Below are 57,671 nucleotides of genomic sequence, written 5' to 3' on the forward strand. Positions count from 1 at the left end.
CTTACATTACTCTTAACAATTTTCGTAAACAAAAACCTGTACTCTCAAAATATAAATTTAGAAGAATATGAAGTTTATCTTGGAAATACTCTTATTGCTAAGGGGGATTTCATAAAAAACAGCCAGAATTTAAATGATGTTCAATCAAAAACACTTGAATTTAAACCAATAACAGATGGACTTAAAAAGGCTTACTATTTAAATGGCAAATTATACTCAAGTGGGAAGATTGAAAATCTGAAAGAAAATGGGGTCTGGGAATACTGGCATCCTAATGGACAAAAAGCAAGAAAAGGCGAATTTATTAATGGAAAGCCAAACGGAACTCATGAATATTGGTACGAAAATGGAAATATCCGGGGCATAGGAAACTGGAAAAATGGAGTATATGACGGCAAATGGGAAATGTATAATGAAAAGGGACTCGAAAAGACAGTTCAGGAATATAAGGATGGAAAACAGATTCTTTAAATCAACAATTATCAAGTAAAACATATCAGAATTTTATAAATTAAGCCATTCTAACTTTGAATGGTTTTTTTTAAACTTATAGTAACTATTGATAAATAGCATCAAAAATCCCTTCTTCAATTCAAAAAACTTCCCGAAATTTGCGGTCTGTGCGTTAAATATAATCAATGAAATAAAAATTTAAATCAGAACATACAGTAAAACTTAGTATAAGTTTTCTTCGGGGCAGGGTGAAATTCCCTACCGGCGGTTATAGTCCGCGACTCCTTTCTTTCGAAGGGACTGATTTGGTGAAATTCCAAAACCGACAGTTAAAGTCTGGATGGGAGAAGAAAATGAAACGGTCAGTAAGATTCCTTACGGGCTTATTGTGCCGTATTTCATTTCCATGTACCGAAGACTATTTTAACTTTTAAAAGTAAAATAACATGGAAAAATTATTAGAACAATTTGGAGCGACCTCCACAGAACGTGTAGAAAATGCACTTCTAAAACTACAACAGGGAAAAGGAATTCTTTTAGTAGATGATGAAAACCGTGAAAACGAAGGAGACATCATCTTTCCCGCATCCACCATTACAGAACAGGACATGGCACTTCTGATCCGCGAATGCAGCGGCATCGTGTGTCTTTGTATTTCGGAAGAAAAAAGCAAGCACTTAAATCTGCGTCCGATGGTGGAAACCAACAATTCAAAAAACCAGACTGCATTCACCATTTCTATCGAAGCCAAAGAAGGCGTTGAATCCGGTGTGTCTGCCAAAGACCGTGTAACAACGATCAGAACAGCTGTGGCAGAAAATGCACAGGCCGCTCACATTGCAAGTCCGGGACACGTTTTCCCTTTGATTGCTAAACAGGGCGGTGTTTTCGAAAGACGTGGCCATACCGAAGGCAGTGTAGATCTTGTAAAAATGGCGAATCTCGGTGACGATGCCGTACTTTGTGAGCTGACCAATGAAGACGGTTCAATGGCAAGGCTACCCGAAATTGTGAATTTTGCCTCTCTAAAAGATATGAGCGTAGTCACTATCGAAGATATTTACGCCTACCGTAAAATCATGAGCAACTAGAAAAAAATATATAACGCACAGAATAGCCGTCCGAACCTACCGGATGGCTTTTTTGTTTAAATTATTCATTAAAAACTAGTTAACATAAAAATTTAATATCTGTTTTTATTTATCTTAGTAAAAATTTTGACCATGAAAACATCACTACTCTTTTTGCTGGGTATTTCCGGCGCACTTTCTGCACAAATCACGCTGACCAAAGCGGCCAACGATCCTCTATCAGGTGATACCGCGAATAATTATACGGTAACAGGAACTGTCAACAATTCCGCTACAGGAGCGAATGTTACCTTTTCAAACGCCAGCCTGATACAGGGAACAGCTTCTCCAACGGTCTATTCGACACCATCTGCTGCAGAAATTACTACATTTCCGGGCTCTACCATTAAAATGGCCAGCGGTGCAACCACTATTTTTTATAAAGCCTCCGCTACCAAACTGGAAATCACCGGAGTAATCAATCCCGAAGCTACACTGAACTTTTCTGTAGACAACGGCACATACATGAATTACCCTACTGTTTTCAATGTAAATCAAACCGATAATGCCAGAGGAAATTTTACTTCATCTGTTGCTAACGGTTTTTTCAGCGGAACAATGGGTACTCTGGCTGATGCACACGGAACGCTGATCATCGGCAGCAGAACCTATACGAACGTATTGAGAGTGAAATTTACACAGAATTTTAATTTATACTCTCCATTTGATGCCGGTTTAACCAATCCGATAGGAACTTTTACCAACACTGCTTATTCTTATTATGACGGCAGCCACCGATATGCATTACTAACGTCTACCAGCGGAAATATTTCAGTTCCTTTGCTGGGAATCAATCAATCCACTTCAAGTGCTGTGGCTCTGGGTGAAACATTTTTAGCAACGGCTGACAATGCAAAAAAAGAAAATTTTACCATTTATCCGAATCCGGCACAGGATTTCATCGGATTTAAGGGAAATACAGGGAATTATACGACAGCAACGATCTACAGCTTAGATGGTAAACTGATCAAAACATCAGATCTGAAATCCGGAAAAGTAGAGATCTCTGAACTTCCGACGGCCAATTACTTTATCCAGGTTTCCGGAAAAGATGCTAAAACAGAAACTGTGAAGTTCATCAAAAAATAAAACTATACAACATTATAAACAATCAACCCCGTTCAGGATTTCTGAGTGGGGTTGTTTTTTATGAATTTTTTTATTTTTAAAAAGGAAGCTGTAAGGCACTGTCAATTATTCTTATTATATTTCCATCAGATAATATAAACAACAATCATATCTTTATTTTTAAGTTAAATATAAAACCATATTTAAATTTCAATAATTTTTTGCCCGTTTTTTGCTGATACCTTTATACACCCACAAAATATAACATCATGAAAAAGCTTCTCATCTTAATTCCCTGTTTCCTGCTTTCCGAAGCAGATGCACAGGAAGTTCAGGCTGTTCCCTCGGAAAAAATGAATATCATTAAGACCAACGTTACAGCGTATGCATTCAGAAACATCAACCTGTCTTATGAAAGAGCGATTAACCAATGGTTCTCCCTCAATATAGGTTTCGGAACAATGACACAGGGGAAAGTTCCTTTCATCAATGCTTTTTTGAAAGATGAAGATGAGAAAAGATTTCAAAATCTAAGGGTAAAGGCCACCAATTTCACCATCGAGCCCAGATTCTATATTGGGAAAGGCTATGGAAAAGGATTCTATTTCGCTCCCTACTATCGGTATTCCGATGTTTCATCCAATAGTTTTGATTTCTATTATGATTATGACGCCATTGATGGAAATACCTACCAGATTCCATTGAAAGGTCAGGGAAGCACAAGCGGAAACAGTGGCGGACTGATGGTTGGTGTACAGTTTTTCCTAACCAGAAGCCAAAATCTGGTTCTTGATTTCTGGATCGCCGGTGCCCATTACGGAAGCGGAAAAGGAGATTTCACAATGACCAGCGATTATGTCCTGACTCCGGAAATGCAGGCTCAGCTTAAAAAAGAAATTGAAAATCTGGATATCCCGTTTGTAGACTACACCGTAGAAACAAATGCCAGTGGAGCCAAAGTAAAAGTGGACGGACCGTGGGCCGGTTTTCGAAGCGGGCTATCGATTGGATACAGGTTCTAAATCCATAATTAAAAAATACCGTTCTTTATTTTCTGAACGGTTTTTTTATATCTTTAAACCGGATAACCGTATATCCCGTTTAATAATTTCGCATGAAAATTCTCATCATTGAAGACCATAAAGATCTTGCGTCCAACATCACAGACTATCTTAAAAAAGAAGATTACGTCTGTGAAGTAGCTTCTGATGCGAAAGAAGCTATAGACAAAATAGAACTTTTTGAGTACGACTGCATTCTCCTGGACCTTATGCTTCCCGACGGAAACGGGCTGGATATTCTGAAACATATTAAAAACTATGCCCCCGGGGCAAGTGTCATTATTGTTTCTGCAAAAAATTCTTTAGACACCAAGCTGACCGGACTGGATGATGGAGCTGATGACTATATCACCAAGCCATTTTCTTTACCCGAGCTTCACTCCAGGATAAAAGCGGTACTCAGAAGAAAAACTCCGGAAGCCAACCGCATTCTAAGCTTCAATGAAATTAAAATTGATCTGGAATCTAAAGAATGCAGAATCAATGAACAACTGGTCAATCTTACCAAAAAGGAACTGAACCTGCTGATTTATTTCATCAACAATCAGAACAGGATGCTTTCCAAACAGGCTATTGCCAGTCATCTTTGGGGTGATTATACCTACAGTATTGACAATGTAGACTTCGTTTATCAGCATTTAAAAAACTTACGGAAGAAGGTTATTGATGCGGGTGGAAAAGATTATCTGCAGACTGTTTACGGATTGGGCTATAAATGGATTGATAAATGAATTTAAGTTTCCGTTTTGCCAGAGCATTTACCGTATTGGTATTTTTCGTACTGATCACCGGTTTTGCGATCCTTTATTTTGCTTTTGAAAGGGCAACGATGCGTTCTGCTATTCTCAAACTTGAGGATTTAAACAGTTATGTAGCCCGAAGGCTGGAAAGTGATCCCGCTTACGATTACTTAAAATTTCATCACGGACAGATTCAGGTGAAAATTCTTCCTGCAGAATCTAAAAATTTTAAGGAAAAAATCATTGAGGAGAAATACATCTGGAATAAAAGTATCCAGTCACACATGAACAGGATCACGGTGACTACGTATCCCTTAATTAAGCAGAAAAGATACGCTATTACCAGTGTAAGATACATTACGATCATTGAGAATAATTTTCTGATGAGCATCATCATGGTTATTGCATGGATTATGGTTTTTCTGATCATTCTTACCATCATTGTGAGTATTCTGGTTTCTAAAAAAATCCTTGAACCTTTTTATCATGCAATAGATGAAATCAAGAAATTCAGTTTGAGAGACAACCGCTCCATGGACCTGATGAAAACGGAAACCGAAGAATTCAAATCATTAAACAGATTCCTGTTAAAAATGTCAGAAAGTTCCAAAAAGGATTATCATCTGCTGGAAGAGCTTTCGGAAAATACATCTCATGAACTACAAACACCATTAGCTTCTATCAAAGGAAAAATCGAACTGCTGATGGACAGTGAGCTTTCGCAAAACCAACTGATCACACTTTCTTCCATGAATGATGAACTGGACAGGCTTTCATCGATTAATCAATCTCTTATTCTTCTTGCCAAACTTGAACATTTTGAAAAAAATGATTCCCAGCTTATCAATTTTTCAGAACTGCTTCAGGAAAGGCTTCTCTATTTTGAAGATATTTTTGAAATACAGAATCTAACGGTGACAAAAGATATCCAGCAGGAAGTTTATCTCAATTTTGATCAGAATCTGGCTACGATCGTTATCAACAACCTCATCAATAATTCCAAAAGACATAATATAGAAAACGGAAAAATCTCAATAATGCTTACGGAAAGCTATTTACAGATATCCAATACGGGAAATCCTCCCACTGTTCCTACTGAAGAATTATTCAAGAGATTCAGACGCGGAAACCCCAATCAGAATTCCATCGGCATTGGTTTGGCCCTCGTGAAGAAAATTTTGGAGATTTATGACACTGAAATATTCTATCAATTTGAGAACAATCTGCATATTACAAGAATCAATTTCGTAAAATAAAATACTGAATTTCAAAAACATAACATCAAATGATTCAATTTTGTGAAAACTTCAGAATTTCTTCAGAATGTATTTATTGTTTAGGTGCAAATAAAAGCGCCAATGAAAAAACTACTTATCATTTTCAGTTTTACGGTTATGCAGTGTATGTACGGTCAGGATACGGTGAGTATTAAAAAAAATACTGAAGAGGTTTCTTCCGAGAAAAATCCTTTGGATGTAGGAGAGCTTAAAATCAATCTTAATGCTAAAGGCGACAAATGGCTGAAATTCGGTATTTCCAGCCAGATCTGGCTCCGCAGTATAGATAACAATCCGGGAACCCTGGTGAACGGAGTTCCTCAGGAACAAACCTACGATGCCAGCATCCGGAGAATGAGACTGATCATTCAAAGCCAGGTCACTCCGTTTTATTCTGTCTTTTTACAGATGGGAATCAATAACCAGAGTTTTATTTCAGGCGGCGGAACCGGTACCGGAAACAATGGAGCCGGAAAAAAAGCCCCTTTCTTTTTTCATGATGCTTATAATGAATTCGCGGTTATTCCAAGAAATGATTTCCAGACAGGAAAACCAAACAAAAACAATCTGTACTTTGGCGCAGGACTGCATTCATGGAATGGCGTAAGCAGGCTGACCAATGCCAGTACCACCAAAATGCTCGCAGGTGATATTCCTGTTTTCAATTTTCCAATGATAGAAATAGCCGATCAGTTTTCAAGACAGCTGGGAATTTTTGTCCATGGGGAGTTGGATAGGATTAATTACCGTTTCAGCTTTAACAAACCTTTTGCTACCAGTTTGAAACCAGCCATTGGAGGTGCTGCTGTGGATAACAACCAAAGTGGAAAACTGTCTTATTCCGGATATGCATTCTACCAGTTTTTCAACAAAGAAACTACGGTGACTTCTTTTCTCCCGGGAAATAATTTAGCTACCAAGAAAGTATTGAATCTTGGAGTTGGCTTTTATACCAATAAAGAAGCAACGAAATCTCAACCGTCTGAAAATGTTTTCGAATCTCATGATGTTAATATTCTGGGCGCAGATGTTTATACGGAACTTCCCTTAGGAGATAAAAGTAAGGAAATGGGATTGACGCTCTATTCTGTTTTTTACAATTATAATTACGGTCCCAACTATTTAAGAATAAGCGGTCTTTTGAATCCCGGAACACCCAACGCAGATTTCATGGGACAAAAAGCTCTCGAGGGCGCCGGAAACAACAGGGTTTTGATGGGAACAGGAAATATCTGGTTTTCACAGATGGGTTTTGTACTTCCGAAATTCAGTAAAATTCTGAAGGTTCAGCCATTTGTCAATTATGCTCTGAAAGATATGAAGGCGCTTAATCAAAGTGGAAGCTATTATGACATTGGAGCCAATTTTTATCTCTATGGTCAAAACGCAAGAATCGTTGCCCAATACAGCAGCAGACCGCTTTATGACCTTACATCCAAAACAATTTTTGACAGAAAAGGTGAATTTTTGCTGTCTTTTCAAATCGTACTTTAAAAAATTTAATATCTTACTCATATGAATACTACTCAAATTACAACTGCTCAAAGGATCAAAGCCATTGTGGGCGGTTCCGTAGGAAACCTGGTCGAATGGTACGACTGGTATGCTTACGCCGCTTTCGCGATTTATTTTTCCAATTCCTTTTTCCCGGATTCCGACCTGAATGCCCAATTGATGAATACGGCAGGAATTTTTGCTGTAGGCTTCCTGATGCGACCTATCGGAGGCTGGATTTTCGGAAGTATTGCAGATAAGATCGGGAGAAAAAAAGCGATGACGCTTTCTGTTTTGCTGATGTCTTTCGGTTCGCTGCTTATTGCTCTTACCCCAACTTACAAAACCATAGGTATTTTAGCTCCTGCTCTATTATTAATTGCCAGACTCTTGCAGGGATTGAGCGTGGGTGGGGAATATGGCGTTTCTGCAACCTACCTCAGCGAGATGGCATCGGAAAACCGAAGAGGATTTTATTCGAGCTTTCAATATGTAACGCTTATAGGAGGACAGCTGATCGCGTTGGGAATTCAGTTGATTCTGCAGAAACTGCTTTTAACAGAGACTCAGCTTGAAGAATGAGGCTGGAGAATTCCATTCGTCATCGGAGCTTTACTTTCTGTTATTGCTTTGTATTTAAGAGCCAATCTTCACGAAACGGAAGCTTTTGAGAATAAAAAAGAGGTTAACGACAAGAAAAAAGGAACCGTTACAGAGCTTCTGAAACACCCGAAAGCATTACTTACTGTAATTGGACTTACTTTAGGAGGAACTCTGGCTTTTTACACCTATACTACCTACATGCAGAAGTTCTTGGTGAATACTGTTCATCTTACCAAAGAACAGTCTACCCTGATTTCTTTTGTTTCCCTGTTTATATTTGCCTGCCTGCAGCCTGTATTCGGGGCATTGTCGGATAGAATCGGAAGAAGACCCTTACTTTTAGGTTTTGGAATCCTTGGAACATTATTTACGGTTCCACTTCTCACCGCTTTAAGTACAACTACTTCGATGTGGACTGCATTTTTCCTGATTATGGCAGCGCTTATTATTGTCAGCGGTTATACTTCCATCAATGCTGTTGTCAAAGCAGAACTCTTTCCTTCTGAGATCAGAGCGCTGGGAGTAGGTCTTCCATATGCGCTTACAGTGGCTATTTTCGGAGGAACTGCAGAGTATATCGCCCTTTGGTTCAAGCAAGCGGGAACAGAACAGTATTTCTACTGGTATATCACCGGATGTATTTTGTTCTCACTGATTGTATACGCCGGAATGAAGGACACAAAAGAAAACTCCTCACTGGACAAAGATTAACATCAACAGCTATAAAAGCCGGGCGCCGCAGAGAATCTGCGGCGCCCATTTTATTTTTAGTGGTAAGCCTTTTTAAATTTCTCCACCATACTGTCCAGATTATGACGCTGGACATACACGCTTTTTATTTCCTGGTATCTTGGTGACTTGTAAAAAACCTCGTGGAAATCCATGCTTCCATTCCCTACTTTCACTACTTTCTGTACATCGATATTCAGTTTTTTTAGCTCGTCTTTAAAGACTTTAAATTCATCTTGTATGTTACTCATTTATATTTTTGGATTTTAGTTAAAAATTCAACTTTATACTTTATACCCTTCAGCAAGCTAGGGGCACCTTCTTAATTAGTAATAAAATTAGTGAATTTTCCAATATAACCATCAGGTAAATACTATTTTTTTACTCAATTTGATGATTTTATACGGATTTTACATTTTTTCATAATTATAAAATAATTTCAAAGCTCAGAAATTTAATAGAAAACATTTTTAAAAAGCCTATTAAATCAGGAAAAACTATTAAAAAAATAAATCTTTGCATGAATAATATAAAGCAGCTGTAACGTGCTATTTTACAACACTATTATCTTGAAAACTTGTTGAAATAGCCCAAGTATCCAGAGAGTTTTAATGTATTTCATTTTAAGTTGTATAAAAATCAAATGTTTTAAGCGGGAGAAAAGACCATATTGATCAATGAATTTAAAGATTTTTAAATGTGAAATTAGCGTGTTGGAAAATCGTAAGGGCACGAGATTTAATAAAATATGGGTATGTTAAGGCCCAAGAAAATCAAAGATTTTCAGTAATGAATGAACGGTAAAGACAACTTTAAAAGAATAATTTAAAACATTTTGTAACATTTTAAAAAAGTCTGTCTCTAAAAGGCATATTCACTTTAAAATTTTATAATCATGAAAAAATACAGAATCTTCTTTATCCTGATGTTAGTTTTTGCAGCAGCTTGCAATATATTCGGACAGACAAAAACGTATCCTTTTGAAATCAAAAAAACAGGGCAAGGCAAACAGGCAATTATTTTTATTCCCGGATTTGCTTCTTCGGGAGACGTTTGGAATGAAACGGTATCCAAATTTGATAGCAAATTTTCCTGCTATGTGTTAACCATGAAAGGATTTGCAGGCGTACAACCATTGGCAGATGCCAGTTTTAAGGATTGGGAAAAAGAAATTGCAGCTTATATCAAGGACCAGAAAATTGATAAGCCCATCATCATTGGGCACAGTATGGGAGGCGGTCTGGCTATGGCATTAGCAGCAGATTATCCGGAACTTATTTCCAAAATAGTTGTTGTGGATGCTCTTCCATGTCTGGCTGCATTATCGAATCCGAATTTCACCTCTAAAGAAAATAACGACTGCACGTCAACAATCAATACATTAAAAGCCATGAGTGATGAGCAGTTTAAACAAATGCAAACTGGCATGATCCCACGCCTTGTCGCAGATCCAGCTATGCAGGAAACCGTAATTGACTGGAGCGTGAAATCCGACCGGACCACTTTTGCCAAAATGTACTGCGATTTTTCCAATACAGATTTACGTGAAAAAATTAAAACGATTCAATGTCCTTCGCTTATCCTTCTGGAATCTTATTTTGTTAATTTTAAACCGGCTATTGAAAATCAATATAAAAATTTAAAAAATGCAGATATGAGGTATGCTTCCAAAGGGCTTCATTTTATCATGTACGACGATAAAGAGTGGTATTTTGTACAGTTGAATAACTTTTTATCCTCCAAATAATGGTATTTGAAGATATATATGAGCTGTACTGGCAGAAGATATTCCGTTTATGCATGGGATATGTAAATAATTCTGACCTGGCACAGGATCTCGCTCAGGAAACCTTCATTATTGTCTGGCGGCAACTTCCGAAATTCAGGAATGAATCCAGTATCAGGACATGGATCTTTAGAATTGCCTCCAATAACTGTTTAAAACAGATTGAAAAAGAGAAAAAATTTACGAAAGCGGAACTTCCCATTCATCTCGAAGAAAAAAAACAGGAATCTATGGAACCGCAGATCCAGTTGCTGTATCAGTTTATTTCTGAGCTGCCTGAAACGGACAGAATCATTATTTCGATGGAACTTGAAGAAGTGAGACAGGCTGAAATTGCCGGTATTGTAGGACTTTCGGAATCCAATATAAGGGTAAGGATTCACAGGATAAAAGAAAAATTAACAAAAAGATTCAAAGAAAATGGCTACTAATATAGATTTTAAAAACCTCTGGAAACAGCAGACTGCTGAAAAACCCAGTCTCGAAGAATTGCTTGGCAGACTTACGAAATTCAAAAACGAAAACTTAAAAAGGTTATTGCTCACCAATATATTGCTGATCCTCACCAGCCTATTCATAGGATTTATCTGGTATTATTATCAGCCTCAGTTTCTATCTACCAAAATCGGAATTGTATTGGTTATTCTGGCTATGGCTATTTTCCTGTTTGTTTATAATAAGCTGTTCAGGCTTATTTATAAACTCGACAGTACCCAAACGAATGCTGAATATCTGCAAAGTCTGTATTCACTGAAGAATAAGCAGAAATTTATGCAGACCACGATGCTGAACTTATATTTCATCATGCTGTTCGCTGGGATTAGCCTCTATATGTATGAATACGCTTCAAGAATGGAGATGATGTATGCCGTTTTAACGTACGGGATCACTTTTTTTTGGGTAGCTTTCAACTGGTTCTATTTAAGACCCAAAACTATCAGGAAACAGCAGGGAAAATTAAATGGATTAATTCATAAATTTGAAGAAATAAACCAACAGTTAAAGGAATAATAGATTTCCTGAGAAAAACCAAATTCAAGTTCTTTTATCCCCATTTAAATACATTCAGATGAGTAATACCAACACCGATCACTGGGAAAACGTATATAAAACCAAAAATCCGGATCAGGTAAGCTGGACTCAGCAAAAACCACAGACCTCCCTCGATTTCATTCATTCCTGTGAATTGGGTAAAGATGCCAAAATCATTGATATCGGAGGCGGAGATAGTAATCTTGTAGATTTTTTACTGGATGAAGGCTATGAAAATATCACTGTGCTCGACATTTCATCAAAAGCTTTGGAAAAAGCAAAGGTAAGATTAGGAAGTAAGGCTGAAAAGGTAAAATGGATCGTAGCTGATATTACTAAATTTGATACGGATGAAACGTATGATATCTGGCACGACCGGGCAGCATTTCACTTTCTGACAACATCGGAACAGATCCTAAAATACACTTCCATAGCAAAGAAAAATGTACGGGGATTCATGATTATAGGAACTTTTTCCAAAAATGGCCCGATCAAGTGCAGCGGACTTAAGATTCAGCAGTACGATGAACAATCAATGGCTGCTGGATTTGAATCAGATTTTGAAAAAATAAGATGTCATACCGTAAACCATATAACACCTTTTAATACCGTACAAAATTTTGTATTTTGTAGATTTAAGAAAATATAAAACGTTTTAAACTTTTATTTGTTGAATTTTAATCGCAATTTATATTAAATTACGGTTTTTCATTTATATACTGATTCGTTAATTTAATTAACTTTTAAAAGTCAATTACATAATTTAACAATCAATAAACTATAAAATCTACTAATTCATTGATTATTTTATTTATTTTTAATACCCCACAATTTAAATAATATATTCATGAAAAAACTACTATTAATTATTGCTTCAGGTTTACTCTGCTCAAATTTCTACTCGCAGAAGCTGGAACCTCAGGAATGCGGAACCGATGAACTGATGCGGAAGCATTATGAAAGGTATCCGGAACAGAAAGCTCAGGATGATGCTTTTAATGTAGAAATATCCAAACTGATCAAAAGCGGAAAATTTGCTAAAACCATCAACAAAAAGCTGGTTTATGAAATTCCGGTGGTGGTGCATGTAGTAAGTGACGGAAGTGCTATAGGAACCGTAAACAACAAATCCGATGCTGATATTATTGCATGGGTCAATTATACGAACGGTGTATTTGCCGGAAGTTCATCCAGCGGTATGTCCGGAACGAGTGCTGTACTGCCTGTGAAATTTGTTTTTGCTAAAGTAAATCCAAGCTGTGCTGCAACCAATGGAATCAACAGAATCAATGCATCCCATCTTCCAAAATATGTGAGCGGAGGAGTCAATGATGACAATACTACCAATGCAGTAACTGCTACCGAGATCACCGCCCTAGGGATGTGGGACACCAGCAAATATTACAATATATATGTCGTTAAGAAACTAACTTCCAATGCAGGAGCACTGAACGGATATGCTTACTATCCGGGAGGCAGCAAGGATTATTCTTTTATGGCAACAAGCGCTTCCGCAGTGAATAAGCAAACGCTAGCCCATGAATTCGGACATGCTCTGGGACTTCGCCATACTCATGAAGGCTATACGGAATCTACAGGAGCCTGCCCTACCAATACTGATTGTACATTGCAGGGAGATCTGGTTTGCGATACAGAACCTATGAAAAGCCTTTATCATTCTTCTGTTCCAAGCAGCTGCCAGACAGGACAGATCAATCCATGTACCAGTGTGGTTTATGCGGGTGGTGAGAGAAATGTCATGGCCTATACCTACTGCTTCAGAGACTTATTTACTTCCGGGCAGACCGACCGGGCAACGGCACAACTCCTGCAGTATAGACAGTCTTTAATCAACTCCCCTGTTGCTTCTTCCACGATACCTGATAACAGCTCTGTTTTAACCGCAGCATGTGCTCCGACCACTATGACGAATCCCGGAGGATTCAATATCGGGATCACGTCTGTGAAATTTGCAGATATCAATAATTATTCTTCCAACTATAAGCAGGCTTCCAATAATTTCTACGAAAACTTTACCGGAAATTACTGCGCTGGCGTTTCCAAAACTTCGATTCCCGGCGGAACGGCAACAACTCTAACCGTTGCACCGGGCACCAGCAATCCGCATATTATCAAAGCTTATATTGATTATAATAATGACGGACAGTTTAATGAAACGACTGAACTTGTTCTTAACCAAAGTGGAATCAGCAGCGGCTCTGTTGCGACGGCTTCAATAACGCCTCCTGCAACTGCTGTAGCGAACATCGCTTTGAGAATGAGAGTAATCGGTGAATTTAACGGAACAGCCGTTACAGCATGCTATACTCCAAAGTATGGGCAGGTAGAAGATTATTCGGTGATCATTTCGCGACCGGGCTTACTGGCTGTAGAAAATGTTGCCAAGGTACACACCGCACAGATTATTAAAGATGAGAACTCTGTATACATAAAAAGTGATCTGAAAATTTCTTCCCTTCATATTTATGATGCTTCAGGAAGACTGCTTACTGGCAGGACAGATATAAAATCCTCTGAATTCAGATTCCCTGTGAATGAAAAGAATACGATTTTAACCGTAACAGCGGTTCTGGAAAACGGAAAAGTAATCACTAAGAAATTAAGATTCTAAGAAAACATATTCAAATAAAAAAGAGAGCTGCGAGGTTCTCTTTTTGTTTTATATACAATCAATTGATCTATGAATTCTGCTCTTCTTCTTCCAGTTCCACTTCATGTCTCAGCTGTGCTTTGTAAAGGGTTGCGTAGTATCCGTTCTTATCAAGAAGCTCTAAATGCTTTCCTTCCTCCACGATTTTTCCATGCTCCATGACAATAATTTTATCTGCTTTTTCAATAGTAGAAAGTCTGTGGGCAATAATAATGGAGGTTCTGTTTTTAGTAATTTTTTCTGTGGCTCTCTGGATTAATTTTTCACTTTCATGATCTATTGAAGAGGTCGCTTCGTCCAGAATCAGAATTTTGGGATCTGATAGATAAGCTCTCAGGAAAGACAACAGCTGTCTCTGCCCTAAAGAAATAGAGGAACCCCTTTCGCTTACCACAAAATCATAGCCGCCCGGAAGTTGCTCGATAAATGCATCCACTTCAATTTCTCTGGCTCCTGCTTTTATTTTTTCCAACGTAATGGTATCATCACCAAACGCGAGGTTTTCAAAAATACTTCCATGGAAAAGGAATACATCCTGCAGCACCACGCCAATATGACTTCTCAGGTTATACAGCTCGTAATCCTTTAAATCAACATCATCAATGACAATTCTTCCGGAATTAATATCATAGAGTCTCGTGATCAAGCTGATAATTGTGGATTTTCCGGCACCTGTAGCCCCTACAATAGCAACTGTTTCTCCGGGATTTACTTTAAAATCAATTCCTTTCAGTACTTCCTGCTTCTCATCGTACGCAAAACGCACATTCTCAAATTCAATTTTACCGTCAAAATGATCTTTTTTCACAGTTCCCGTATTCGGCATTGCGTAATCTTCATCCATCACTCCCAATACTCTTTCTGCCCCTACAATCCCTCTCTGGATATTATTGAACCGGTCTGCAATCTGTCTTAACGGACGGATCAGCATGGAGATATACTGGATAAATGCAATAACAACACCGGCACTGATCGTGATATACCCACCATAAAAAAGGATAAATCCTATAAATAGTGAGGAAATCAATTCTACCACCGGAAAGAATAGTGAGAAGATGAAAACCGTTCTCAATAAAGCACTTTTCAGGGTAATATTAATGTCATCAAACTTTTTAAATTCAGCACCCTGTCTGTTGAATACCTGAATAATAGACATTCCTGCCAGTCTTTCCTGAACAAAAGAGTTCTGATTGGCTGTCCAGGTTCTCTCGTCCCCGAAAGCTTTTTTCAGTCTTTTCTGGAAAAATCTGGTGATCACCACCATCAAAGGTAGAATCGCCAATGTAATATAACTCAGATGGACATTCGTGCTGAACATCATTACCAGAACGAATACAATTCTCAGAATATCTCCAAAAACCATCAGGAAACCGTCGGTATATACGGTGGCAATCGTTTCCACATCCCCTACAGCACGGGTCACGAGCTGCCCGATAGGGGTCTTATCAAAGAATGAGGTTCTGAAGTAGATCAGCTTCGCATAGAGCCTCTCACGAATATCACGGATAACGTTCTGCGAAATATAATTTGAAAAATAAACTAAGAAAAAGTTTAAAATAGTTTCTGCAAAAACCAAACCTACCAGGATATAGATATGCTTCATCATCAAAGCTTTATCCTTCAGCTTGGTGATATCGTTATCCACCACTTCCATGGTAAGATAAGGCCTGTAGGTAGAAACTATGGACAGTATGACGGAAATTATTAAAGTAAGGATGAACCAGGAACGGAATTTCATTCCAATAAAGAACAACCTCTTAACAATCCCCCAGGTATCTTGTTTTTTCATTGTACGAGTTGAAGAAAGAATTTAAAATTCTATGCAAAAATAAGACTTTATAATTTGACAGCCTTTACAACTTCACCAATTCGTTATAGAAAATTTCAGATAAGAGTTATTTACAATATGAATATATTAAGCCCGGTTTTTCAGCCAGTTCAGAATGTATTCCGCTACTTCTTCCCATCCTTTTTCACCACAGATAAAATGACTTCGTCCTTCAAATTCTTTAAAATCCACAATGCTGTTTGGATCTTTGTAAGCGGATGCTATTTTTCGGGAAAAAGCTGCGGGGAAAATGTGATCATTGGAACCGGCGATGAAAAGCAGAGGTTCGTGAGGTTTCTTTACATCTAATGTCGCAGAAGATTTAAAAAGTGGATCTCTGGCCAGTTTACGGCTTTCAGGAGCAGCCACCGTTTCGTATAACTGATCGCTTTCCGCTTTTGAATAATTGTTGAAAAATGCTTTATGATACCACTCTTTTGAACCTAAATACGGACTGTTTCCTTTAAAGAAATTCACAACCGGCCATACTATTTTTACCGTAGAAAAAGGAGCCATTACATTTTTAGGAGGTGCACCATCAATGCTGACACCAGCCACCGCTTTTCCCATATCAATCAGTTTCTGAACCATCAAACCACCAAATGAGTGTCCGATAACAATGGGTTTCTCAGGAAGTGCATCGATGAATTTCACCAGATGGTCAACCGTATCATCAAAGCCTACATTTTTCAATTCTGACGGAATATTCTTTTTCAATTGTTCAGGATTTCCTTCATGTCCGGGATTGGAAGGCGTATGAACAGTGTAGCCATGTCCTTCAAAATAAGTTTTCCAGTCTTTCCAGCTTGTATTGTTCACAAATAATCCATGAATCAATACGATTGTTTTTGTTTTCATAATCTTTATTGTTTTAAATTATGAGACAAAGTTCCGCAGATAAAATGAGGATTATTTTAACCTCGGTTAAAATCGTACTACTTCCCTGAAATTCTTTTTCTTATCCTGCTCAGAGACGGTCCCTGAATACCCAGATAGGAAGAAATATGATACAGAGGAACATTATTGAAAATATCCGGATGCTGGCTGATCAGGTCCAAATACCGTTCTTCAGGAGACTTCAGCAGAAATCCCTCAATTCTGGTCATGGTAATATTGAATGCTTCCTGAGCCAGAAGTCTTCCAAACTTCTCCCAGCGATGCGATTGCTGGTACAGCGAAAGTAAATCCGTGTACCGGATGTAGACAATGGAAGCATCTGTCAAAGCCTGGGTATGGTAATCACACGGAATCTGATTGATAAAACTTTTAAAAGAAACCACAAAACCATTCGCAGAATACAGAAAGACATTTTTCTCCTCGCCTGTTTTCTCCTCAATAGTGTAAGACCTGAAAACCCCATCAGTAATAAATCCGAAATAGGTACAGACAGTGCCACGGAGATTGTAAAATTCTCCTTTTTTATACGTCTTCGGCAGCCAGAAATCTTCAGAAATTTTAAATTCCTCTTCAGAAATGCCGGCAAACTGATTCAGGGCAAATGCTAGTTTTTCAATTTCAGTCATGGCTGATGATTTTATGATGCTAATTGGGAGAAACTGATGACTTCAGTCACCTGGCTTTATGTCATCCAGATTTTATAAATTCTTGTCCCCGATCTTTTCAATTTCTATGGAAGGTTTATTCACATGCTCCTTCACTAATTTCCTTTCAAGAAGCTGATAAACACCATAAACGGCTGCAATGGAAATAATCCAGCTGATGATATTAATGATAGAAAATCCTGTATAATTGACTTCCTCCAGAGCATCGGGATTGCTGATTCCCTGATAAATTCCATAAGAAAAACCAAAAAACAATTGCGTTCCCAGATATACTCCAATAGCTAAAAGCCCATAGTGCCATTTTGTTTTCCCGAACCTTTCGGCAAGCTGTGCGTAATATCGGTAGGCTCCGATAAGAATAAAAATTGATAACATAATTCGTGTTTTTATCATAGCAGAAAATTCAGGCCATTCCTGAATTCATCATACGTTCAGTACTTTTTCTATTTCCACCAAAGAACACTTCATGCTAAAGAAAGGGATGCAAAGAATCTTTTCATGGAAATAGTTATCCTGCTAAAATAACAAATTTTTCTGTATTGTGAACAAACAGAATCATATACGAAAACGTTGAAATGATCAGATAGGTTTAGTTCTCTTCAGACTAAAATTCATAGCCCACGTCTACAAGAAACAGTCCGTGTCCCGGCGCTGAAGTTCCGGCAGCATTTCGGTGTTTATCTTCAATGATTTTTCGCAGATCTTCAGGCTTAATCTTACCACTTCCGATTTCCACCATGGTTCCTACAATAGCACGCACCATATTTCTGAGGAAGCGATTGGCTGAAACCGTAAACTTAAGTTCTGTTCCATCCTGCTCCCACTCGGCCTTGTACATTTTGCAGATATTGGTTTTGTTGTCCGTTTTTAATTTCGCAAAACTGGTAAAATCCTCATATTCAAACAGAATCTTGCAGGCTTCGTTCATTTTTTGAATATCCAGCGGTCTTTTCCAGTGCTGCCATGCAGACTCCTGGGTGAATGGATTTTTGGCCAGAGAAATATAATATTCATACGTTCTGTACGTAGCATCAAAACGGGCATGAAAATCATCTTTCACCTGAAACATTCTTTTTATGCTGATATCGGGAGGCAGAAAACTGTTCAGTTTATAAGGAAGGTTGATCACATCCACCTCTTTTTCCGTATCGAAATGGGCAAATATTTTTTTGGCGTGAACCCCGGTATCCGTTCTTCCGGCACCTGTAGTTTTAATTTCTTCCCTTAATATGGTGGAAAGCGCTTTTTCCAGTTCTTCCTGTACAGAAATGGCATCCGGCTGTATCTGGTAACCGAAATAATTTTTGCCATTGTAAGAAAATTCAATAAAGTATCTCAATGTATTAAAATAACTCCACAAAAATACTTTAATTTAATGAAATATTTGTTGAAAAGTCTTTGAGAATATTACACAAAATCCTTATGAAAATTCCTATTTTTGCAAACGTATGAAAAGATGGTACCTTTATCCTTTTTCCCTTGGTTATCATTTGGTAACGGGTATCCGAAACACAATGTATGATCTGGGAGTTTTTAAGACGACTAAGTTCAAGACCCCGATAATCAATGTCGGTAACCTTTCTGTGGGCGGAAGCGGAAAATCGCCTATGGTGATGTATCTTGCCCAATACCTGTCCAAACACTACAGGACAGGCGTACTTTCACGTGGCTACGGAAGACTGAGCAAAGGCTACGAAGTAACGAATTATGACAGCAATTATAAAGTAGTAGGCGATGAAGCCATGCAGCTTTTTGAGCGCTTCAAAAACCGTTTCGTTATTGCTGTTTCAGAAGAAAGAGTTCCCGGCGCTAAAAAAGTGATCGAAGATATGGACCTGGATGTCCTTGTTCTCGACGATGCTTTGCAGCACAGAGCGATCAAAGCAGGATTCAATATTCTGATGACTGATTTTAATGATCCCTATTTCAAAGACCACCTGCTTCCTGCCGGAGATTTAAGAGAATCCCGAAATGGTTCCAGCAGAGCAGATATCATCATGGTCAGCAAATGTCCGGATGAGCTTACCGAAGAAACCAAACGATATTATATTTCGAGGATAAGACCTTCCCACAACCAGAAAGTTTTCTTTTCCTCCATTGGCTACGATGAAAATGTGTACGGAAGGGATAAAATGCTTCCGGATAACAACCTGAATTATTACGATATCCTTTTGATCACGGGAATTGCCAATCCGAAACCTCTTCTTGAGCATCTGTCCAAATTCTCACAGCGGGTTAAGCATTTAAAATTCAGGGACCACCATAATTTTACGGATGATGACATCAAAAAAATCATCGCAGAATATAAAAAATTAGGGGAATACAAACTGATCCTGACCACAGAGAAAGATTATGTACGTCTGAAAACTTTTGATTATCTTAGGGAAATTGTTTACTACTGGCCGATCAATGTCATCATTGATAAAAAGGAAGAATTCAACCAAATCATCTTAGATTATGTTAGAAAAAATTAAGCAGACTGCAGATTTCATTCACAATATTATTAAAGAAACTCCAGATTTTGCGATCGTTTTAGGATCCGGACTGGGAAAACTACAGGACGAAGTGGAAGCCATTCACGTTCTGGAATATCCTGAAATCCCCAACTTCCCGCAAACGACTGTTGCCGGACACGGCGGAAAATTAATTTACGGAATTCTTGAAGGCAAAAAAGTGCTGATGATGAGCGGACGCTTTCATTATTACGAGGGCCACTCTATGGAAACCGTAACTTTTCCGATAAGGGTTTTTCATCTGTTAGGCATTAAAAATCTTATCCTTTCCAATGCATGCGGCGGCGTCAATCCTGCTTACAATGTAGCAGATATCGTTATCTTAAAAGACCATATCAATATGATGCCTGAACATCCGCTTCGTGGCAAAAATATTGAATCGTTCGGACCCCGTTTTGTGGACATGAGCGAACCTTACAACAGAAAAATGATCGAAGTGGCTGAAAAAGCTGCTGCCGAACAGCATATTAAGATTCATCAGGGTGTTTATGTAGCTTTACAGGGACCTACCTTTGAAACTCCTGCAGAGTACGGAATGATTAAAGCCATCGGTGGCGATATGGTAGGAATGAGCACCGTTCCAGAAGTCATTGTCGCCAGACATATGTCCATGGATGTTTTCTGTATCTCCGTGATTACAGATCTTGGCGGGCCGGATATTGCGCTTGCCGTTTCTCACGAAGAAGTTCTGAATGCAGCCAATAAAGCCATGCCGAATGTGATTGCAGTGGTGAAAGGCCTGATCAGAAACTACCCATAGATCTTTATAGAAATTTTCAATTCATAAATTTTTCCTAATTCATAAGAAATCAATCTCAGATTGCGTTTCATTGTTTAGATTTGTATAAATGAAATTGAAAGAATGAAAAAGTTAGCATTCATTTTTATGATCGGTATTTTCGGGCTAAACTCTGCGCAGCAGCAGCCTCAAGTACTCAAAACCTCTTTCTCCAAAGAAGCTTTAGTACAGAAGCTGGAAGATGAGGAAGGGAAGAATATTACCATTCAGCAGATTCTTGATCAGCATAAAGGAAAAGTTTTAGTGATTGATTTCTGGGCCGGATGGTGCAGAGACTGTTTAAAGGCGCTTCCCAAAGCTGAAGAACTCGAAAAAAACAATCCGAATGTAGATTTCGTATTTCTGTCTCTGGAAAGATCAAAAGAAGGTTTTGACAAAAGTCTGGACAGATTCAATATGAAGGATAAAGACAATTACTGGTTTGCTTCAGGATGGAAAAATAATTTCAACAACTACGTTGACCTGAACTGGATTCCAAGATATATGGTAGTAGATCAAAAGTCTTCTATCGCAAAATACTACGCCATTTCTCCCGAAGATCCGGAGATCCAGGAAACCATAAACCGTCTTTCAAAATAATGATTACAAGAGAAGCTACAGAACAGGATCTAAAGGTCCTTTTAGAATTTGAACAGGGAATTGTCTTTGCAGAAAGACCATTTAACAGTACGCTGCGTGATGGAGAGATTCATTACTATGATCTGCTTCAACTGATAAAGTCTCAGGATGCCTTAGTACTGGTCACGGAAGAGAATAATGAAATCATCGCATCCGGTTATGCCAAGATTAAAGAACCGGGAAATGACTATTCTAATTTTGATCGATACGCTTATTTAGGTTTTATGTACGTAAAGCCCGAGCACAGAGGAAAAGGGGTGAATAAGTTAATTCTTGATGAACTGATCAATTGGTCAAAATCCAAAGGTCTTTCTGAAATAAGACTGGATGTTTATTCCCAAAACGAATCTGCTGTAAAAGCTTATGAAAAAGCAGGCTTTGATTCATTATTGGTTACCATGCGAATGAAAACCTGATTAGAATTTAATTCAAAATAAATGAATCCATATCTTTGCGGTATGGATTCTTCTTTTCCCACCCGTAAAATTATTCATGTCGATATGGACGCATTTTATGCTTCCGTAGAACAGCATGATGATCCTTCGCTTAAGGGGAAACCTATTGCTGTGGGAGGAGAGCACCGTGGTGTAGTTTCAGCGGCGAGTTATGAGGCACGAAAATATGGAGTCCGCTCTGCAATGCCCAGCAAAACAGCTAAAGAGAAATGTCCGCATATTATTTTTGTTCCTCCGCGTTTTGCCCGTTATAAAGAAATCTCTAAACAGATCCGGGAAATTTTTCATGAATATACAGATCTCGTAGAACCTCTTTCTTTGGATGAGGCCTATCTGGATGTCACTGAAAATAAAAAAGATATTGAATCGGCCAATCAGATTGCTAAAGAAATTCGTCAGAAAATATTTGAACAGACAGGATTGACGGCTTCTGCAGGGATTTCGGTCAACAAATTTCTGGCAAAAGTGGCTTCCGATATCAATAAACCGAACGGACAAAAGACTATTCATCCTGATCGAATTGAGGGTTTCCTGGAAGAACTTCCCGTTGAAAAATTTTATGGCGTAGGAAAGGTTACAGCTAACAAAATGTTTAGTTTAGGCATTTATAAAGGAAAAGATTTAAAAAAGAAATCACTCGAAGAATTGGTAAGGCTTTTCGGGAAATCTGGCGGCTATTATTACAATGTTGTCCGGGGCATTCATAATTCTGAAGTCAAACCTCATCGCATCCAGAAAAGCGTTGCGGTAGAAAGGACTTTTTTTGAAGACCTTTTTGATGATCAGGAAATTAATGAGAAGCTGGATCACCTGAGTCAGGAACTGCATCAGCGTCTGCAAAAGAATAATATCCTAGGAAGAGCTTTGACTTTAAAAATTAAATACAAAGACTTTTCACTTTTTACAAGAAGTTTTACAAAGGAAGACTATTTCACTTCTCCTGAACAGTATTTCAATACCGGGAAAAAACTTTGGGAACTCAGACCTTTTGACAAACCGGTAAGATTACTGGGCCTGTCTCTCTCCCACCTCAACACGGAAGAGAAAAAGCAGGTTTCTATTCAACTAAAAATCCCGTTCGAAGAATTTGAGAATCAACAGATAGAAAATTTTCACTATCTTGTAGGAAAGCAACCCAAATCACAGCCTATGAACACGACAATGATTCAATTTTTCCACTGGTATTCTGAAGGAAACGGAAAATTATGGAAAGAAGCAGAAAAACAGGCCGCCTATCTGGCAAAATTAGGGATCACTTCGGTGTGGTTCCCTCCCGCTTATAAAGGCGCAAATGGCGGATACTCGGTAGGTTATGATGCCTATGATCTGTATGATCTTGGAGAATTTGATCAGAAAGGAAGTCTTCCCACTAAATATGGAACCCAAAATGATTATTTAAAAGCCATTAAAGCCTTAAAAAAACAGAATATCGGGGTCATCGTTGATATTGTTCTGGGACACAAAGCCGGCGGCGATGAGCTGGAAAAATTTAAGGCTGTAAAAGTTGATGAAAACAACAGGGAAAAAATTATTTCAGATGTTATCGAAATAGAATCCTACACTAAATTCACATTTCCCGGAAGAGGAAAAAAATATTCAGATTTCGAATGGAATTTCACCTGCTTCAGCGGTGTAGATTTTGCCGAAGGTATGGAATCCCACATTTATAAGATACAGTCGGAGTACGGTAACGACTGGGAAGAAATGATTGATGATGAGAAGGGAAACTACGATTATCTGATGTACAACGACATCGAACACCGTAATCCGTTTGTCCGTGAAGAGCTCAACAGCTGGGCGGAATGGTATTTTAACCTGACTGATTTTGACGGGGTAAGACTGGATGCTTTAAAACATATCTCCTTTGATTTTTATAAAGAATGGCTGACAATGCTTCGCTCCAATTCCGGAAAAAACATTTTCGCAGTGGGAGAATATTGGGCTCCGGGACAGCTGAATCTGCTTCAGAAATATATTGAGGTTACCGAAGGATGCATGAGCCTTTTTGACAGCTCACTTCAGAATAATTTCCACACCGCTTCCAACGAAGGCAGCTCCTATGATCTCCGAAGAATTTTTGATGAAACGCTTACCCAGGCTGATCCTATGCACTCTGTAAGTCTTGTGGGCAATCACGATACACAGCCTTTGCAGGACCTTGAAGCTCCGGTAGAATCATGGTTCAAGCCGTTGGCTTATGCTTTAATTCTGCTTCGGGAGAATGGTTATCCGTGTGTATTTTACCCTGATCTATATGGGGCTCATTATACCGATAAAGGCGGAGATGGCAATGACCAGGAAATTTTTCTGGAAAAAGTAGATGGCATTGAAGAACTTCTTATGGCAAGAAAAGAACATGCCTACGGTGAACAGAGGGATTATTTTGAAGACGCTAACTGTCTTGGCTGGACGCGCGAAGGAGATGACGAACATTCGGGATGTGCTGTGGTTCTAAGTAACAAAGACACGTACAGCAAACCTATGGAAATGGGGAAACGCTATGCCGGTAAAAAATTTCATGATCTGCTTAAAAGAGTAGAAGGTGAAGTGGTCATTGATGAAAATGGATGGGGAAATTTTCCTGTTCCTGCAGGGAATGTAAGTGTCTGGATTTCTGAATAATTCCACTCATAAAAAAACATACATGACCGGATGATCATCTCTTGGTTCATGTATGTCTTAAATTGTACTGATACGATCGTTCTTAGCAGAATATGTATCTGCAATTCTCCATATTGATGGCCCATTCACAGCAGAAGCCATCTTCGTTGGAAGTACAGCATACCCTGTCACGGATAGGTCCTCCTCCTTTTAAATTCTTAAGTTCTTCTCGATTTAGTTTTCGTGCATTTGATTTCATAGGTAATATGTTTTAAGATTTGTTAATCAAATATAAATAAATAATCAACAAATCATTGAAAATTATTCACAAATACATGATTTAGTCTATCAATTTCATAAATAAACAGGAACATAATCTGTAGAACTCAGTCAAAAACATTAACAGGTTTAACACTAAATTTTTCGGACTCTTAGAATTTCAGGTCTTTCAGAAGTCTCTGATATTTTCCCGGTTCTGGCAAATTCTGTCCAAAGCGCTCTCAGCTTTTTACCATTCTCATGAATATACGCCCACGGAATATCTTTCAGCAGTTCTGCAGATTTCCAGGCTTCTTCATTCCCAAAGACCAAAGGAAGATCGATACAATGTGCAGCCCCAATATGATTGTGTTCCGTTTCTGAATGAATTCTGAACAGATAAACGTTTCCTCCCGCTTTTGCATAATTTTCAGCAAATTCTTCTGCCGGTTTTCCATAGATGAATTCCGTAGTTTTTCTTACTGCTTTATCTAAAATGACCAGGCCAAATCCTTTTCCGAAATATTTATTCAAAGCATCGGATGTTTTGAGATAAAATGCCGTTTCATTGTCATTTAAACCAATGAGCACATCATATTTCTCTGCATTTGATTTCCACTTTTCCACCGCTTCATTTTCCTGACATAAAGGAGGAAATCCATATTGTGTTCCGAAAGGCATCGCAGCCTTCAGCCCGTATTTTATCACCGCCGGTACATGTTTCCGGTATTCTTCTACCATTTTTAAAACATCTTTTTCATCTTTAAGAAATTCTGTTCTTTTTAAAAATTCTGCAGACATTTTCTGTCGGCTGTGGCGCAGTCCCAAAGGCGCACTCTGGATAATTACCCGTTTAAACAAACCTTCAACACCTTCGGAAATCATCAGGTGAGCAATGGCGTCACCGCCTGATGACTGCCCCAAAAGTGTCGTATTTTCAGGATCGCCGCCAAAATCTGAGATATAGTTTTTGATCCATTTTAAAGCTTCGATGATATCAAACAGTCCCAAATTAGCTTGTCTTTCTTCATCTCCTCCCAGAAAGCCAAACAGCCCAAGCCTGTAGGAAACATTAACCACAATGATGTGCTGTTCTTTCACCCAGTCACTGGGATCAGAAGTCGGGAGGTCACCACAACCGATCTCATGCGAACCACCATGGATCCATACTACCACGGGAAGCTTTTCGTTATCTGTGAAACTTTCAGGACGGAACACGGAAAGAAACTGGGTAGATTCATCGGCATCAAAATCTTCAATATGAGTGGGACCAATCATCTTTTCCACCAACGGACTTATCACCTGTGGGCAAACGGGCGTTTTGTGCGGGAAAATAATTTCTGAAGCTGATGGTTGCTCAGTAACTGGTCTTTTAAACCTTTCAGAATGGGCATAGCGGATGCTTTTTGCTCTGATAATGCCGTTTTCTTTCAGTGCTATAATTTTCCCAAAGGAGGTCTGAAAAATGTGAGTCTTGGTCGGCTGAACTGTCATTTTAAAAACTTTGAAAAATTCTGTCTATTAAAATTAATTCAGTTTTTTGAAATGAGGAAATTTAAACACAAATATCACTAATTTTTAACACTAATATTCACAAATGATGATGAATTGAAATCGTGCTATTTATGAAAATATTTGTGGTATTTGTGTTTGATTTTTTAACACGAATGACACTAATTTTTTACACTAATTTCACAAATCATTGTAGAGAAAAATTGTGGTGTTTGTGAAAATATTTGTGCTTTTTGTGTTTAAAACAATCAGTTTAGCATTTTATATTCACTGGGAGAAATTCCCACTTTTGCTTTGAATAATCTGGTGAAATGCTGTGGATATTTAAACCCAAGATCGTAGGAGATTTCACTGATAGATTTTGCAGGATTTAGGATCTGTTCTTTTGCCGCATCGATGAGTTTATTGTGAATAAATTCCTGGGCGGATACTCCTAATTCCTTTTTGATCAGGTCTCCAAAGTAATTGGCTGACAGGTTGAGTTTTTCTGCAAAATAATTGACCATCGGAAAACCTATGTTCTTAGGATTGTCAGATTTAAAATAATCATCCACAAGGTTTTCAAATTTTCCAATTACCCCCTGATTGATATGATCTCTGGTAATGAACTGACGGTCGTAGAAACGCATACAGTAATTCAAAAACAGTTCAATATTATTTACAATTAGTGATTTGCTATGCTTATCAATGGACTGCTCGAGTTCAAGCTTGATGTTTTTAAAACATTCCAAAACAATTTCCCGTTCTTTTTCCGAGAGATGAAGGGCTTCATGAACGTCATAAGAAAAGAAGCTGTAGTCTTTGATATTTTTACCGAGATTAGTTCCTTTGATCAGATCAGGATGAAACAGCAAGGCATATCCACCGGGCTGTATGGATTTTCCGTCATTGGTCACTCCGCTTACCTGTCCGGGAGCAATAAAAACCAGTGTTCCTTCCTGATAGTCGTAGCTGTGCTTGCCGTAATGCATATCTCCACAAATCACATCTTTCAGGAAAACGGTATAAAAGGTATACGTTCTCCTGTACTGGCATATGGGATCGGATTTTGAAAAATCTACCACACTTACCAGCGGATGCAGGGTTTCATTGTTTACCATTTTATTGTAATCTGAAACGCTCTTTATATTATCAACTTCCTGATATTCCATTGACTATCTTTTTAAACTTATTCAAAATTACCACTTTCCTGCGTACCTTGTACAGGGTCTGTAAAATTGGTAAGTATTTCGGTAATCTGTATAAGTCGTGTTTATCTAAAAGTATCGACTTTTGTACCGTTATGGAAACATTCAATACAAACATTTTTCCAAAAGGAGAGAAAGCCCCTGCAGCTTATTTTTCCGGAGGAACAGCCTGGGTGCAGATTCTAAAACCTAATGAAGATGATCTGAACTGCCAGATCGGAAACGTTTCTTTCGAACCCGGATGCAGAAATAACTGGCATACTCACGGCGGCGGCCAGATTTTAATCGTAACTTCAGGAACAGGATTTTATCAGGAAAAAGGGAAACCGGCACAGGTTTTACGTCCGGGAGATGTGGTGAATATTCTTCCTGATGTCATCCACTGGCATGGTGCAGGCCCAGATGGTGAATTCACCCATATTGCCATCAATCCCAATACTCAAAACGGTATTGTAGAATGGCTGGAACCTGTAAGCGATGAGGAGTACAATAATGTATAACTGAACTTAATTAACTTAAATCAAATAAACCAAACCAATGAGCACATTAACTGTAAAAGCCTTCGGAGCTGAGTCTACGACGGCAGACCTTAAAGAAATGACGATTGAAAGAAGAGCAACCACTCCTAAAGATGTAGAAATTGAAATTCTATACTGCGGGGTATGTCACTCTGATCTCCATACGGCAAGAAATGACTGGGGCGGATCTTTGTATCCTGTGGTTCCTGGACATGAAATTGTCGGCAGAATTACCAGTGTAGGAAGTGAAGTTTCTAAATTTAAAGTTGGCGATCTTGCCGCAGTAGGATGTATGGTAGATTCATGCGGACACTGCGACAGCTGTAAAGAAGATCTTGAGCAATATTGCTTAAATGGTTTTACAGGAACTTATAATGGAAAAGACAAGCACTTGGGAGGTCATACTTTTGGCGGATATTCTCAGAAAGTAGTTGTAGATGAACATTTCGTATTAAGCGTCCCTGAAAACCTTGACCTTGCTGCAGTAGCACCGCTTTTATGCGCAGGGATCACAACATGGTCTCCATTGAGACACTGGAACGTAGGACCTAATTCTAAAGTAGCTGTTGTAGGATTAGGCGGATTAGGACATATGGCGATCAAACTGGCCAAAGGATTAGGTGCTGATGTAACTTTATTCTCAAGAACTCCGGGAAAAACGGAAGATGCGAAGCAATTGGGAGCTGATCACGTCGTTATTTCCACCGATGATTCACAAATGGATACTGTAAAAGGAAAATTCGACCTGATTATCGATACGGTTCCTTATGAGCATGATATCAATCCTTATATGCAGACACTTACCCTGAACGGAACTTTGGTTCTTGTAGGATTTGTAGGTGAATTCAGCGAGACTGAAGTGAGCACAAGGCCGATGATTTTCCAACGTCGTTCTGTAGCCGGTTCATTGATCGGAGGTATTGCTGAAACTCAGGAATTACTGGATTTCTGCGGAAAGCATAATATCGTTTCAGATATTGAACTGATCAAAATGCAGGATATTAATCAGGCGTATGAAAGAATGATCAAGAGTGACGTGAAATACCGTTTCGTAATTGATATGCAATCTTTGTAATTACTCGTATATTTTAACGGAAAGACTGCCTTTGGGCGGTCTTTTTTTGTTTTGTGTAATACAATTTTTTTAAGTTTTGGCTGAAGCCATAAATACTTCTTATTGAATTTTACCAGATTAATATAAAATTGTAATATGTTCATCATAGACCTTTATCATACATACATTTTACATTAATACATTTTACAAAAAAATCACTTATACTCCCCCTTCATATCAAGAAACGCCCAATCAGCCAAAGCTGCAATCACGGGAATAAGGCCGGTTCCTGCTTTACTTAATTTGTAAGTAACATGCGGCGGAACTACAGGCTTTGCCGTTCTGATGACTAATCCGTCTGCTTCCAACTGTTTCAGATGCTGGATCAGTACTTTTTCCGTCACGGCGGGAATAGCACGTTTTAATTCACTGTATCTTTTATCACCGTTGGAGAGCTGGTATAAAATAATCGGCTTCCAATAGCCTCCGATTTTTTCCATCACGTAGGTAACGGGGCACTTGTCCAGTGCATATTTTTTGTTTTGCTGAATGGTAGAACTTTCTTTAATGGCTGTCATAATATTACATACTTCAGGGTAAGTACTTGTATAAAAGTAAGTACAAATATACCTTTGTTATCAGAATAAAAAAATATTTATTATGAAAATTATCATCACAGGTTCAACAGGAAACGTAGCCAAACCATTAACACAGCAACTCGTTGCGGAAGGACACGATATTACGGTGATCAGCAGCAATGACTCTAAGATCCAGGAAATTGAATCCATCGGAGCTAAAGCGGCTATCGGTTCTATTGCAGACCTGGATTTTTTAGTGAAAACATTTGAGGGAGCTAATGCTGTTTTTGCGATGACGCCTCCTAATATGGGAACAGTCAATATTGTTGAAAATACGGTGAATGCAGGTAAAAATTATGCAGAAGCTGTTAAAAGAAATAATATAAAAAGACTGGTAATGCTAAGCAGTATCGGAGCTGAATCTCCTGTGGAAAACGGTCCTATCAAAAGTCTTTACCACATTGAGAAATTTTATAATGACCTTGAAAATACATCGGTCACTTTGTTAAGAGCAGGATATTTTTATTTTAATTTCTTTAATGATATTCCTTTGATCAAAGGTGCCGGAATTATGGGTGGAAATTATTCGGGAGACATAAGCATTCCACTGGTTCACCCGAATGATATTGCCAGAGCTGCAGCTGAAGAATTAATAAAAAATCCGGAGGGTAAAAATATAAGATATATTATAAGCGACGTCCGTAAAGCGGCTGATTTTGCCAGCGTTTTTGGTGCTGCTATAGGAAAGCCGGAACTTCCGTGGGTAGAGTTTTCAGATGAAGATTCATTAAACGGAATGCTGCAGGCAGGCCTTCCACAGGAAATGGCTGAATTGTACACTGAAATGGGAAGAGGGGTGAGAACGGGTGTTGTGCAGAAGGATTTTATTGAGCACAAAGCTTCTGTTGACGGGAAGATTAAATTGGAAGATTTCGCGAAAAAGTTTTCTGCAAAATTTAATTCTTAAGATTTTTAAATTCTTTTGTCTTGAAACAAAAGAATCAAAAGCTAAAAATAAATCTTGTTCTTTAAAAATTCTAAACTCGCGCGAATTTAATCTGAGTTCTTCGATTCTAATTTTGTGTCGCCCTTCGAACAGAAGATTTTTTTTAACGTTCACAAAATTCATTTTTTTAACGCTTTTAATTCCCAGGTCGTTTTATGACAGCTTCAATTTAAATTTTTACAAAACAGTTTCGGCGCACCTGCGGTGCGCCGAAACTGTATCTTTAACTCAACCTTTCAGTTAAGTTTTTAATCTAAATCCTAAACTCAGCCTTAACCCTATTTCTTCTCCTTCAAAATTTCCTTTAAAATCTTCAATTTTCCATCTATAGGCTGGTCATTTTTCAATCCTAAAATTTCAGTAACCAATGGATAGACGTTGACATTGGCAAACTCATTGATCACCATATTATTTTTGAATTGTGGTCCCCATGCAAAGAAAGTGGCTTTCATTTCAGGCACTATTTTGGGATCGTAGCCGTGTTTTCCTACGGATGTTTTTTTACCTTTTTCCAGGAATATTTTCGGAGCTTTCGGAATCAAAAGGATTTGGCCGATTCTTTCGTATTTATCGTCTTTTGTGGCAAAATGCAAATATTTTGGAAGCCTTTTATCAAGATATACCTCGTAATCCGATGTTTTGTTGGCTTTCAGTTCTTTGTAAACTTTTTTAACCTCAGCAGGGTTTTTAACATAGACTCTCAGTAAAGTCTGGGAATTGTAAAAATCAAATCTGGCTGTGTCCAAAAGCATAGCAGGAATTTCCAATGGAGCTCCACCATCTACTTTGATCATTCCGTGATCGGAAACGAAAATAAAATTGACATTTTTCAGTCCAAGATCATTGACTTTCTGAACCAGTTCTCCAATGGCCTGGTCAACCAAATGAACTGCAGTTTCTGTTTCCTGAGCATCGGGACCGAAGTGATGTCCGCTTCCATCTACTTCAGGAAAATACAGGGTAATAAAATGAGGTCTTGTTTCTGCAGGTAGCTTCAACCAGTTAACCACTTTTTCAACTTTTTCGGAAGGTTTAAACTTTTCGTGATACGGATAATAGTAGGAAGGTCGCATTCCTCCTGCATTGCTTGCCGAGCCTACCCACATTAAAGTAGCAGAAACTATTCCCTGCTTTTCGGCGAGTGCCCAAAGCGGAGTTCCTCCGTACCAGCTTCCGTCTTCAGCATTTTTTTTACTGTTCATCGCGTAAGGCTCTTTCCGTTTGTAATCGTAGAAAAAATTATCGATCAATCCGTGATGAGACGGATAAAGTCCAGTGATCAGACTCCAGTGGTTGGGAAAAGTAATACTCGGATAACTTGGGATCATCGCTTCAGCCTGTATGCCACTGGATGATAATTTCAGAAGATTTTCTGCCTGATATTTTTTAGCATAATCATAACGAAAACCGTCTGTAGAGATCATGATTACATAAGGTTTAGCCTGTGCTTCAGCACTGTTGGTGCGGCCCGAAACGACTACCTGAGCCGTATCCATTTTTGCCTGCTGGGCATAGATCGCCAGAGAAAAAAACAGCAGAACAATTTGTATTCCTCGCTTCATTGTCAAAATTTTCGGCAAAGTTACGGCCTACGAAGCTCCCGAAAAAGTTTATCAGATTAAAAGTATATTAAAACATTGAACTTGGGAAGTTTGAAGCTCGAAGATGGAAGTCACTGAACCCCGAAACATAACTAAAGCAAAAACATTATTATTTTGAAGCTACTTTATTTTATGACGACTATTAATAATCAATATTAACTTCCATCCTCCCTCTTCCTGCTTCCCGCTCTTAATCAAGCTCTCTCTTCATTTCAAACTGTGATACCCAGTTTCTAAGGCCTATTGTATGTCCGAGAAACGCTGATGTATTTTCTGAAGTATCCTCTACGTTATTAGCAGATATAGGTTGTCCATCAGCCATCTCTCTTATCGCTCTGAAAAGCTGGGTTCCGATGCCCTGATTTCTGTAATTTTTATCAACGGCGATCTGATAAACTTTTCTTACTGCCGGGTTGTAAATGGCGTATCCCGCAAACTGTCCTTCTTTACAGGCTCCAAGGATTCTGCAATCTTTAAGAATACAGTCCAACACCGGTATTGAGCTCTGCCATGACGGTTCTACATCCCAGAAAGACCGGAATACCTCCCATTGAAAAGCTTCCAGTTCTTTTATGACGATCTCAGGATTTTTTTCTTTAAGATCAATAATTCCATTAAAACAAAGGAGTTTCCGAACAATCTTAAAACCTAAATTTTCATAAGCCCTAATGGCAGGATTATTTCCTTCGATCACTTCAAGGATCAGCACATCCGTTTTTCTCTCTTCGAATACTGGAAGCCTGTAATTATACATTTTTCTTACGAGCCCCTGTCCTCTGCATTCCTGGATGACTCCTGTTCCGGCATTATATACAACACGTTTTCCGTTTTCCTTTTTTTCAGCAAAGAGAATAAATCCTGCCAGCTTTTCTGATTCGAAAGCCCCTACAGACAATTTTGTATCTATTTTATCCGCTGTAATTTTTAATTCAAGCTGTTCTAATGAAAGGTGAAAGGGAACGATATAGTCTGAAAAAGACGTATTAAATACAGATAAAAGTTCTTCTGTACTGGTATTTTCTAAGCTTCTTATTTCCATACATCAATTTTAAATGATTTAGCATTAATGGAATGGGAAATTCCATTGGAGATTTTGTTGAACAGCAAAGATATAAAAAACCGTTCAGCCCCCTACCAATCGACATTGTTAAATGTTGCCCTCGGTAAACAATAAAAAAATGCCTCCGGATATCAGAGGCATTTATATGAATGTTTTAAACTGTGTGTAAGAGTTATTCTTTGATCAGCTTTTCATAAGACAGGCTTCCGTCTTTTAATGTGATCTCAAAATAGTAGATTCCAGGTTTCAGATCTCTGACATCTATGGTTTCTCCGTCAGGCTGCACGGTTCTGATCTTTCTGCCCGCAGTTTCATAAATATCGATAGATTTTATTTTATCTGCATTTTTAAAGCTCACTCTTTCTTTGGCAGGATTTGGATAAAGACCCACTTTCTTGCCTTCTGCAACAGTCTCACTTATCCCCAGTACGCCTCTCGTAAGTGCAGCATATCCTCTGGCTGCGTTATGGTAACCTAATAACTGATTCCCTGCTCTTCGGGCATAGAATACATTGATGGTAGAAGCGTCATTGGTAAACACATGATCTCCTATTCCTCCGGTAAGACTTCTGGTTGCTACAATGGTTCTTGTGGTTCCGGAAACATTATCAGTTGTAACGGTCCAGTCCTGTGCAGGGTCTGCCTGAGGAGTCGTCATTCCAATAAAATTAAAATCTCTGCTGGCAGAATTTGAATTATAAATAAATCCGTCTGATCCGCTGGCCATTCCGCCAGTATCTACTCCGTTTCCTCCGAAACCTATTCCGAGCATCGAATTGCTGTCACCGGTTAAAGTAAGGGTCACCTGAGTAGCCGTTGTTACAATCTTTACGGTCATGCCGGCAGCCGGAAGATTGACCGTTCCTGTCGAAAACTGTGCCCATACCAGATTGGCAAGAGCTAAACTGAATGTTAGTAAAACTTTTTTCATTTTAATTTTTTAGTAGGTTGATGATGTCTTTGTTGTTGGTCTGTAATGCATATTCAAAAGGGGTCATTCCCATCGAATCTTTCCTGGATTTATCTGCTTTATGTTTAAGCAGCAGTTCGATCAGCTCTTTATTCCCGAACTTTACGGCCCAGAACAAAGGCGTTGCTCCGGTAGAATCAGCGATGTTGGGATCAGCATTTTTACTTAACAGGTAAGTGGTCAGCTCTTTATTATATTTCACAGAAAGCCCGGCTAAAGCAGTTCCTTCCTGACTTTTATAATTGATATCTTTTACATTGTCCATCAAAAATTTAGCCACTTCCGTATTCCCTCTGTAGCAGGCAAGGATAAGGGGAGAAAAGCCATTTTCATTGGTTTTGTTAATGATATCCGGGTCCTGTTTCATGAGATCTTTCACTTCAGCTACCGTTCCGCTTCTGGCAATATCGAATATTGATTTTGTCTTTTCCTGGGCAGATGCAACAGAAAAATTCAGGAAAATACCGATGATAAGGAGTACGTTTTTCATTGTTTTGCCATTACATAATTATACTCCACTTTTACATTTTCTGCGACTTTCTTGGTCACCATTTTCGGAATGGTCACGTTGTGGTCTACAGGTCTTGCCATAAAGCTTCCCTGCATATATATTTTCCCGTCTTTGGCATAAACCGTCGCTGCAGAAGTAACCGCTTTATCTACTCCATGAAAATTCAGGGTTCCCTGAACGGTATATTTCTGTGGTGAAGCACTCAGTTTCGTTTTATCAAAATTGGCGATCTTTCCTTTGAAGGTTGCTTTAGGATATTTTGCGGTTTCTGCATAGCTTTCATTGAAGTGTTCTTCCATTAATTTGGTTTTAAAATGGAAGTTTTTCACCACTGAAACGGAAGCCATCTCACCGCTGTCGGCATTCAGGATCACCACATTATTATCATCCTTTGCGTACACATCTTCGAACAGCGGAACGGATGCCTCAAAGGTCACATTCCCTGTCTTAGTGCTGTATTTCTGGGCTGAAGCAAACCCGGTAAAAAACAGCACGGCACTCATTAATACTAATCTTTTCATATCAAATATTTTTTAATTTTCGGTAAGCCCATCAGCTTTCCATTTTATGAAGGTATTGATCTGGGTCTGTGATAAGGATCCGCCCTGTGGCATTTTTCCGGGATCTCCATTGGCTCTTTGTATCCTGTCGAGAATACCGTCTATATTATTCTTTACATCGCTGTACGTAACGAAAGGTTTAAAACTTCCTGCACCGTGGCAGCCGATACAGTTGTTATCCACAATGGTTTTCACCTCCGCATTGTATTTTACAGGTATTGTAATGGGTGTATTATCCGAAATCTCTTCATAGGTCCTGCTGTCACAAGCAATAAACAAAGCAGCTGATGACAATATGTATATTATCTTTTTCATATTAAAAAACTCTATAAAGGTTAAACCCAAAAAATATCTGCCCCTTTCCCCATTTGCCTGCTGCATTGGATAGATAGCCGATGTCTGAATTGATCTGGGAGTTCGAGAATAAAAGCTGGAACACATGTCCCCCGGTTTCTATATCCATCCCTAATGAAAGAGGATTTTTATAGTAACTGTGACTATCGAAATTCACAAAATACTCTGCGTTGAGAGAAATTCTTTTGGAAATTTTATAACGACCTCCCAATCCGGCCAGAAATTGATTTTTGTCTTCAATGGCTGGATCGTAAAGGTTTTTATGAATGTATGAAGGCGTTAGCTGCAGAGAAAACTTTTCGTTGAATCTTCTTGAGATAAGAGCCTGGGTAAGATAAGCAAGCCTGTCACCGAATTTCAGATAGGGATAGTTGTCTTTATCCAGATCGGTATTGACCGCCATCACATTGTAACCTACAATGTCCACAGGGCTTTTTTCAGTTTGTTTGATCAGCTTGTACTTGACAGCGCCTTCGAATGTTTTCATATTCGTTTCTCTGGAAAGACTTACTGAAATTCCGTCTGTGACACCGTAGATTACGCCTAATTTGGTAGAGGCGTCATCAAGGCCGAAAAAGTTTTTGAATCCTGTACTTATGTCCCCAAAACGGTGGGCCACCACAATGTACCATTCGTTTTTAGCGGAAAGTTTGGTGGATTGTCCGGTGACGATTTGTAAGGCTTTAAAAGCCGGCTGCGATACTTCTGCATTGGTTTTGAGTGTGTCAATATCTTTCAGCAGGTCTTCCTGCGCGGAGGCAAGACCTGATGCCAATACCGACAAAAATAAGAGAGTTTTTGTCATATACTATTTGAATTAAATTATGATATGACAAACTTATCGAGTTATAAAGTCAAAAGTAGGTGATAAAAGTCACCAGAGAAATTGTTTTTATCAATAATAAAGATAAAATCATTAAAACATCATATATTAGATTGATCTAACATTTTCATTTACAGGAATTTTAATGCCTTCCTTGGTCTGAATAATTTCACCTTCATTTTCAATCTTTTTTAAAACTCTGCTTACCACTTCCCTGGAAGTCCCCAAATTACTGGCAATTTCCCGGTGTGTAATCTTCAGAGGATTGTTTCCGGTTGCTGAAATCTGCTGACGGATATAGTTCAGCACTCTTTTGTCGAGCCTGTGAAATACGGCATCATTCACCATATTCATAACATCTGAAAAGCGTTTGTCGTATTCATGATAAAACACTCTGTTGATCTCCGGAAACCGGATGAGCCATTCATGGATCACTGAAACGGGAACCAGGATCACTTCCGATTCTTCTTCTGCAACGGCATATACTCTGCTGGTGCAATCTGTAAATATAGATGAGAAGGTCATCAGGCAGCTGTCGTTCGGTTTTATATAGTAATAGATGAGCTCCCTACCATCATTGAGGGTAAATACTTTTATAGAACCTTTGATCAGAAAGGGAACATACTTATTCTTTTGTCCTTCCCTGATAATTTCAGTTTTTGCTTTGATTTCTGTCACTACGGCATTTGCGTGCAGTTCATTTAAAAAATTTTCGCCCAAAAAACCGAATTTATTAAGAATAAATTGATTATTGATCATATCCGCTATATCATTTTCATAGCAAATATATAAAATTGAGCTATTCATATAATAGAAAAATAATATTCTTTCATTATCTCTATCAAAAACTTAACAATCTCTTAATTAATAAGTAAATTTTAAATCAAAAATAACATTTTAACTAAAATATATCATCTAAAAATCAAATAAACTTTGTTATGCTGGTATTAGATTGGATGATCCTTTGTACAAAAAAAATGCCCTGGTTTTCACCAGGGCATCCTTATGTATTGTAAGAAAAATCTTATGCTTGTACGTTGTTACCTCCTAATACGAAAGGCTCAACTTCTTTGATTTCTCCGAACTGCTGCTCGTAGTTAGCAATGTTCTGTTGAAGAGCAGATAATACTCTTTTAGCGTGAAGTGGAGCAAGAATGATTCTTGATCTTACTTTAGCTTGTTGAACACCCGGCATTAACTGGATGAAATCTACTACGAACTCAGATGGAGAGTGGTTTACCAATGCTAAATTAGCATAAACTCCAGCAGCTACCATTTCGTTCAATTCGATGTTGATGTTTCCGTCTTGTGGATTTTGATTGTTGTCCATTGTTATAAAATATGTTTTTAAAATTCGAAATTTGAGATTGTGAAAATATAAAAATAAATCCAAACCTCAAATTTCAAATCATTAATTTTAGTTAAGGTCTTCGAATTCTTTCTTAGAACCCACAATTACATTCTGATATTCTTTAAGACCTGTACCTGCAGGGATTCTGTGTCCTACAATTACATTTTCTTTAAGACCACTTAAGAAGTCAACTTTACCAGCTACTGCTGCCTCGTTAAGAACTTTCGTAGTTTCCTGGAATGATGCTGCAGACATGAATGACTTAGTCTGAAGAGCTGCTCTTGTAATCCCTTGCAATACAGGCGTTGCTGTAGCAGGAAGTGCTTCTCTTACTTCAACTAAGGCTTGATCTTCACGCTTCAGTTTGGAGTTTTCGTCTCTTAATTCTCTTGCTGTAATCATCTGACCTGGTTTGAATTCTTTAGAATCACCAGCTTCCACTACAACCTTAAGACCAAATACTCTGTTGTTTTCTTCCAAGAAGTCAAACTTGTGCTCCAGAGCTCCTTCCAAGAACTGAGTATCACCTCCATCTACGATAGATACTTTCGTCATCATCTGTCTTACGATGATCTCGAAGTGCTTATCGTCGATTTTTACCCCCTGAAGACGGTAAACTTCCTGGATCTCATTTACCAGATATTCCTGAACCGCCGTTGGACCTTTGATTCTTAAGATATCATCTGGTGTAATAGAACCGTCAGAAAGTGGTGCTCCTGCTCTTACGAAGTCATTCTCCTGAACAAGGATCTGGTTAGAAAGTTTTACCAAGTAAATTTTTCTTTCACCAGTTTTAGCTTCTACGATCAATTCTCGGTTACCTCTCTTAATTTTTCCGTAAGAAACTACCCCGTCGATTTCAGTAACAACCGCTGGGTTTGAAGGGTTTCTTGCTTCGAATAGTTCGGTAACTCTCGGAAGACCTCCAGTGATATCCCCTGCTTTTGCAGATTTTCTTGGGATCTTGATCAAGACTTTACCAGCCTTAATTTTTTCACCATCGTTTACCATTAAGTGGGCTCCTACCGGTAAGTTGTATGCTTTCTGCTCAACTCCTTTAGAATCTACCACTTTCAATGTAGGTACGGCTTTCTTATTTCTAGATTCAGAGATTACTTTCTCTTCAAATCCTGTCTGTTCGTCAATTTCAAGCTGGAATGAGATACCCTGAATAATGTCTTCGTATTCAACCTTACCTGCAGTTTCTGCAATGATTACCGCGTTATACGGATCCCACTTACAGATGACATCTCCTTTCTTCACTTTATCACCTGGCTTCACTGCTAATTCTGAACCGTAAGGTACGTTAGCAATCATCAATGGTGTTCTGGTTTCGTTATCCGCTACCAATCTAAATTCAGTTGAACGTGAAACAACTACCTCAGCAGTTTTACCGTTTTCATCTTCAGAAGTAATGGTTCTTACTTCGTCCATTTCAACGATACCGTCTCTTCTTGCAACGATAGATGGGTTTTCTGATACGTTACCTGCAGTACCCCCCTGGTGGAAGGTTCTCAATGTAAGCTGAGTACCCGGCTCCCCAATTGACTGTGCTCCGATAACCCCTACAGCTTCACCCATGTGGATCATCTTACCAGTGGCAAGGTTTCTACCATAACACTTCGCACAGATTCCTTTCTTGGTTTCACAAGTAAGTGGAGAACGAACTTCAACAGCTTCTAATCCTGCTGCTTCAATTTTCTTCGCTAATGCTTCATTAATTACCTGATCTGCTTCAGCGATTAACTCGTCTGATTCAGGATCATAGATGTTATGAAGAGAAACTCTACCTAAGATTCTTTCAGAGATCTTTTCAACGATCTCGTCATTTTTCTTAAGTGCAGTCACTTCAGTACCTCTAAGCGTTCCACAGTCGTCCTCAGTAACGATAACGTCCTGAGCAACGTCTACCAGTCTTCTTGTAAGGTAACCAGCATCGGCAGTTTTAAGTGCGGTATCCGCAAGACCCTTACGGGCACCGTGGGTAGAGATAAAGTACTCTAGAATCGAAAGACCTTCCTTAAAGTTTGCAAGGATCGGGTTTTCAATGATCTCCGCACCGGTAGAACCAGCTTTTTGCGGTTTCGCCATCAAACCTCTCATCCCTGATAACTGACGGATCTGTTCTTTAGAACCCCTCGCCCCGGAATCAAGCATCATATATACAGAGTTGAATCCACCTTGGTCAGATTTCATTCTGCTCATGATCATTTCAGTTAATCCAGCGTTGGTGTTTGTCCAAACGTCGATTACCTGGTTATAACGTTCTGTATCTGTAATTAGACCCATGTTATAGTTGGCTCTAATCTCATCAACAGTTTCAATAGATGTAGCAATCATCTTTTTCTTCTCAACAGGAACTACAATATCCCCAAGTGAGAATGAAAGACCTCCTTTGAATGCATTAGAATACCCTAAGTCTTTCATTGCATCCAGGAACTTCACTGTTGTAGGGAAATCAGTATCCGCTAAAACTCTACCAATGATATTTCTCAGTGATTTCTTCGTCAATAGTTCATTAACGTATCCTGATTGTTTTGGTACAATTTGGTTGAATAAGATTCTACCTAAAGAAGTTTCGATTAATTTTGTTGAAATCTCTCCGTTTTCTTTAACCGGTAGTCTACATCTTACTTTAGCATTTAAAGAAACTCTTCCTTCAGCATAAGCGATTTCCGCTTCTTCAGGAGAATAGAATGCAAGACCTTCACCTAAAACTTTCATATCTTCTGTAGAGCTCAATTCTTTGGTCATGAAATAAAGACCAAGAACCATGTCCTGAGAAGGTACTGTAATAGGAGAACCGTTTGCAGGGTTCAAGATGTTCTGAGAACCTAGCATCAATAACTGAGCTTCAAGGATCGCTTCAGGGCCTAACGGTAAGTGTACCGCCATCTGGTCACCATCGAAATCGGCGTTGAATGCTGTTGTTACCAACGGGTGAAGCTGAATCGCTTTACCTTCGATCATCTTAGGCTGGAATGCCTGAATACCCAGTCTGTGAAGGGTAGGTGCTCTGTTCAATAGAACCGGATGACCTTTCATCACATTTTCAAGGATATCATATACTACAGGCTCTTTTCTGTCGATGATTCTCTTTGCAGATTTCACAGTTTTTACAATTCCTCTCTCGATCAGTTTTCTGATGATGAACGGTTTGTAAAGTTCTGCTGCCATATCTTTAGGAATACCACATTCGTGAAGCTGTAAGTTTGGACCTACAACAATTACGGAACGCGCAGAGTAGTCAACCCTTTTCCCTAGTAAGTTCTGACGGAAACGGCCTTGCTTACCTTTCAATGAATCTGAAAGTGATTTCAATGGTCTGTTTGATTCAGATTTTACAGCAGAAGATTTTCTTGTATTATCGAATAATGAATCTACTGATTCCTGAAGCATACGCTTCTCGTTTCTCAAGATTACTTCCGGAGCTTTGATCTCCAATAGTCTTTTCAGACGGTTGTTTCTGATGATAACTCTTCTGTAAAGGTCATTTAAGTCAGAAGTTGCGAAACGTCCTCCATCCAATGGAACCAATGGTCTTAGTTCTGGTGGTATTACAGGAAGCACACGCATAATCATCCACTCCGGTCTGTTGATCATTCTTGTATTGGCACCTCTTAGTGCTTCTACAACGTTCAATCTTTTAAGGGCTTCAGTTCTTCTTTGCTTAGAACCTTCGTTGTGAGCTTTGTGTCTCAAGTCGAAAGACAATGCATCAAGGTTGATTCTTTTTAAAAGATCTTCTACAGCTTCAGCACCCATTCTGGCGATGAATTTGTTTGGATCGGAATCATCAAGATACTGGTTTTCCACAGGAAGCGTTTCCATGATGTCAAGGTACTCTTCTTCTGTAAGGAACTCCATGTTATCGAAGTCAGAACCGTCTAATTTTTTAGCAATACCCTGCTGAATCACTACATATCTTTCGTAGTAGATGATCATGTCTAATTTCTTAGAAGGAATTCCTAAAAGGTAACCGATTTTGTTTGGTAAAGAACGGAAATACCAGATGTGTGCGATAGGCACGACAAGGTTGATGTGTCCGATTCTCTCTCTTCTTACTTTTTTCTCAGTAACTTCTACCCCACAACGGTCACAAACGATCCCTTTGTAACGAATTCTCTTGTATTTACCACAAGCACATTCGTAATCCTTTACCGGACCAAAGATTTTTTCACAGAACAACCCGTCTCTTTCAGGTTTGTGCGTTCTGTAGTTAATAGTTTCCGGTTTTAAAACTTCCCCTCTTGATTCCTGAAGAATCGATTCCGGTGAAGCTAAACCGATGGTTATTTTATTAAATCTACTTGATTTATTTTTATTTGACATTTTTTAGATTTTAGATTTTGGATTATAAATTCTGGATTATAAATTCTGAATTGATTCAAAATTCAACATTCAAAATTTAAAATTATTCCTCAAGTCTTACATCAAGTCCAAGTCCTTGTAACTCGTGAAGTAATACATTGAATGATTCCGGAATACCTGGTTCAGGCATAGATTCACCTTTTGCAATAGCTTCATAAGTTTTCGCTCTACCAATCACGTCATCAGACTTCACTGTCAAGATTTCTCTCAAGATGTTAGATGCTCCAAATGCTTCAAGAGCCCAAACCTCCATCTCTCCGAATCTCTGACCTCCGAACTGAGCTTTACCTCCTAACGGCTGCTGAGTAATCAATGAGTAAGGACCGATAGAACGTGCGTGCATTTTATCATCAACCATGTGTCCCAGTTTCAGCATGTAGATAATACCTACGGTAGCCGGCTGAGTAAATCTTTCTCCAGTACCCCCATCATAAAGGTGAGTGTTACCGAATTTAGGAAGACCTGCTTTCTCTGTGTATTCAGTAATCTGATCAAGAGTAGCTCCATCAAAGATTGGTGTAGCGAACGTCATTCCCAGTTTCTGACCAGCCCATCCAAGAACTGTTTCATAAATCTGTCCGATGTTCATACGAGAAGGTACCCCAAGTGGATTCAATACGATATCTACCGGTGTTCCGTCTTCAAGGAATGGCATATCTTCTTCACGAACGATTCTTGAAACGATACCTTTGTTACCGTGACGTCCTGCCATTTTATCCCCTACGTTCAACTTACGTTTCTTAGCGATATATACTTTAGCCAATTTCATGATACCAGCCGGAAGCTCATCTCCGATTGAAATAGCAAATTTCTCACGGTTTTTAACTCCCTGGATATCGTTGAACTTGATTTTATAATTGTGAATTAATTGTTTAACCAATTCATTCTTATCGTTATCTACCGTCCAGTCTGCACCGCTTACGTTAACGTAATCTTCAACTGAAGTCAATAATTTGTGAGTGAATTTCACACCTTTACCGATGATTTCCTCATCAAGGTCGTTGGTTACTCCCTGAGAAGTTTTACCACCTACCAGTGTATTTAATTTTTCAATTAAAGTATTTCTCAACTCATCAAACTTAGCCTTGTAAGTGTTTTCAATCTCTTCAAGTTTAAGTTTTTCTTCAGTTCTCTTCTTTTTATCTTTAATGTTTCTAGAGAACAATTTTTTGTTGATCACAACTCCTCTTAGTGATGAATCCGCTTTCAATGAAGCATCTTTCACATCACCGGCTTTGTCACCGAAAATCGCTCTAAGAAGTTTTTCTTCAGGAGTCGGGTCAGATTCACCTTTTGGAGTGATCTTACCGATCATAATATCTCCAGGTTTCACTTCAGCACCGATTCTGATCATACCGTTCTCATCAAGATCTTTGGTAGCTTCTTCAGAAACGTTTGGAATATCAGCTGTAAGCTCTTCCATACCTAGTTTGGTATCACGAACTTCAAGAGAATATTCATCTACGTGGATTGAAGTAAACCAGTCTTCACGTACCACTTTTTCGTTGATTACGATCGCATCCTCAAAGTTGTATCCTTTCCAAGGCATGAACGCTACCACTAAGTTTCTACCAAGAGCCAATTCTCCGTTTTCAGTAGCATAACCGTCGCAAAGTACCTGACCTTTCTGTACCGTTTCACCTACTCTTACGTTTGGTCTTAGGGTAATAGTCGTACTCTGGTTGGTTTTTCTGAACTTAGTAAGGTGGTATGTTTTAGTAGCAGACTCGAATTGTACTAAATCCTCGTCGTCGCTTCTTTCATATTTAATAGTGATCTTATCAGCATCTACATATTCTACAAGACCTGTACCTTCAGCATTGATCAAGATTCTTGAATCTTTAGCAACCTGCTGTTCCAGACCTGTACCTACGATTGGAGCTTGTGGCTTCAACAATGGAACGGCCTGACGCATCATGTTAGATCCCATCAATGCACGGTTCGCATCATCATGCTCCAGGAATGGAATTAATGAAGCTGAAATACCAGAGATCTGGTTTGGTGCAACGTCGATAAGGTTAACCTGAGACGGCTCAACTACAGGGTAGTCACCATCTAGTCTTGCAATAATCCTGTCTGTTAAGAATTCACCGCTATCCGTTAATTCTACGTTTGCCTGAGCAATTACTTTATCTTCTTCGTCTTCTGCATTCAGATAAATAGGATCAGCAGATAGATCGATCTTACTATTTTCTACTTTTCTGTATGGAGTTTCGATGAAACCAAGGTTGTTGATCTTAGCATAAATACCTAAAGATGAAATCAAACCGATGTTTGGTCCTTCCGGAGTTTCAATCGGACAAATTCTTCCGTAGTGGGTATGGTGAACGTCACGAACCTCGAAACCTGCTCTTTCTCTTGATAAACCACCAGGCCCTAGTGCAGAAAGTCTACGCTTGTGCGTGATCTCTGATAGCGGGTTGGTCTGGTCCATGAACTGAGAAAGCTGGTTGGTACCGAAGAACGAGTTAATTACTGATGTTAATGTCTTAGCATTTACAAGGTCAAGCGGAGTAAAGATTTCGTTATCTCTAACGTTCATTCTTTCCTTGATTGTTCTTGCAATTCTTGAAAGACCTACACCGAACTGTCCTGCTAGCTGCTCTCCAACCGTCTTGATTCTTCTGTTAGATAAGTGGTCAATATCATCCACCTCCGCTTTAGAGTTAACCAATTCGATCAAGTGTCTTACGATAGCAATGATATCTTCTTTTGTAAGAACCTCAGTAGTTGTAGGGATATTAAGACCTAACTTTTTGTTTAGTCTGTAACGTCCTACTTCCCCTAATGAATATCTCTGCTCAGAGAAGAATAATTTCTCAATGATTCCTCTTGCCGTTTCCTCATCTGGTGGATCTGCATTTCTTAACTGACGGTAGATGTACTCTACTGCTTCTTTTTCAGAGTTCGTAGGGTCTTTCTGTAATGTATTCTGGATGATAGAGAATTCATTGCTGTTTTCTTTGTGAATCAGGATAGATTTCACACCAGCATCAAGAATAAGATCTAAATGTTCTTTTTCAAGAATCGTTTCTCTGTCTAAGATGATCTCGTTTCTTTCGATAGAAACTACTTCACCTGTATCTTCGTCTACGAAATCCTCGAACCAAGTGTTCAATACTCTCGCAGCCAATGTTCTTCCTTCCACTTTTTTAAGGGCAGCTTTAGAAACTTTCACTTCTTCAGCAAGGTCGAAGATCTGAAGGATGTCCTTATCAGATTCATAACCAATCGCTCTTAACAGGGTAGTTAATGGTAACTTTTTCTTACGGTCGATATACGCATACATTACGCTGTTGATATCTGTCGTAAATTCCATCCAAGATCCTTTGAAAGGGATAATTCTTGAATAGTACAGTTTAGTTCCGTTTGCGTGGTAAGTCTGTCCGAAGAATACACCAGGTGAACGGTGAAGCTGCGTAACAATAACTCTCTCAGCACCGTTGATGATGAAAGATCCACTAGGCGTCATATAAGGAACCGGGCCTAAATACACATCCTGAACCACAGTCTGGAAATCCTCGTGCTCAGGGTCTGTACAATACAATTTAAGTCTTGCTTTAAGAGGAACGGAATACGTCAATCCTCTTTCCACACACTCGTTAATTGAATAACGTGGAGAATCTACCAGATAATCAAGGAATTCCAATACAAACTGATTTCTAGAATCGGTAATTGGGAAGTTTTCCTGGAAGGTTCTGTATAAACCTTCGTCTGTTCTGTCTTCTGGAAGGGTATCAAGCTGGAAAAAATCTCTGAAAGACTCTAACTGGATGTCCAGGAAGTCAGGAGTGATAATTTTCCCTTTAGCTGATGAGAAGTTAATTCTCTGATTCCCCCTTGTTGTTGCTGTTGTTTTACTCATAAAACTTTTAAGAAAGGGTTAAAAAATATTTTGATTCATTCAAAAATATCAGAAGAAGACAAAAAGAGAAAAGACGAAAGAGAAAAGAATAAGTGTGAAAATTTTGGCGCAATTATCGGTCTTTATTCTTTGTTCTTTATTCTAAAAAGTCTTTGATCTAACTTCTAACTGCAACGCTGGTATATCTTTTCACAGCGTAATGCAAAATATTTTTATTACTTTTGAGGCGGAATGAGCCGCAGTATCTATATACAAGAAACCCCTTTCATTATTTTCCATGAAAGAGCTGATTTCCAATATTTTATAGATTTTCGTACAATGATTCGCGCCAAAAGAGGGACAAAATTACAAAAATTTATCCACATAGACAAATAAAACCACTTCATTTTGAGAACGTTAAAAGTATTTCAATAAGAAAGGCCATCCTTAGGGACGGCCTTTCATGTATAGATTATGAAAAATTACTTCACAATGATCTTATAAGATTTCACTGTTGACTTGGTTTCTATTTTCACCATATAGATTCCTGCCGGAAGTGAAGCCGTATTGATCTCAGCATTACCAGAGAATTTATCCGATCTTATCAACTGTCCTTGAGCAGAGAATAGGGTATAAACTCCTGCTTCTTCAGATCTTATATTAAGGTTTTCACCTGATTTTACAGGGTTTGGATATACCTTGATATCGTTAGCCTTTTCTGTAACATCAGGATCTGTAATTCCTTTTGCATTGGTCTTCATTGCATTTTTCAACAGAGTAGCATATGGTGAAAGCGGAGAATCCGGTGCTCCCCTCTTCACAAGGTCTGTATCTACAACCGCCTGAATACCATCTTTGTCAAGATCCACAATTCTGGAAATAAATCCTGCTCCGAAATCATCCAGATCTCCTTTACCAATCGCATACAGGTCAAAATCAATTCCGTTTGAATTCAAATCAATGAAATCCGGTTTATCATCATTATCTGTATTTTTCAGAGGATATTTCAGTATTCCTGAATCCGGAGAAGTTTCCAGGATATCCGCAATACCGTTAGTTCCTACTGCAACACCTTTATCAATAATACCGTTACGATCTGTATCGATCTGGTTAACAACTGATGTTGGAATACCGGATTCAAATAAATCTAAGACACCGTCATTATCAGAATCTAAATCAAGGTAGCTGGAAATTCCGTCTCCCAATACCTGAACCGGTCCGAATACTCCTTCCGTATCATCATCTTCAAACTTACCGTTTTTATCAAGATCTTCTAAAGCATCAGGAATTCCGTCATTATCAGAATCTAGATCACAAGCATCCACAATACCATCTCCATCTGTATCCAGTGTAGGCGATTTATCGTTTACAGCCGTACATCCTTCTGCACAGTCAGGAATACCGTTTCCGTTTAAGTCAATGCTGTCATTACCGTTCGGACACTGGTCAAAGCAGTTAGGTACCCCATCATTATCATCATCTCTGCTTGCAAACGCGTTGTAGATGTTATAGTTTTGAGGAATACGTACGCCGGTACCACTGTAGAAGGTCACTTTAATACGGTTGAAAGGCTTTGTAGACTTTCCGCCTACATAAAATTTATTGGAATCCGTAGTGAAAAAATTTCCACTGATCAAACTTCCCGTACTCGTGAAAGTATCCGTCTGTGTGTTATTATTGTAAAGTGTTACAGTAATATTTTCAAGAACGCTCACCCCGATAAGGTTAGCCGCTTTTTCCAAGGTAAATCCTGCATAGGTATTGGCAGGAAGTAAAGTATTGCTACTCACTGTAGCATAAGCTGAGAAGATACTCAGAAATGAAGCCGCAGGAAGTGTTGCCGTTGCATAATTGGAAGTATTAGTATCTACAATAGCAGACGCGTTGGTCATTTTAGCCAAAATAAGACCTAGAAACCCGGGACCTGAAGTCCAGTTAGATCCGGTTACAATATTACCGGGAATAGCAGAACCACTGGTCTGAATTTTATCATTACACTCGCAAGATGCAGGCTCTTCAAATGCATAGTACACTTTTAAAGATCCTAAATTAACCCCTACAGTCTGAGTAATTTTTAAACGTACTTCGTTGAATGGTTTGGTAGAAGTAAGGGTTACCTTTTGTTTTCCTGAACCGAAGCCTAAAACTTTGATATTAATCAGTCCACCCCCATCAAATAGTGTTTTGGAGTCCTGAAGCTGTCCGTATAAATAAGTTTCTACCGTAATATTTTTAAGGAATTCCGCACTTAACAATTTTCCTTCATCGTCAGGAGAAATTACAAAACCGGTTTTGTTTCCGGCAGGATAGACTTGATTTTTATCTAATACCCCTACTGAATAAGACCCAAGAAGCCCTACAGGCAATACAACAGATCCATAAGAGTTTTTATCTCCATCTCCTATTCTCTCTTTATTCTGAATAAATGAAAGCGGAGCCAGGAAACTGCTGCTTCCGGATACATTACCATCTACCCCACTTCCCGCTATGATGTCGTCACAGATACCATTCTGGTCAACAGGTACTTTGGCAGGATCGAATGCAAATGCATAATACACATTCATTGAACTGAATACAGACAGTGCATTCGTTTGATATAATCTTACTTCATTAAACTCCTTTGTTGTTTTTAAATGAAGAAAAATTCTGTTCTTGCTTCCACCGAATGCAGGAACAGATAATAAAGTACTGCTGGTAGTCGTTTCCTGCAGCACTCCATTTTTGTAGGTACTGATTCTTAGTGAACTTAATAAATCTACCGTAATGAAACTTGTCCCAAGATCCACATTAAATCCGGTGACATATCCGGCCGGATAAGTCATGTTTGTATTCTTTACAGAAATACCGTTTCCACTTAAAAGGGAAGCGAAATTCCCCATGCTTACACTGTTGTCAAGGTTTGCATCCACTACCGGATTCATACTTCCACTATAGCATGCCAGACAGATTCCTGAATTGTTAACAGGCTTTGCCTCTACCCCCATCCCACGGATAGGTTCGTACCCTTTTTGAGCAGATATCGCTGCAGACATCATGAATACCATGAGTAGTGCCGCCAATCTATCGAATAATTTTTTTGCCATTGTTTTGTTTTTATTTTATGTTAAAGATTTGTGTTTCTTATTATAAATTCTGCCACCCGTAAGTAGTGTTATTGGTTTGTCTGCAGCCCACGAAATTACCCGATGTCACACCCAGCACAGTGGTCACCTCATAAATGATGGATCCCGCATTACCGGCATCACAGGTAGGTCTTGCAGCCGTGGATTTAATCTGAACCGCCTTGCTTACTTCAAGATCTGCGTAGTTGGTGGAATTGGGATTCATATTGATCCCTACATCGGTAAGCACTGTCCCTACAGCTCCCTGTCCGGAAAACACCTGTGTCGTGTTGGCATAGGTAGATTGGCTCCCTTGGGAGGTTCCCCCGATTCCTATTGCGATAGAACCTGTTCCGGCCACCGTATTGTTGCTGCCAAAAGCGAAATTATTCAGTGTGACCGTGTTATTGGCTCCAAAAGCAAAACCACCTCCTGAAGCATCATTGGAATATCCTACGGCAACTGCTACAGAGTTTCCTGTTTTATTAAATCCTCCGAAAGCGAAGTTATTGGCAGATACCGCTGTATTTCCGGCACCAAAAGCCTTCCCCCCACTGCTCACTATATTGGCTGATCCGATAGCAACTCCGGGAAAATTGGCCGCTGAAGCAGTTGCTGTATTTCCTCTTCCAAGCGCTATATTATTGGAAGTAGCATTGATTACATTCGTGCTTCCCCATGAAAGGCTGGAACCATTTTCCCCTCCTCCTGACAAACCTCCTGCAGCATCCAGAACCGCATGAACTTTATTGGCCGTGATCATGACAAGGTCAGCAGTTCCTTTAGTTCCCAGATAATTGGCGGACGCCGGTGCAGCTCCCAACACCTCTGCTGATGTAGAAATTTCACCACTGGCATTTCCTTTCACCTGCCATTCTGTGCCGGTCTGTTTTTGCCATTGTGTTCCGTCAAAATAATAATATCCCGGAGTGGTAATATTGACCGTCTGTCCAGCCGGTGCAATGTCTGCCAATGTCACATAGACCAATGCTCCTATCTGAGGAGTGCCATATGTTTTTTTGTTCAGCTCAGTCTCAGTCAGTCTTGGAGCAATAATCCCATCCATTTTTGTGGTGACTGAAGGAGATCCAACCACATCCAGGGTTGCCTGGCCTTGATTGGTATTAATTCCTACTTGTGCGTTTACCCCAATATACAAGGACAAAGCCGCGAGCGTTAATAATCTGTTTTTCATTTTTAGTGATATTTGTCTTTTTTTGTGTGTTTTATTTTTCAGAGGAGGCATACCTTATCTTTTTACACCCTGGTCCGGAGTGGAAAATGCTTATTTTTCGTTAAAGTATATGGATGGTAGTGTCTGCCTGCGGTTGGGTTAAGATAATTTATCAGGAAATTCAATAATAGAATCAAAACCTCCCAGACTTTTAGAATCTTCGACGGAATAGCTGACTGATGTTCCGTATTGTCCAACTTTCATATCATCAGATGCAAGATCTGAATGATGACTTGTGCACAGTTTATCGGATGTCATAAAAGAAAGGATTTTCTTTAAAGAATCATTGGAAACCAAAGCAGGACGGATAGATTCCGTACTCCCGGTTTTCCCATGATATGCGTTTCTGAAACTCATCTTATTCTTCTGCTGTTCTCTATCAGTACTCATTTCCGGGGAAATGTTGCTGACAGCAGGAATACATGGTTCAATAGCAGGGCTTACCACTTTATCTTTTCCTGAGCTATCTGTATGGTTTTCAAAAGAATCTGGTTTATGAGAATAGCATAAGGAAACAGTAGATTGTTGTACTGTTGAAGATATGGTGCTTAGACTTCCTATCTGCATTGCAGCCAGCATACTGATACAATATGCTACAGCAGAGCCATAGAAGATAAAGTAACTTCTTTTCAAATGGTGTGTGTTTTTTTCGGTACAAATATAGTAATTTTTCAATCAAAACAATATTTTAATATTAAATTTTAATATAAAATATACAATTCTATGAATAATAAATATTTAATTATGTTAATTTTAATAAAATCAATAATCATATTCAAATATACCACAACACACGGTAAACATATTCAAATACCGTTGGGAAATATTTACGGTTTTGAAATATCATAAAAATAAAAAAAGCCCGGACATTACTGTCCGGGCTTCCTATTTTATAGTAAATTGAATTATTTCAATTCTACTTCAGCACCAGCTTCTTCTAATTGCTTCTTAAGAGCTTCAGCTTCGTCTTTAGAGATTCCTTGCTTGATAGCAGCAGGAGCTCCGTCTACGATATCTTTAGCTTCTTTAAGACCAGCACCAGTTAAATCTTTTACTAATTTAACGATAGCCAATTTAGAAGCACCTGCAGACTTAAGAATTACGTCGAATTCAGTCTTTTCTTCAGCAGCTTCACCTGCACCACCTGCAGCAACTACTACAGCAGCAGCAGCTGGCTCAATTCCGTACTCATCCTTAAGGATAGTAGCTAATTCGTTTACGTCTTTTACAGTTAGGTTTACTAGCGTTTCAGCTAAATTTTTTAAATCTGACATTGTTGTAATGTTTTTGTTGATTATTTATTTAATTTTTTGAGAGTAATTATTCAGCAGCTGGCGTTTCGTCAGTGCTTTCTGCAGCAGGAGCCTCTGTAGCTTCAGCAGCAGGAGTTTCTTCTACAGCAGGTGCAGCAGCTTCTTCAGTTGCAGTTTCTACTGTTTCAGATTTGTTTTGAAGAGCAGAAACAACTCTTTGAATTGGAGACTGAAGTAATCCGATGATTTCACCGATCATTTCTTCTCTAGACTTAATGCTTACTAGCGCATCAAGGTTGTTGTCACCAACATAGAAAGTTTCCTGAACGAAAGCAGACTTTAAAGCCGGCTTCTCTTCTTTTTTTCTAAAGTCTTTGATTAATTTTGCAGGAGCATTAGCTGTTTCAGCAATCATCAAAGCAGAGTTACCTTTGAAAGTTTCAAACATTTCAGAGAAATCTACTCCGTCAATTTGCTCCATTGCTTTTTGTAAAAGTGTATTTTTCACCACTTTCACTTTGATATTCTGCTTGAAAGCCTGTCTTCTGAAGTCAGAAGATTTAGCAGCGTTCAAACCGTCTAGATCTGCTACGTAAACTACTTTCGCATCCTGAAGCAAATCTTTGATCTCTTGTATTGCTACAACTTTTTGGTCTTTTGTCATTGTCTTAAGGATTATTATTAGTTAACAGATTTACTATCAATTGCAATACCCGGGCTCATTGTAGAAGAAAGATAAACACTCTTCACATAAGTACCTTTAGCAGCAGTTGGTTTCATTTTGATCAATGTCGAAATTAATTCCTGAGCATTTTCTTTGATCTTAGCAGCATCGAAAGATACTTTACCAATACCAGCATGGATAATACCATACTTGTCTACTTTGAAATCAATTTTACCTGCTTTTACTTCAGCTACTGCTTTACCAATTTCCATGGTTACAGTTCCTGATTTAGGGTTTGGCATTAAACCTCTTGGACCTAATACTCTACCTAATGGACCTAATTTACCCATAACAGCTGGCATCGTAACGATAACGTCAACGTCTGTCCAACCTTCTTTTATTTTCTGTAAATATTCGTCAAGACCTACATAGTCAGCTCCAGCTTCTTTAGCTTCAGCTTCTTTATCTGGTGTAACAAGTGCTAAAACTTTAACATCTTTACCAGTTCCGTGAGGAAGAGATACTACACCTCTTACCATTTGGTTTGCTTTTCTTGGATCTACACCCAATCTTACAGCGATATCTACAGAAGCATCAAACTTCGTAGTGTTTACTTCTTTTACAAGAGCAGAACCTTCTTCAAGGCTATAGATTCTTCCTTTTTCTACTTTGCTTAAAGCTTCCTTTTGCTTTTTAGTCAATTTTGCCATTTCTATTAGTTTTAAGCGTTAAAAGTTGGTTTAGTTCCTGTTACTCTTAATCCCATAGATCTAGCAGTACCTGCAACCATAGAAACTGCAGAATCGATTGTAAAGCAGTTAAGGTCAGTCATTTTATCCTCAGCGATTTTCTTCACCTGATCCCAAGACACAGAACCTACTTTGTTTCTGTTTGGTTCACCGGAACCTCCCTTGATCTTAGCTGCATCCATCAATTGGATCGCTGCAGGTGGAGTTTTAATAACGAATTCAAAAGATTTGTCTTCGTATACTGTAATTACTACAGGTAAAACTTGCCCTGGCTTATCTTGGGTTCTCCCGTTAAATTGCTTACAAAACTCCATGATGTTCACACCTGCAGAACCCAATGCTGGACCTACTGGTGGAGAAGGGTTAGCTGCGCCACCTTTCACCTGAAGCTTTACCATTTTAAAGACTTTCTTAGCCATTTTTAATTTTTTTAGTTTGAATAATTAATGAGTTTGGAAGCATTTATTATTCAGCAGATTACCGACTCACATACAGTAAATCTACTTTTCGGACTGCAAAATTATGAAATATTTTTGAATTAGCAAATGGAATGTGTTGATTTTTAGAAAGAATTACAAATAATTATTTTTTTTCTACATTTACAAAAAACGAAATCTATGAAACTGAAATATATACTTTTAAGTATTTTTCTACTGTTTTGTTTTAGCATCAAAGCGCAAAATGAGTTTACCACCATATGGAAACCAAGCAATACAGGTTCTCTGTCTACTCCCAGCACGTCTACTCAAATTCTGTTTCCAGGCGTAGGAACCAACTATAAAATCTATTGGGAAGAAGTAGGGTATCCTGCCCACAACGGAACATTGAATAATGTAACTACCGTATTGGGGGTTCCTCTTTTAATTGATTTTGGGACATCGTATAATCCAGTAGCCAATAATGCGACCTACACTCTAAAGGTAAGTCCGGAAAATGGAAGCTTTCACCGGATCTGTTTTTACACTACCTCTACAGCCGTTCGTGGTGACATTTACAAAATCATTGATGTAGCCCAATGGGGAAATATTCAATGGTCGAGCATGGAAAATGCTTTTTTTTATTGTGAAGAAATGGATGTTACAGCCACAGATATTCCTCTTTTAAGCTACCTTACCAATATGTCAGGGATTTTTGCGGGATGCTACAAACTGGTAGGAAATTCTTCTTTCAGTAACTGGGATGTTTCTCATGTGACCAAAATGCACCAAAGTTTCTATTTTGCCAAACTATTCAATCAACCTATCAGCAGCTGGGATATTTCCAATGTCACGGATATTTCATTGATGTTTATGGCGGCAGGGCAGTTTAATCAGCCTGTAGGAAACTGGGATACTTCAAATGTTACCAATATGCAATTTACTTTTTCATCTGCATCTGCGTTCAATCAACCTCTTTCCAGCTGGAATACTTCAAAAGTCACCAATATGAACGGACTGTTTTTCGGCACTGCAGTATTCAATCAGCCTATTGGAAATTGGGACACTTCAAATGTTAAAGATATGAGTTACCTGTTTTCAGATGCACTGATGTTCAACCAGCCCATTTCAAACTGGGATACCTCTAAAGTGACGAATATGCGTTATATGTTTCATAAAACGTATAAGTTTGATCAGCCTATAGAAAACTGGGATACTTCAAATGTTACGGATATGTCTGGTCTATTCAGTGAAAGTAAACTTTTTAACCAACCCATAGAAAGCTGGAATACTGTAAAGGTGACCAATATGGCGAATATGTTCAGCTTGTCTGAAAAATTCAATCAGCCTATAGGAAACTGGAATACTTCAATAGTTGCCGAAATGAGCTATATGTTTACGCATGCCTTGGTTTTTAATCAGCCTATAGGAAACTGGGATACCTCAAATGTAACCAATATGTATGGTATGTTTAGTGATAACACTATTTTCAATCAGCCTATAGGAAATTGGGATACGTCAGCAGTAAAGGATATGCGGACTATGTTTAAAAATGCCACAGCTTTCAATCAGGACCTGGGAACCTGGAATTTGTATGCGGTTACCCAAATGAATGCTATGCTGGATTTCTCAGGTTTATCCTGTACTAATTACAATACTACATTACAGGGCTGGGCCAACAGCATTTCCAGTCCCAACGCAATGTCCCTGGGCGCCTCCGGATTAGTTTACTCCACTCCTCAGGCATTATCAGCAAGAAACGGTCTGATCAATTTTAAAAACTGGACCATTACCAATGACACCTACAATCCGGAATGTAATATGCTTTCCACTTCTGAGGTGAGAAAAAGTAATTTAAGTATATATCCGAACCCGGTAAAGAATACCCTCTTTTTCACAGAAAACCTGTCTGATATAGAAATCTACACTTTAGAAGGAAGACTGTTAAAAAATAATCTGACTGGAAAACAAGCAGATGTTTCAGCACTGCCGAAAGGAATTTATCTGCTGAAAGCAACAGATAAAGCTCAAAATATAATACATAAAAAATTTATAAAGGATTAATTCAGACACAGCCTGCCTATTTTGAATTTTCTCCACAGTAATGATCAGTCTCCTTACTTTTTGTCTCATCATTACAATATATTTATGGCACTAAAAAAGCCACATCATCAGATGTGGCTTAATATATAGGTAAAAAGATCTTCGATTAAAATCCAGAAGGCTTGTTCACTGTACGTGCAGAACCGTTTGTTCCTCCGAGATCAGTATTGATATCGGTGATATTCTGCTTTGTGATCAGTCTTTTATAGGCCATCAGATAAAGATCTACTGTAAAATTATTATATGTTCTTCCCGGATTGGCAGAAGTGAGGGCAATAAGCTTACTGTCTGTAAACCTTGCTCTGACATGCCATGTCCCTTTACTTTTAAATGCAGTCACGTCCGGAGATCCCTGTCTGTTGTCATTCGTTCCGTTATCACCATAGTCCAATGCTACGTTGGTGGTTCCGTCATTCATTTTAAATGAGTAATTGTGAACTACGACAAGAAATTTATCTGCATCAATCTTGGTGTCGTAATCTGTAATGCCTGCTCCCGAAATTCCGGTAAGAGAAAGTTTGAGATAATTAAACAGCCCGCTGCTCTCCAAAGTTGGATCATAAAGCTGAAGTGAATTTTCAGAAGTAGCCAGAAAGCTCCCTCCGGTCATTGTAGGTTCTCCCGGACTTCTAAGATACAAAGTGTTTGTATAGGTTTGACCGTTGACGTCCAATGTTTCTTTTGGATCGGTGGTTTTAATTCCTACTCTTCCGGACTGGGCATTCATCATAATTCCCAGAAATACTATCATTACAATATAAATTCTTTTTTCCATGATCATCATTATTGAAGCCCTAAAGGCGTGTTAGTTGAAACTCCTGAATACACCGGTGAAGCCGAAGCCGAAACAGATCCTGTGAATGTTCCCCATTCTTTTACCAGAGATTTTTCAAAGACATTAAGGGTAAGCGTCCATGTTCCGTTTGTAGAAGATACCGTGCCCGCCCCCTTAAAGCTTAAATTGACGGCATGATAGGTCTTTCCTCCACTAGTCACCTGAGTCACTTCTGTAGAATAAGCCCCGAAAGACTTAGGATTTGTGGATGTATTCACTGCTGAAACAGCATTTGAAAAAACAGCACCGGTGATCGCTACAACATATTTACTGGTTTCTAAACCTGTATTCAGATTAATAACTTCGTCCTGGCTTACATTTTTCAGAATAACATTATAGGTATTAACCGGTGCTACGTTACGCAGCGATATGTCAAGCATCTTAATTTTTCCCACAGGAGAAGTGTCCTTTGAACGGGTCAAAAGAAAATAATTTCCTCTTGCCGGTGAGTTTACAGTATCTACAAGATAAGACTCTACCAGAGTTTCTCCCGCTACATCTAAAGTTCCCTGAGGATTTGCAGTATTAATTCCAACCTGAGCTCTTGCGGCAAAAAAAGTACCCGCCACAAGAAAGAATGTGGTCAATTTTTTCATTATGTTATGTTTTTTATTGAAGTAATGGAGCTGCAGCTGCACCTGTGGTGGAAGCACCCAGATCCTGTGTAGTATTAAGTTCTTTTGCATAGGCTTTGTCAAAAACCAGTAAATTCAACGTCCACTCTCCGGTAGGAAAAGAGCTGTCCGGAGCAAAGCCCTGGTAGTCTGCTTTCAGTTTCCATGTTCCACCGGAAGAATAAGCAAAAATCTGCGGTACCGGTGTCAGCCAGTCTGCCGAATAGGTTCTTACCGCCTGTGTAAATCCGAAAGAAGAAATCACCACAAGAAATTTGTTTGAATTGATCTTTGTATCAAACTGATTCACCCAGTCTTTATCTGTAGGATCGCAGGTGATTTTAAACTGAATAAGATTGATGGGTGCCGGAGAATTGGGTACAAAAGTATCATTGTAAGCCGTAATTTTGTTTTCCGGAGCGGGAGATTTGATCACGAAAGTATAATTTTCATCAGCTCCTAACTTTTCTAAAGGTTTTTTGAAGATCATTCCTGAAGTCTTCATCGTTCCGTTTACTGTCAGATCTTTTTCAGGTTTAGAAGTGTTTATGCCAACCTGAGCGTTCATGAGTGCAGTGCATGCAAAAAGCACCATCGAAATAATTTTAGTCATTGAACTTGTGTATGTGTTTGTTTTTTTTTACTAATCTTTTATTATTTTATCTCTTTAGTGTCCTGAAAAACACAGTAATTGACCATACTCTGCAATGCGCAGGTATAACCA

General features: G+C 38.7%; 50 protein-coding genes, 3 pseudogenes and 1 riboswitch (1 of these 54 only partly in view). Of the genes and pseudogenes, 23 read left to right on the forward strand and 30 right to left on the reverse strand.

The annotated features are described in order from the left end of the window. From LC419_RS06045 to LC419_RS06080, 8 genes and pseudogenes are all read left to right on the forward strand, one after another. Positions 1 to 471, forward strand: partial view of a toxin-antitoxin system YwqK family antitoxin gene (locus LC419_RS06045; RefSeq protein WP_223606510.1) — the 3' portion only. 15 nt of this gene lie to the left of the window's left edge; the window shows 471 of its 486 coding nt (coding positions 16-486); the start codon falls outside the window, past its left edge; the stop codon is at positions 469 to 471. 212 nt (positions 472 to 683) lie between these two features. Further along, positions 684 to 809, forward strand: a riboswitch (FMN riboswitch). Positions 810 to 899: 90 nt separating this feature from the next. Next, entirely contained in the window at positions 900 to 1,544 is a 645-nt protein-coding gene (ribB, locus tag LC419_RS06050) for a 3,4-dihydroxy-2-butanone-4-phosphate synthase (protein ID WP_223606511.1), read from the forward strand. A 132-nt stretch (positions 1,545 to 1,676) separates the two neighbouring features. Continuing rightward, positions 1,677 to 2,672, forward strand: coding sequence for a T9SS type A sorting domain-containing protein (locus LC419_RS06055; protein WP_223606512.1), 996 nt, complete (start codon positions 1,677 to 1,679; stop codon positions 2,670 to 2,672). Positions 2,673 to 2,920: 248 nt separating this feature from the next. Beyond that, positions 2,921 to 3,673 carry a DUF3575 domain-containing protein gene (locus LC419_RS06060; protein WP_223606513.1) on the forward strand — a complete coding sequence of 251 codons (753 nt, stop codon included), beginning with the start codon at positions 2,921 to 2,923 and terminating at the stop codon, positions 3,671 to 3,673. A 92-nt stretch (positions 3,674 to 3,765) separates the two neighbouring features. Next, positions 3,766 to 4,443 carry a response regulator transcription factor gene (locus LC419_RS06065; protein ID WP_223606514.1) on the forward strand — a complete coding sequence of 226 codons (678 nt, stop codon included), beginning with the start codon at positions 3,766 to 3,768 and terminating at the stop codon, positions 4,441 to 4,443. After that, positions 4,440 to 5,708, forward strand: a complete 1,269-nt coding sequence (locus LC419_RS06070) for a HAMP domain-containing sensor histidine kinase (RefSeq protein WP_223606515.1) — start codon at positions 4,440 to 4,442, stop codon at positions 5,706 to 5,708. The genes LC419_RS06065 and LC419_RS06070 overlap by 4 nt, the downstream gene beginning before the upstream one ends. A 102-nt stretch (positions 5,709 to 5,810) precedes the next feature. Continuing rightward, the gene (locus LC419_RS06075) at positions 5,811 to 7,223 is read left to right on the forward strand and encodes a porin (protein WP_223606516.1); all 1,413 of its coding nucleotides are present in this window, start codon (positions 5,811 to 5,813) and stop codon (positions 7,221 to 7,223) included. A 21-nt stretch (positions 7,224 to 7,244) separates the two neighbouring features. After that, positions 7,245 to 8,537, forward strand: a pseudogene (locus tag LC419_RS06080) (MFS transporter). Positions 8,538 to 8,593: 56 nt separating this feature from the next. Here LC419_RS06080 and LC419_RS06085 read toward each other — a convergent pair. Continuing rightward, positions 8,594 to 8,806, reverse strand: a complete 213-nt coding sequence (locus LC419_RS06085) for a hypothetical protein (RefSeq protein WP_040997349.1) — start codon at positions 8,804 to 8,806, stop codon at positions 8,594 to 8,596. A 644-nt stretch (positions 8,807 to 9,450) separates the two neighbouring features. Between LC419_RS06085 and LC419_RS06090 the strand changes: the two genes are divergently transcribed. The 5 genes from LC419_RS06090 (at position 9,451) to LC419_RS06110 (ending at position 14,005) form a co-directional block, all read left to right on the forward strand. Further along, positions 9,451 to 10,302, forward strand: coding sequence for an alpha/beta fold hydrolase (locus LC419_RS06090; RefSeq protein ID WP_223606517.1), 852 nt, complete (start codon positions 9,451 to 9,453; stop codon positions 10,300 to 10,302). Next, entirely contained in the window at positions 10,302 to 10,772 is a 471-nt protein-coding gene (locus tag LC419_RS06095; protein ID WP_223606518.1) for an RNA polymerase sigma factor, read from the forward strand. The genes LC419_RS06090 and LC419_RS06095 overlap by 1 nt, the downstream gene beginning before the upstream one ends. Then, positions 10,762 to 11,352, forward strand: a complete 591-nt coding sequence (locus LC419_RS06100) for a hypothetical protein (RefSeq protein ID WP_223606519.1) — start codon at positions 10,762 to 10,764, stop codon at positions 11,350 to 11,352. The genes LC419_RS06095 and LC419_RS06100 overlap by 11 nt, the downstream gene beginning before the upstream one ends. 58 nt (positions 11,353 to 11,410) lie before the next feature. Continuing rightward, a complete protein-coding gene (locus LC419_RS06105) occupies positions 11,411 to 12,022 on the forward strand; it encodes a class I SAM-dependent methyltransferase (protein WP_223606520.1) in 612 nt (203 codons plus the stop codon). A 198-nt stretch (positions 12,023 to 12,220) separates the two neighbouring features. Next, positions 12,221 to 14,005 carry a GEVED domain-containing protein gene (locus LC419_RS06110; RefSeq protein WP_223606521.1) on the forward strand — a complete coding sequence of 595 codons (1,785 nt, stop codon included), beginning with the start codon at positions 12,221 to 12,223 and terminating at the stop codon, positions 14,003 to 14,005. Between the two features lie 67 nt (positions 14,006 to 14,072). Here LC419_RS06110 and LC419_RS06115 read toward each other — a convergent pair whose 3' ends face one another. From LC419_RS06115 to truA, 5 genes are all read right to left on the reverse strand, one after another. Then, positions 14,073 to 15,833, reverse strand: a complete 1,761-nt coding sequence (locus tag LC419_RS06115; RefSeq protein WP_223606522.1) for an ABC transporter ATP-binding protein — start codon at positions 15,831 to 15,833, stop codon at positions 14,073 to 14,075. Between the two features lie 126 nt (positions 15,834 to 15,959). Beyond that, complete coding sequence (locus LC419_RS06120) at positions 15,960 to 16,730, reverse strand: carboxylesterase (RefSeq protein ID WP_223606523.1); 771 nt, start codon at positions 16,728 to 16,730, stop codon at positions 15,960 to 15,962. 77 nt (positions 16,731 to 16,807) lie between these two features. Further along, positions 16,808 to 17,395: a Crp/Fnr family transcriptional regulator gene (locus tag LC419_RS06125; RefSeq protein ID WP_223606524.1), complete on the reverse strand. Its 588-nt coding sequence runs from the start codon at positions 17,393 to 17,395 to the stop codon at positions 16,808 to 16,810. 72 nt (positions 17,396 to 17,467) lie between these two features. Further along, complete coding sequence (locus tag LC419_RS06130) at positions 17,468 to 17,809, reverse strand: hypothetical protein (RefSeq protein ID WP_223606525.1); 342 nt, start codon at positions 17,807 to 17,809, stop codon at positions 17,468 to 17,470. A 229-nt stretch (positions 17,810 to 18,038) separates the two neighbouring features. Next, positions 18,039 to 18,773: a tRNA pseudouridine(38-40) synthase TruA gene (gene truA / locus LC419_RS06135; protein ID WP_034723817.1), complete on the reverse strand. Its 735-nt coding sequence runs from the start codon at positions 18,771 to 18,773 to the stop codon at positions 18,039 to 18,041. 109 nt (positions 18,774 to 18,882) lie between these two features. Here truA and lpxK point away from each other — a divergent pair, with 109 nt between their 5' ends. The 6 genes and pseudogenes from lpxK to LC419_RS06165 all read left to right on the forward strand — a co-directional run. Beyond that, positions 18,883 to 19,908 carry a tetraacyldisaccharide 4'-kinase gene (lpxK, locus tag LC419_RS06140; protein ID WP_223606526.1) on the forward strand — a complete coding sequence of 342 codons (1,026 nt, stop codon included), beginning with the start codon at positions 18,883 to 18,885 and terminating at the stop codon, positions 19,906 to 19,908. Next, on the forward strand, positions 19,892 to 20,707 hold the full coding sequence (locus LC419_RS06145) for a purine-nucleoside phosphorylase (RefSeq protein WP_223606527.1): 816 nt from the start codon (positions 19,892 to 19,894) through the stop codon (positions 20,705 to 20,707). The genes lpxK and LC419_RS06145 overlap by 17 nt, the downstream gene beginning before the upstream one ends. A 102-nt stretch (positions 20,708 to 20,809) precedes the next feature. Further along, a complete protein-coding gene (locus LC419_RS06150; protein WP_223606528.1) occupies positions 20,810 to 21,325 on the forward strand; it encodes a thioredoxin family protein in 516 nt (171 codons plus the stop codon). Beyond that, positions 21,325 to 21,780 (forward strand): GNAT family N-acetyltransferase, encoded by a 456-nt coding sequence (locus tag LC419_RS06155; protein WP_223606529.1) that lies wholly within the window; start codon positions 21,325 to 21,327, stop codon positions 21,778 to 21,780. The genes LC419_RS06150 and LC419_RS06155 overlap by 1 nt, the downstream gene beginning before the upstream one ends. Before the next feature lie 42 nt (positions 21,781 to 21,822). Further along, positions 21,823 to 22,908: pseudogene (gene dinB, locus LC419_RS06160) on the forward strand (DNA polymerase IV); the annotation flags it as partial. 75 nt (positions 22,909 to 22,983) lie between these two features. Next, positions 22,984 to 24,441, forward strand: a pseudogene (locus LC419_RS06165) (alpha-amylase); the annotation flags it as partial. 393 nt (positions 24,442 to 24,834) lie between these two features. On the opposite strand, the gene LC419_RS06170 reads toward LC419_RS06165, so the two are convergent. After that, positions 24,835 to 26,172: a carboxylesterase family protein gene (locus tag LC419_RS06170; protein WP_223606530.1), complete on the reverse strand. Its 1,338-nt coding sequence runs from the start codon at positions 26,170 to 26,172 to the stop codon at positions 24,835 to 24,837. Between the two features lie 266 nt (positions 26,173 to 26,438). Beyond that, positions 26,439 to 27,341 carry an AraC family transcriptional regulator gene (locus LC419_RS06175; protein WP_223606531.1) on the reverse strand — a complete coding sequence of 301 codons (903 nt, stop codon included), beginning with the start codon at positions 27,339 to 27,341 and terminating at the stop codon, positions 26,439 to 26,441. Positions 27,342 to 27,472: 131 nt separating this feature from the next. On the opposite strand from LC419_RS06175, the gene LC419_RS06180 reads away from it, so the two are divergent. Together LC419_RS06180 and LC419_RS06185 are read left to right on the forward strand one after the other, a co-directional pair. Continuing rightward, positions 27,473 to 27,877, forward strand: coding sequence for a cupin domain-containing protein (locus LC419_RS06180; protein WP_223606532.1), 405 nt, complete (start codon positions 27,473 to 27,475; stop codon positions 27,875 to 27,877). Positions 27,878 to 27,914: 37 nt separating this feature from the next. Beyond that, positions 27,915 to 28,970: an NAD(P)-dependent alcohol dehydrogenase gene (locus tag LC419_RS06185; protein WP_223606533.1), complete on the forward strand. Its 1,056-nt coding sequence runs from the start codon at positions 27,915 to 27,917 to the stop codon at positions 28,968 to 28,970. Between the two features lie 194 nt (positions 28,971 to 29,164). Here LC419_RS06185 and LC419_RS06190 read toward each other — a convergent pair whose 3' ends face one another. Next, positions 29,165 to 29,527, reverse strand: coding sequence for a helix-turn-helix domain-containing protein (locus LC419_RS06190; RefSeq protein WP_223606534.1), 363 nt, complete (start codon positions 29,525 to 29,527; stop codon positions 29,165 to 29,167). Positions 29,528 to 29,609: 82 nt separating this feature from the next. Between LC419_RS06190 and LC419_RS06195 the strand changes: the two genes are divergently transcribed. After that, positions 29,610 to 30,494, forward strand: a complete 885-nt coding sequence (locus LC419_RS06195; protein WP_223606535.1) for an NAD(P)H-binding protein — start codon at positions 29,610 to 29,612, stop codon at positions 30,492 to 30,494. 317 nt (positions 30,495 to 30,811) lie between these two features. On the opposite strand, the gene LC419_RS06200 is transcribed toward LC419_RS06195, so the two are convergent. The 18 genes from LC419_RS06200 to rplK all read right to left on the reverse strand — a co-directional run bounded on the left by LC419_RS06200 (position 30,812) and on the right by rplK (position 53,398). Beyond that, positions 30,812 to 32,095, reverse strand: a complete 1,284-nt coding sequence (locus tag LC419_RS06200; RefSeq protein WP_223606536.1) for an ectonucleotide pyrophosphatase/phosphodiesterase — start codon at positions 32,093 to 32,095, stop codon at positions 30,812 to 30,814. Between the two features lie 229 nt (positions 32,096 to 32,324). Then, the gene (locus tag LC419_RS06205) at positions 32,325 to 33,173 is read right to left on the reverse strand and encodes a GNAT family N-acetyltransferase (RefSeq protein WP_223606537.1); all 849 of its coding nucleotides are present in this window, start codon (positions 33,171 to 33,173) and stop codon (positions 32,325 to 32,327) included. Between the two features lie 193 nt (positions 33,174 to 33,366). Next, positions 33,367 to 34,125 (reverse strand): T9SS type A sorting domain-containing protein, encoded by a 759-nt coding sequence (locus tag LC419_RS06210; protein ID WP_223606538.1) that lies wholly within the window; start codon positions 34,123 to 34,125, stop codon positions 33,367 to 33,369. A gap of 1 nt (position 34,126) precedes the next feature. After that, positions 34,127 to 34,654 carry an ankyrin repeat domain-containing protein gene (locus LC419_RS06215; RefSeq protein ID WP_223606539.1) on the reverse strand — a complete coding sequence of 176 codons (528 nt, stop codon included), beginning with the start codon at positions 34,652 to 34,654 and terminating at the stop codon, positions 34,127 to 34,129. Further along, positions 34,651 to 35,196, reverse strand: a complete 546-nt coding sequence (locus LC419_RS06220; protein WP_223606540.1) for a YceI family protein — start codon at positions 35,194 to 35,196, stop codon at positions 34,651 to 34,653. Before LC419_RS06220 ends, LC419_RS06215 begins: the two co-directional genes overlap by 4 nt. 12 nt (positions 35,197 to 35,208) lie before the next feature. Then, the gene (locus tag LC419_RS06225) at positions 35,209 to 35,550 is read right to left on the reverse strand and encodes a cytochrome c (protein ID WP_223606541.1); all 342 of its coding nucleotides are present in this window, start codon (positions 35,548 to 35,550) and stop codon (positions 35,209 to 35,211) included. A gap of 1 nt (position 35,551) precedes the next feature. Next, complete coding sequence (locus tag LC419_RS06230) at positions 35,552 to 36,394, reverse strand: DUF5777 family beta-barrel protein (protein ID WP_223606542.1); 843 nt, start codon at positions 36,392 to 36,394, stop codon at positions 35,552 to 35,554. 126 nt (positions 36,395 to 36,520) lie between these two features. Then, complete coding sequence (locus LC419_RS06235; RefSeq protein WP_223606543.1) at positions 36,521 to 37,171, reverse strand: Crp/Fnr family transcriptional regulator; 651 nt, start codon at positions 37,169 to 37,171, stop codon at positions 36,521 to 36,523. A 265-nt stretch (positions 37,172 to 37,436) separates the two neighbouring features. After that, complete coding sequence (locus tag LC419_RS06240) at positions 37,437 to 37,742, reverse strand: DUF3467 domain-containing protein (protein ID WP_034723398.1); 306 nt, start codon at positions 37,740 to 37,742, stop codon at positions 37,437 to 37,439. An 87-nt stretch (positions 37,743 to 37,829) separates the two neighbouring features. After that, positions 37,830 to 42,095 (reverse strand): DNA-directed RNA polymerase subunit beta', encoded by a 4,266-nt coding sequence (rpoC, locus tag LC419_RS06245; RefSeq protein WP_223606544.1) that lies wholly within the window; start codon positions 42,093 to 42,095, stop codon positions 37,830 to 37,832. A gap of 82 nt (positions 42,096 to 42,177) precedes the next feature. Then, positions 42,178 to 45,999, reverse strand: coding sequence for a DNA-directed RNA polymerase subunit beta (rpoB, locus tag LC419_RS06250; protein WP_223606545.1), 3,822 nt, complete (start codon positions 45,997 to 45,999; stop codon positions 42,178 to 42,180). A gap of 461 nt (positions 46,000 to 46,460) precedes the next feature. After that, complete coding sequence (locus LC419_RS06255; protein WP_223606546.1) at positions 46,461 to 49,061, reverse strand: T9SS type A sorting domain-containing protein; 2,601 nt, start codon at positions 49,059 to 49,061, stop codon at positions 46,461 to 46,463. Positions 49,062 to 49,101: 40 nt separating this feature from the next. Further along, complete coding sequence (locus tag LC419_RS06260; protein ID WP_223606547.1) at positions 49,102 to 50,274, reverse strand: hypothetical protein; 1,173 nt, start codon at positions 50,272 to 50,274, stop codon at positions 49,102 to 49,104. A gap of 138 nt (positions 50,275 to 50,412) precedes the next feature. Further along, positions 50,413 to 50,946 (reverse strand): hypothetical protein, encoded by a 534-nt coding sequence (locus LC419_RS06265; protein WP_223606548.1) that lies wholly within the window; start codon positions 50,944 to 50,946, stop codon positions 50,413 to 50,415. 272 nt (positions 50,947 to 51,218) lie between these two features. Further along, positions 51,219 to 51,587, reverse strand: a complete 369-nt coding sequence (gene rplL, locus LC419_RS06270) for a 50S ribosomal protein L7/L12 (RefSeq protein WP_034723387.1) — start codon at positions 51,585 to 51,587, stop codon at positions 51,219 to 51,221. A gap of 46 nt (positions 51,588 to 51,633) precedes the next feature. After that, complete coding sequence (gene rplJ, locus LC419_RS06275; RefSeq protein WP_223606549.1) at positions 51,634 to 52,230, reverse strand: 50S ribosomal protein L10; 597 nt, start codon at positions 52,228 to 52,230, stop codon at positions 51,634 to 51,636. 17 nt (positions 52,231 to 52,247) lie between these two features. Further along, positions 52,248 to 52,940, reverse strand: a complete 693-nt coding sequence (rplA, locus tag LC419_RS06280; RefSeq protein WP_034723382.1) for a 50S ribosomal protein L1 — start codon at positions 52,938 to 52,940, stop codon at positions 52,248 to 52,250. Positions 52,941 to 52,951: 11 nt separating this feature from the next. Beyond that, a complete protein-coding gene (rplK, locus tag LC419_RS06285) occupies positions 52,952 to 53,398 on the reverse strand; it encodes a 50S ribosomal protein L11 (RefSeq protein WP_034723381.1) in 447 nt (148 codons plus the stop codon). Between the two features lie 198 nt (positions 53,399 to 53,596). Between rplK and LC419_RS06290 the strand changes: the two genes are divergently transcribed. Then, positions 53,597 to 55,459: a BspA family leucine-rich repeat surface protein gene (locus tag LC419_RS06290; protein WP_223606550.1), complete on the forward strand. Its 1,863-nt coding sequence runs from the start codon at positions 53,597 to 53,599 to the stop codon at positions 55,457 to 55,459. Positions 55,460 to 55,604: 145 nt separating this feature from the next. Here the strand turns inward: LC419_RS06290 and LC419_RS06295 are convergent, their stop codons facing one another. The 3 genes from LC419_RS06295 to LC419_RS06305 are packed head-to-tail and all read right to left on the reverse strand — an operon-like array spanning position 55,605 to position 57,560. Continuing rightward, positions 55,605 to 56,273, reverse strand: coding sequence for a hypothetical protein (locus LC419_RS06295; RefSeq protein WP_223606551.1), 669 nt, complete (start codon positions 56,271 to 56,273; stop codon positions 55,605 to 55,607). 8 nt (positions 56,274 to 56,281) lie between these two features. Then, the gene (locus LC419_RS06300; protein ID WP_223606552.1) at positions 56,282 to 56,929 is read right to left on the reverse strand and encodes a hypothetical protein; all 648 of its coding nucleotides are present in this window, start codon (positions 56,927 to 56,929) and stop codon (positions 56,282 to 56,284) included. A gap of 13 nt (positions 56,930 to 56,942) precedes the next feature. Beyond that, positions 56,943 to 57,560 (reverse strand): hypothetical protein, encoded by a 618-nt coding sequence (locus LC419_RS06305; protein WP_223606553.1) that lies wholly within the window; start codon positions 57,558 to 57,560, stop codon positions 56,943 to 56,945. Positions 57,561 to 57,671: the final 111 nt, after the last annotated feature.

This window comes from Chryseobacterium sp. OSA05B (assembly GCF_019970065.1).
Classification (GTDB): domain Bacteria; phylum Bacteroidota; class Bacteroidia; order Flavobacteriales; family Weeksellaceae; genus Chryseobacterium.

Bases quoted from the DNA above. Each gene is read 5' to 3' on its own strand.
- ribB (WP_223606511.1), top strand. From the start codon at position 900: ATGGAAAAATTATTAGAACAATTTGGAGCGACCTCCACAGAACGTGTA.
- LC419_RS06055 (WP_223606512.1), top strand. From the start codon at position 1,677: ATGAAAACATCACTACTCTTTTTGCTGGGTATTTCCGGCGCACTTTCT.
- LC419_RS06060 (WP_223606513.1), top strand. From the start codon at position 2,921: ATGAAAAAGCTTCTCATCTTAATTCCCTGTTTCCTGCTTTCCGAAGCA.
- LC419_RS06065 (WP_223606514.1), top strand. From the start codon at position 3,766: ATGAAAATTCTCATCATTGAAGACCATAAAGATCTTGCGTCCAACATC.
- LC419_RS06070 (WP_223606515.1), top strand. From the start codon at position 4,440: ATGAATTTAAGTTTCCGTTTTGCCAGAGCATTTACCGTATTGGTATTT.
- LC419_RS06075 (WP_223606516.1), top strand. From the start codon at position 5,811: ATGAAAAAACTACTTATCATTTTCAGTTTTACGGTTATGCAGTGTATG.
- LC419_RS06085 (WP_040997349.1), bottom strand. From the start codon at position 8,806: ATGAGTAACATACAAGATGAATTTAAAGTCTTTAAAGACGAGCTAAAA.
- LC419_RS06090 (WP_223606517.1), top strand. From the start codon at position 9,451: ATGAAAAAATACAGAATCTTCTTTATCCTGATGTTAGTTTTTGCAGCA.
- LC419_RS06095 (WP_223606518.1), top strand. From the start codon at position 10,302: ATGGTATTTGAAGATATATATGAGCTGTACTGGCAGAAGATATTCCGT.
- LC419_RS06100 (WP_223606519.1), top strand. From the start codon at position 10,762: ATGGCTACTAATATAGATTTTAAAAACCTCTGGAAACAGCAGACTGCT.
- LC419_RS06105 (WP_223606520.1), top strand. From the start codon at position 11,411: ATGAGTAATACCAACACCGATCACTGGGAAAACGTATATAAAACCAAA.
- LC419_RS06110 (WP_223606521.1), top strand. From the start codon at position 12,221: ATGAAAAAACTACTATTAATTATTGCTTCAGGTTTACTCTGCTCAAAT.
- LC419_RS06115 (WP_223606522.1), bottom strand. From the start codon at position 15,833: ATGAAAAAACAAGATACCTGGGGGATTGTTAAGAGGTTGTTCTTTATT.
- LC419_RS06120 (WP_223606523.1), bottom strand. From the start codon at position 16,730: ATGAAAACAAAAACAATCGTATTGATTCATGGATTATTTGTGAACAAT.
- LC419_RS06125 (WP_223606524.1), bottom strand. From the start codon at position 17,395: ATGACTGAAATTGAAAAACTAGCATTTGCCCTGAATCAGTTTGCCGGC.
- LC419_RS06130 (WP_223606525.1), bottom strand. From the start codon at position 17,809: ATGTTATCAATTTTTATTCTTATCGGAGCCTACCGATATTACGCACAG.
- lpxK (WP_223606526.1), top strand. From the start codon at position 18,883: ATGAAAAGATGGTACCTTTATCCTTTTTCCCTTGGTTATCATTTGGTA.
- LC419_RS06145 (WP_223606527.1), top strand. From the start codon at position 19,892: ATGTTAGAAAAAATTAAGCAGACTGCAGATTTCATTCACAATATTATT.
- LC419_RS06150 (WP_223606528.1), top strand. From the start codon at position 20,810: ATGAAAAAGTTAGCATTCATTTTTATGATCGGTATTTTCGGGCTAAAC.
- LC419_RS06155 (WP_223606529.1), top strand. From the start codon at position 21,325: ATGATTACAAGAGAAGCTACAGAACAGGATCTAAAGGTCCTTTTAGAA.
- LC419_RS06170 (WP_223606530.1), bottom strand. From the start codon at position 26,172: ATGACAGTTCAGCCGACCAAGACTCACATTTTTCAGACCTCCTTTGGG.
- LC419_RS06175 (WP_223606531.1), bottom strand. From the start codon at position 27,341: ATGGAATATCAGGAAGTTGATAATATAAAGAGCGTTTCAGATTACAAT.
- LC419_RS06180 (WP_223606532.1), top strand. From the start codon at position 27,473: ATGGAAACATTCAATACAAACATTTTTCCAAAAGGAGAGAAAGCCCCT.
- LC419_RS06185 (WP_223606533.1), top strand. From the start codon at position 27,915: ATGAGCACATTAACTGTAAAAGCCTTCGGAGCTGAGTCTACGACGGCA.
- LC419_RS06190 (WP_223606534.1), bottom strand. From the start codon at position 29,527: ATGACAGCCATTAAAGAAAGTTCTACCATTCAGCAAAACAAAAAATAT.
- LC419_RS06195 (WP_223606535.1), top strand. From the start codon at position 29,610: ATGAAAATTATCATCACAGGTTCAACAGGAAACGTAGCCAAACCATTA.
- LC419_RS06200 (WP_223606536.1), bottom strand. From the start codon at position 32,095: ATGAAGCGAGGAATACAAATTGTTCTGCTGTTTTTTTCTCTGGCGATC.
- LC419_RS06205 (WP_223606537.1), bottom strand. From the start codon at position 33,173: ATGGAAATAAGAAGCTTAGAAAATACCAGTACAGAAGAACTTTTATCT.
- LC419_RS06210 (WP_223606538.1), bottom strand. From the start codon at position 34,125: ATGAAAAAAGTTTTACTAACATTCAGTTTAGCTCTTGCCAATCTGGTA.
- LC419_RS06215 (WP_223606539.1), bottom strand. From the start codon at position 34,654: ATGAAAAACGTACTCCTTATCATCGGTATTTTCCTGAATTTTTCTGTT.
- LC419_RS06220 (WP_223606540.1), bottom strand. From the start codon at position 35,196: ATGAAAAGATTAGTATTAATGAGTGCCGTGCTGTTTTTTACCGGGTTT.
- LC419_RS06225 (WP_223606541.1), bottom strand. From the start codon at position 35,550: ATGAAAAAGATAATATACATATTGTCATCAGCTGCTTTGTTTATTGCT.
- LC419_RS06230 (WP_223606542.1), bottom strand. From the start codon at position 36,394: ATGACAAAAACTCTCTTATTTTTGTCGGTATTGGCATCAGGTCTTGCC.
- LC419_RS06235 (WP_223606543.1), bottom strand. From the start codon at position 37,171: ATGATCAATAATCAATTTATTCTTAATAAATTCGGTTTTTTGGGCGAA.
- LC419_RS06240 (WP_034723398.1), bottom strand. From the start codon at position 37,742: ATGGACAACAATCAAAATCCACAAGACGGAAACATCAACATCGAATTG.
- rpoC (WP_223606544.1), bottom strand. From the start codon at position 42,095: ATGTCAAATAAAAATAAATCAAGTAGATTTAATAAAATAACCATCGGT.
- rpoB (WP_223606545.1), bottom strand. From the start codon at position 45,999: ATGAGTAAAACAACAGCAACAACAAGGGGGAATCAGAGAATTAACTTC.
- LC419_RS06255 (WP_223606546.1), bottom strand. From the start codon at position 49,061: ATGGCAAAAAAATTATTCGATAGATTGGCGGCACTACTCATGGTATTC.
- LC419_RS06260 (WP_223606547.1), bottom strand. From the start codon at position 50,274: ATGAAAAACAGATTATTAACGCTCGCGGCTTTGTCCTTGTATATTGGG.
- rplL (WP_034723387.1), bottom strand. From the start codon at position 51,587: ATGTCAGATTTAAAAAATTTAGCTGAAACGCTAGTAAACCTAACTGTA.
- rplJ (WP_223606549.1), bottom strand. From the start codon at position 52,230: ATGACAAAAGACCAAAAAGTTGTAGCAATACAAGAGATCAAAGATTTG.
- rplA (WP_034723382.1), bottom strand. From the start codon at position 52,940: ATGGCAAAATTGACTAAAAAGCAAAAGGAAGCTTTAAGCAAAGTAGAA.
- rplK (WP_034723381.1), bottom strand. From the start codon at position 53,398: ATGGCTAAGAAAGTCTTTAAAATGGTAAAGCTTCAGGTGAAAGGTGGC.
- LC419_RS06290 (WP_223606550.1), top strand. From the start codon at position 53,597: ATGAAACTGAAATATATACTTTTAAGTATTTTTCTACTGTTTTGTTTT.
- LC419_RS06295 (WP_223606551.1), bottom strand. From the start codon at position 56,273: ATGGAAAAAAGAATTTATATTGTAATGATAGTATTTCTGGGAATTATG.
- LC419_RS06300 (WP_223606552.1), bottom strand. From the start codon at position 56,929: ATGAAAAAATTGACCACATTCTTTCTTGTGGCGGGTACTTTTTTTGCC.
- LC419_RS06305 (WP_223606553.1), bottom strand. From the start codon at position 57,560: ATGACTAAAATTATTTCGATGGTGCTTTTTGCATGCACTGCACTCATG.